The sequence below is a fragment of the Enterococcus bulliens genome, assembly GCF_053761865.1.
Genome location: NZ_JBSMXK010000006.1, coordinates 57,672 through 114,388, shown reverse-complemented (window position 1 = coordinate 114,388; position 56,717 = coordinate 57,672). Strand labels below are relative to the sequence as shown.

Genomic DNA, 56,717 nt, shown 5'->3' with positions numbered 1-56,717 from the left:
AAACGAGTAAGTTACGGATTTAAATCCTTTGACAATATGAGAACGAGAATTTTTATGATGAATCAGTTAATCGTCATAAAATAACAAAAAAATCAGAGGAAGCAGATTTCTCTACTTCCTCTGATTTATAAAATTTCTCTTCATCAGTCCTTATTGACAAAGAGCCAATTATTGTTTAGAAATATTGGATGCCCATCGCACGTTTGACTTCATCTAACGTATTTGCAGCCACTTTTTGTGCTTCTTGACTCCCATTTTTTAGGATATCCATCACATATTCAGGATCTTTTGCAAGTTCTTCACGGCGCGTACGAATTGGAGCCAACACGTCTTCTAACACATCGATCAAGTAGCGTTTGATCTTCACATCACCTAAACCACCTTGGCGATACTGTGCTTTTAATTCCTCGATATGTGCATGATCCGTTCCAAAAACATCCAGGTAAGTGAAAACCATATTGCCTTCGACTTGGCCAGGATCTTCGACGTGGATATGATTTGGATCAGTATACATACTCATCACTTTCTTTTTCAAGATATCGCTTGGATCAGCTAAATAGATACCGTTATTCAGCGATTTACTCATTTTACCATTGCCATCGATACCAGGAAGGCGTCCCATTCCTTTAGGTGGTAGTACAGCTTTTGGTTCAACTAGTACGGGTTTGTAGATCGAGTTAAAACTATGCACGATTTCTTGGGTTTGTTCGATCATTGGTTTTTGATCTTCACCTACAGGAACTAAGTTCGCTTTGAAGGCTGTAATGTCTGCAGCTTGAGAGATTGGGTAGATAAAGAAGCCAGTTGGGACACCTTCACCGAATTGTTTTTGTTCGATTTCCGTTTTTACAGTCGGGTTACGACGTAAGCGATTGACGCTCACTAGATTCGCATAATAAATCGTCAGTTCTGCTAATTCGGGTATTTGAGATTGTAAAAATAACGTTGATTTCGTTGGATCAAGTCCGACTGAAAGGTAGTCTAAAGCGACTTGCAAAACATTTGCAGAGACTTTTTCAGGAGTTTTGGCGTTATCTGTTAATGCTTGGATATCCGCTACCATAATAAATAATTGGTTCATTGGATCAGCTTGCATCTCGACTCTTTTTTTCAACGAGCCGACGTAGTGCCCTAAATGCAATTGACCGGTAGGACGATCTCCAGTTAGGATTGTGTTCATGTCGTTCACCTTTTCTATAATGATTTCTTTCATCTTACCTTTTTTTTTCAGGGAATACAACAACTCTGAGAGACAAAGTCACAATTGACCAAAATGATAGAATAATCCACAATCTCATGTTATATTATATGACAAATAACTAGAAAAAGATTTACAAAACCTAAAAACTACGGTTATAATATTAAAATAATATTAAAAAAAGATTGCATTTCAGGGGGATTTCAGATGATTGAATTTAAAAACGTCGAAAAATATTACGGAAAATTTCATGCGTTAAAAAATATTAATTTACATTTTGAAAAAGGCGAAGTTGTGGTGGTCATTGGGCCATCAGGATCTGGTAAAAGTACGATGTTACGTACGATCAATGGATTAGAGAGTATCAGCTCAGGTGAATTGTTGATTGATGGAGTGAATATTCGCAGTAAGGAAAGTAAATTAAGCGAAATCCGTAAGAACGTAGGGATGGTGTTCCAACACTTCAATTTATACCCAAATAAAACGGTACTAGAAAACATCACATTGGCACCGATGAAAGTTTTAAAGCAAACAGAAGAACAAGCCAATGATACGGCTGAGAAATTATTGAAACGCGTTGGCATGTGGGATAAAAAAGATTCTTATCCATCCATGTTATCTGGAGGACAACAACAACGGATCGCCATTGCTAGAGGACTGGCAATGAAGCCAGAAGTGCTCTTGTTTGATGAACCCACTTCAGCACTTGATCCTGAAATGATCGGGGACGTTTTAGATGTGATGAAAAAATTAGCGAATGAAGGCATGTCGATGATCGTTGTGACCCACGAAATGGGATTTGCCCGTGAAGTAGCAGACCGTGTCGTGTTCATGGCCGATGGCGAAGTATTAGAAGATAGTCGTGATGTCATCGAATTTTTCGAACATCCTAAAGAAGAACGAGCACGACAATTTATCAGTAAAGTAATCAATCACTAGGAGGAACGTAGATGAAGCTGACAAAAAAGATGTTGATTCCGTTGTTGCTCTTATTCCTAGTAGGACTAGGTGGTTGTAAAGCAGCAAGTGTATCATCTAAAAATGTATTGAAACAAGTAAAAACTAATGACCGGATCGTTTGGGGCGTCAAAAACGATACGCGGTTATTCGGATTGATGGATGTGGCTTCAAGAGAGGTCAAAGGATTTGATATCGATATCGCAAAAGCATTGACAGAAAAAATTTTAGGTCGTGACGGTCGGGCAGATTTTGTCGAGGTTACTTCTAAGACACGTATCCCTTTATTAAAAAATGGGAACATCGATGCGATTATTGCCACAATGACCATTACCGAAGAACGAAAAAAACAAGTCGATTTCTCAAATGTGTATTTTGATGCCGGACAAGCTCTTTTAGTGAAAAAAGGAAGTCCGATCAAGAGTGTTAAAGATTTAAATGCAAATACGACTGTCTTGGTCGTAAAAGGATCAACTTCTGCGGTAAATATTCGTAAAGAAGCGCCTGATGCAAAGATTTTAGAAATGGAAAACTACGCGGAAGCATTTACGGCCCTACAAGCCGGTCAAGGACAAGCGGTTTCAACAGATAATGCGATCTTATTAGGGATGGCAAGTGAAAATCCTGATTATGAATTAGCTGGAGGTACGTTTACCAATGAACCATACGGGATTGCCATCAATAAAGGACAAACCGAATTTGTCGATGCGATCAATCAAGCGTTAAAAGAAATCCATGAAGATGGTACGTATGACAAAATTTATGACAAATGGTTTCCAGACGACCAAAGCGGGAAAGCAAAATAAGGAGGAAAACGCATGATCCAACTGTTTCAACAAAATAGCCAATTATTTTTTGATGGCTTTAAATATACGATTTTAGCGAGTTTGATCGCCTTGATCGCCAGTTTGATTATCGGAACATTGATGGCGATTTTTCAACTATCCGAAAATAAATGGATCAAAGGAATTGCACGGGCATACGTCGAGTTTTTTAGAAACATTCCATTATTGATCATCGTGATGTTTTTTTACGTTGTGATCCCACTGTATTTTTTACCGATTACCGGATTTCAAGCTGGAACGATCGGTTTGACCATTTATACTTCAGCATTTATCGCAGAAACTGTGCGAGCTGGGATTCAGACGGTTCCTAAAGGTCAAATGGAAGCGGGACTTTCTTCAGGATTGACATATAGCCAAACGATGCGCTATATCATTTTACCGCAAGCTTTTAAAATCGTTATCCCACCACTGGGCGGTCAATTTATCAATTTAATCAAAAACTCTTCGATCTTAGCCATGGTTGCCGGTCTAGATATTATGTATCAAGGAGATCTGATTGCAAGTACTACATTTAATACCTTTGATACATATATTATCGTTGGGATCTTTTACTTGATTTTAACGTTACCATTATCGTACTGGATGAGTTATTTAGAGAAAAAATGGGCAGTTCGTTCATAGAAAGGGGCAAAGGATATGAGTTTTTTTGATGCATTTTCATGGGTAAATATTCGTTTTTTACTTGATGGATTATGGGTAACGATTGAAGTTTCGGTATTGTCGATTGTATTTAGTTTTATTTTTGGGGCACTTTTAGGGACATTGCGCTTTTCTAGCGTTCCGTTTTTATCACGGATTGTTGGTGTCATTGTGGATGTGATTCGCAATTTACCTTTATTATTGATTATTTTCTTTACGTATTTTGCCTTACCACAAATCGGGATTCGCTTTGATATCTTTTGGTCAGCTGTCATTGCGTTGACGATCTTTGAGTCGGCAATGCTGTCAGAGATTTTTAGAGCAGGATTGAACGCTGTACCAAAAGGGCAAATGGAAGCCGGATTGTCAACGGGATTAAACTATATTGAAGTGATGCGTTCGATCGTCATTCCGCAAGCATTTCGCTCGATGATTCCAGCGATTGTCAGTCAATTGATCTCGCTAGTTAAAGACACGTCACTAGCAATCATCATCGCCTTACCCGAATTTACGCACAATGCTAAAATCATTTATGGACAAAATTCAAATTATGTGATTCCGATGTACGTGGCCTTAACTTTAGGTTACTTTATGATTTGTTATTTATTGTCGTTACTGTCACGCTATTTAGAAACCAAAAAATATTCTTATCAATAATAATTTCAAAAGAGATAGTGCCCAAGGGTAGCTATCTTTTTTTGTTTAGGATAAAATAACGATAGATTATACAATCAATTGAGGGATGAAGATGACAAATGAACAACCTATTGGGTTCATCGATTCTGGTGTTGGCGGATTAACGGTCGTCAAAGAAGCGATGAAGCAATTACCAAATGAACATATTCTCTATTTAGGTGATACAGCACGGTGTCCGTATGGGCCGAGACCTGCAGAACAAGTCATCGAATATACGTTTGAGATGGCTGATTTTTTGATGGAACAAAATATCAAAATGCTCGTTATTGCATGTAATACGGCAACAGCTGTCGCGTTAGATGCCATTCGAAATGCGTTACCGATTCCGGTTGTCGGTGTGATTTTGCCGGGTGCTAGAGCAGCGGTCAAAGCAACGAAAAACCAACAAATCGGCATTATCGGAACGATCGGGACTGTAAAAAGTCAGTCTTATTTGCATGCGTTAAAAGCCAAACAACAAGAAATTCAGGTCACAAGTCTGGCTTGCCCTAAATTTGTCCCGATCGTTGAGAGCAATCAACTGCAAACAGCAGTGGCCAAAAAAATCGTAGCACAAACACTACAACCGTTGCTAAATAAACGATTGGATACTTTAGTATTAGGCTGTACGCATTACCCGTTACTGCGACCTTTGATCCAAAACGTCATGGGAGACAGTGTGACGTTGATTGATTCTGGGGCAGAAACGGTGAGCGAAGTCAGCGTATTATTAGACTATTTTCAACTTGCTAATCCCAATCCATTAAAGAAACGTGCTATTTTTTATACAACAGGATCGACTGCGTTGTTTGATGCGATCGCCACCCAGTGGTTACCGATCAATCGCGCTCAGTCGCAAAAAATCCATTTAGGAGGGACTACTCATGAGATATAATGGACGTTATGCTCTTGATCATCGAGGGGTGTCATGGACAACTCAAGCTAAAAAATATCCATTTGCTACGATTAGTTATCAACAAGGTGAAACGAAACTAGAGATCTCTTTAGTTGAATGTGAAACATTAGCAGTACCGGTCATCTATTTTCCAGAAGATGCTACAAATGATCAAATCAAGCGTGCAAAACTGATGGATACCTTACCCAATACACTTCATTGCTTGCTAAAAAAAGTCATTGTTGGCAAACAATCATTCGGATTTAAGGTAATCGTAACGATTCAACAAGCAGACGGTAGCGTCACTGCAGCTGTTATCAATGCGCTTTACCTCGTGTTAATACAAGCTATAGCGAAACAACAGATGACAAAGAAACGCGCTTTTGCATTGATTGATGATTTTGCAGCGGTGACATTAGCAAAACAAGAAGAAATGTTGGTTGATCCAGACGCAATCGAAGAGTCTAAAGCAGAATTTTTACTGGTTATGGTAATGTGTAAAGACGGTCGTTTTATTGATTGGTACAATGACTCACCTGAAGTTTTTGATATCGAACGGATCAATGAAAGTTTTATTTTAGGTCAGCGCGCAGCAGAATCGTTGCTTGCTGAACTGATAACAACAACACAAGTAGCGATGCCTCTTGAAGAAAAAACGATCATGATTGCTACAAACAACCAAGGAAAAGCGAAAGAGTTTGCCTCTTTATTTGCAAAAGCCGGGTATCAGATCAAAACATTAGCTGACCACAAAGAGTTACCTGAAGTAGAAGAAACAGGGCAGACATTTGCGGAAAATGCCTGTTTGAAAGCAGAAACGATTGCACAACAATTGAATATTCCCGTACTAGCGGATGATTCAGGGTTAAAAGTCGATGCATTAAACGGATTGCCAGGGGTCTATTCTGCACGTTTTGCAGGGTTGCAAAAAAGTGATGCAGCAAATAATGCAAAATTATTGCATGAATTAACAGACGTAGCTGATGAACAACGTACTGCACAATTTCATTGCACATTAGCTTTTGCAGCACCAGAACGTGAAACCCTTGTCGTGTCGGCTGAATGGCCAGGTCGTATTGGGCGTATTCCAAGAGGAGAGAACGGTTTTGGTTATGATCCGTTATTTGTCGTACCAAAACTCAATAAAACGGCGGCCGAATTGACAGGAGCTGAGAAAAATGCGATCAGTCATCGTGGGCAAGCAATGACAAAATTAGCTGCACTTTGGCAAGGATGGTTGGAAGGAGAAACGAAATAAAATATTTAGTAGTCAGTGACAATCATGGCGATCGAGAGATTTTAGAAACGATCGCGACAACGTTTGCCGATCAAGTGGACGTGTTATTGCATTGTGGAGATTCAGAATTACCTGGTAATGATCCCTTATGGGAAACATTCCAAGTAGTGGGTGGAAACTGTGATTTTGATCCGCTTTTTGAAGACTATCGAATCATTACAACAACACAAGATACGATTTTAATCACGCATGGTCATCGCTATCAAGTCAATCATTCGATGACTTCACTAGGCTTGCTTGCACAACAAGTCAATGCAACGATCGTTGTATTTGGGCACACGCACCGTCTAGGCTGTGAACAATTAGGCGAGCGCTTATTTTTAAATCCAGGGAGTATCAGCCAACCGCGAGGATTGCCGTATAAAAGTTTCGCGATTATCGACAGTACACCCACACATGATCGTGTTACGTATTATGATCGTACGATGCAACCGATCGAAGGCTTACACTTTGAATTTGTAAAACATAAGAATCCTTAACAAGACTATCGTTTTATAAATAACTGTACTACACTAAAGAAAACAACGAAATATGGGAGGTTATCACTTGATAGGCGCGAAAACAGAGCAGTTACTTTTGGAGAATCAAGACAATTTAGTGATTCCTGCCGAAAATGTCGCCACTGTGCTCTATACACATGGTTTAGAACATGCATTATTAGTACTATCAAAAGTAGGATACAATCAGATTCCGGTTTTAGATCATGAAGACCGTTTTATTGGAGTTATTGGCTTATCTGATGTTGTCAATAAAATGATGGGGCTGACTGGACTAGATGTCAGTGCCTTAGAAAATTTAACTGTCGCGGATGTGATGGAAGTCAATATTCCGTGCATCACACGTAATGATGTTGAAGACATCTTGCATCAATTAGTAAATCGTCCTTTTTTACCTCAAGTCGATGAAACAGGTGTGTTTACAGGGATCGTTACGCGCAAGGAAATTTTAAAATCTGTTAATCATCTCGCGCATCAGTTGGAAAGACGTTATGATTTGATTGAAAAAGTGACGGTACATTAAAAAGATACACAAAAAAGGGGGATGACAAACAGCTGTCACACCCCTAAATACTGAATAAGTAGCGTAAAAAAAGTTTCTAAAAAAACAAGCCACACTCTTACGGAAATAGGTAAGAGTGTGGCTTGTTTTAGCACTAGTCACTTCTGTTGCGACTTTTTTTAAACTGTTGGTAAAATAGGTGTTGTTGGAATCGTAAAGCCAGCTTTGATTAACGCACTGACTGAAGCGTTAAGCAATTCTTCTTCGATCTGGTATTGGAAACCGTTTTTGACATAGAGTGTACTACGTAGCGCAAACATTCCGTTTCCGAGATCAACCATCCCAAAAATAGCAGGTGGTGTGGTAATGCTGTCTTCATATTTTACTTCAATCTCATGATTGACTTTACGAATGACTTTACGAATTTGCTCTAAATCTTCAGAAGGATCGATACGTACATCTACCAATACACGCATGTTGGCACGAGAAGCGTTGCTAACCGTTGTAATATTGCGATTAGGAATAAAATGAACTGTACCATCAAATGCTTTTAGCTTCATCGTTCTAAGACCAACACCAGTTACAGTACCGTCGATATTCAAATTGGTCAATTTGATATAATCACCAACAGCGACTTGTTGTTCCATAATAATAAAAAATCCAGTAATGATATCATTCATAAATCCTTGGGCACCTAGACCAATGGCCAACCCAATGATTCCAGCTCCAGCAAGCAGTGAACCTACAGGAACACCCAATGCGGATAGCAGCGAATAAATAAATAAAAAACCTACAGTGTATTGAATAATGTTTCCAATCAGATTGAACATTGTATTCATCCGACTGGCATTGACATTATTTTTTTTATCATAAGATTTATGAGCTCGATTTAAAATTGCAAGGGATAATTTCCAAATAATTAAAAATAAAATAATAAGAAAAATGACCATAATCGTTTTTTGGATCACCAATGCGATCAGTGCTTCCCAATCGATTGAAGCCCACCATTTTTGTAGGGCATTTAATTGTTTTGTAGTTGGTTCGATAATTGAATTCGTACTATCTGAACTAACAGTAGACGTAACGTTCAGTAAAAATGACATCAAGACAGTCCTTTCTTTTTAATCTGTTTACTATTGTAACATAAGGTCAAAAGAAAGGTCGATTAATTAAGATAAATGAACACCTTTATCCACAAAAATCGTTTCACCGATAATTCCGCTTGATAATGGACTGATTAAGAAGGCACATGTATTTCCAACTTCTTCGATCGTTACACCAACACTATCTGGTGTACGGCTTTCTGATAATTGAATCAATTTTTGGTAATCTTTTACACCAGTTACGGCTAATGTCTTGATTGCGCCAGCAGAGATTGCGTTAACACGGATTTTTTCTGGAGAAAGATCAGCCGCCATATAACGAACAGCCGCTTCTAAAGAGGCTTTAGCGATTCCCATCATGTTGTAGTTTGGTACCGCACGTTCTGAACCTAAATAAGTTAACGTTACGATTCCGCTGTTTTCTGCTAAAATTGGTTTTGCATAATGGCTGACAGCGATAAATGAATAGCTACTTACGTCTTGAGCTAATGCAAATCCATCACGAGATAAATCCAAAACGCTACCTTGTAGATCTTCTTTATTTGCATACGCAATGGCATGAACTAAACCATGGATTTCTGGTGTGTATTCTTTAATTGTTTCAAATGCTTGTTTAATGCTTTCGTCATTGGCTACGTCACATTCAACTAAAAACTCTGACCCATCTAATAATTTTTCCAATGATTTTTTCATGCGGTCGTTTTGGTACGTGTAGATCACTTCTGCACCTTGGTCACGTAGTGCTTGTGCACAACCCCATGCAATACTGCGTTTGTTTGCGACGCCCATTACGACGACTTTTTTACCTTCTAGAAAACCCATAATGTCACTCCTTAAGTGTAAATGTATAGTAATATCATAAAACATCCATGATTTCTTATTATTATCGAAAAAACTTTGATTGTCAAACTAATTTTCAATTCTCTTAATAGTTATTGAATATTTTGTTAAAATATGATACTTTGATAACCAAAGTATTTATTTATGGATTCGAAAAGAGGATGACTCATGAAAAAATTGTTGACTGAAACTGAAGTAATGGATTTGATCCCAAATCGTTACCCGATTATTTATATTGATTATGTAGATGAAATTGAATCTGGGAAAAAAATTATCGCAACAAAAAATGTAACAATCAATGAAGACTTTTTCCAAGGACATTTCCCAGGAAACCCGGTAATGCCAGGCGCATTGATTTTAGAAACACTAGCGCAAGCAGGTTCGATCTTGATTTTGAAATCAGAAGAATTTTTAGGTCGTACAGCTTATATTGGCGGTATCAATAAAGCGAAATTCCGTCGTAAAGTCGTACCAGGAGATACGATGAAACTATCATTTGAAATCATGAAGATCAAAGGTTCAGTAGGGATTGCGGATGCAGTGGCTACTGTTGATGGTAAAGTATGTGCTCAATGTGAATTTACCTTTATCGTAGGGGAACAAAAATAAGTATACGAATTTCGTATGCTTATTGTGGCACTTATACCGCCGTTTAAGGTTGTGACAACAAGTTGTCACAACTTTTTTTTATTTGGCTTCTTGTAAAACATCGATCGACGTGATTTTTACAGGATTGACTGGTTTTGATTGTTCGCCAGTATCACTAGTTGTGACTTCTTGTTTAGCGATTTTATCGACGACATTCATGCCCTCGATCACTTGACCAAAGACCGCATATTTGCCATCTAATTGAGGATCGCCACCATTTTTGTAAGCATCGATGATTTTTTGTGGATAATATTGAATCGCAAGACCATCTGATTTGTCTTCGTGGTTTTGGACGATAAAGAACTGACTACCTAAGCTATTCGGCGCGCTGCTACTAGCCATAGATAATGCACCGTTTAAATGATACAATTGATTGGAGATTTCCGCTGCAAATCCTTTACCCCAAATACTTTCTCCACCGGTACCATCACCTTTAGGATCGCCACTTTGAATCATAAAGTCTTCGATGATACGATGAAACGTCACGCCGTTGTAATAGCCTTCTTTAGCATGAGTTACAAAGTTCTCAACGGCTTTTGGTGCAATCTTTGGAAACAATTTGATTTTGATGGCTCCTTCTGTCGTATTGACTTGGACCAAATCTTCGTCGTCTTTGACGTTTGGATCAAGTTGAGGCAAGTCAAGGGAATTTAAATCCACAGACTCACTTGTTTTTTCACTACTACTTGTTGCACTAGAACTAGTTGTTGTTTTACTTGCACACGCGCTAAGGCCGATGACGGCTATAACAAGAGACAAGAGAACACTAAGGCGTTTTGTTTTCACATTTTTGACTCCTTTATATTAAGATACTGTTATCATATCAAACCATTTTGCGTTCGTAAGTAAAAAAATGAAGTTTTAAGAAAAAATATTGAGAAATAGAGTGGTTTTCACTATACTACCTATAGAAAGAGGTGGAGCATGAAGATTTTTATCCGTGTTTTTTTTATATTGTTATTTATCATCGTGGTGGGATTGATTTTTGCAGGAAATTATTTTTATAATTATGCAGTTGTTCCATCAGAGAAAAGTTTTTTAGAATCGGATACACCTGGAACAAAAGTAAAAAAATCAGCTGATCAAGAGTGGTTTGAACAAGCAACTGGCCGAACCGATTGGCAGTTAACCGCTGAAGATGGGGTGAAATTGCGGGCTATTTATATTCCAAGCCAAACCCCTTCAACGAAAACGGCTTTAGTGGTCCATGGGTATATGGGAAAAGCCGATACGATGGCTGTCTATGCAAAAATGTATCATGACTTAGGGTATAACGTCTTAGTTCCTGATGCAAGAGGACACGGCCAAAGTGAAGGAGATTATATTGGATTTGGTTGGCATGAACGTCGTGATATGGTTGGTTGGATCGATGATATCATTCAAAAAAATGGAACGGATGAGACCATTACATTGTTTGGGATTAGTATGGGAGCAGCCACAGTTATGATGACTGCCGGAGAGAAATTGCCTAAAAATGTCGTGTCGATCGTAGAAGATTGTGGCTATTCCTCTGTGAATGAAGAATTGACGTATCAATTAAAGGCGTTGTTTGGTTTGCCGGCATTTCCGTTGATCCCTGTGACGAGTTTAGTGACGAAAGTGCGCGCGAATTATTTCTTTGGTGAAGCAGATGTCATCAAACAACTTGAAAAAAATCATTTACCTATGTTGTTTATCCATGGGGATGCGGATACGTTCGTTCCATTTTATATGTTAGATAAGGTCTACAATGCAACGAAAGGTCCGAAAGAAAAATGGGTCGTAAAAGGTGCAGAGCATGCAAAAAGTTATTCGGTAGATCCGAAAGATTATCAAGAAAAGGTGGCCGCTTTTTTAGCTAAATACAATTGAGAGACAAGACAATGAGAGAATCAAAAGAGTCAAAGGAAAGTAATAGACAAACGACTATTCAGTAGGTACAATGAAATAGACTTTTTGAAACACTAGGTTAGTATATAGAATGGAGGACAATTTTATGTCCATGTTTTTAGATCAAGTAACAATTGACGTCAAAGCTGGTAAAGGCGGCGACGGAATGGTAGCCTTTCGTCGTGAAAAATACGTTCCAGATGGCGGACCTGCCGGAGGAGATGGTGGCCGTGGAGGCGATGTCATCTTAGTCGTCGACGAAGGATTACGTACATTAATGGATTTTCGTTTTAACCGTCACTTTAAAGCCATTCCTGGAGAAAACGGAATGAGTAAAGGGATGCATGGTCGTGGATCAGAAGATCTATACGTGAAAGTCCCTCAAGGAACAACTGTGCGTGATGCTGAGACTGGTGCATTTATTGGCGATTTAGTCGAACAAGGGCAAACTTTAGTCATTGCGAAAGGTGGTCGTGGTGGTCGTGGGAATATCCGCTTTGCTTCACCAAGAAACCCAGCACCAGAAATCGCTGAAAATGGTGAACCTGGCCAAGAACGCAAGATCGAGCTTGAATTAAAAGTGCTAGCCGATGTTGGTCTAGTAGGGTTTCCTTCAGTAGGGAAATCAACATTGCTTTCAGTCATTTCTTCAGCTAAGCCCAAAATCGGTGCCTATCATTTTACGACACTAGTACCAAATTTAGGTATGGTAACAACAAGTGAAGGCCAAAGTTTTGTGGTTGCTGACCTTCCGGGGTTAATTGAAGGAGCTTCACAAGGTGTTGGTTTAGGAACACAATTTTTGCGTCATATTGAACGAACGCGCGTCATCTTACATGTGATCGACATGAGTGGGATGGAAGGTCGCGACCCTTATGAAGATTACTTAGCGATTAATGCAGAGTTAGCTACGCATAACTTACGCTTATTGGAGCGTCCACAATTAATTGTAGCCAATAAGATGGATATGCCAGATGCTGAGGAAAATCTGAAACTTTTCAAAGAAAAATTAGCAGCCGAGCAAGAAGATGAATTCGCAGATCCAATCCCAGTATTCCCAATTTCTGGCGTGACAAGACAAGGGATCGACGCGTTATTGAACGCTACAGCGAACTTGTTGGATGTAACAGACGAATTCTTATTATATGAAGAAGAAGTTGAAGAAGATGTAGTCGAATATGGCTTGCGTCAAGAAGGACCTGAGTTTATCATCGATCGAGAGCCTGATGCTTCTTGGACATTAAGTGGTGAAAAACTAGAAAAACTATTTGAGATGACAAACTTTGATCATGATGAAACGGTTATGCGTTTTGCGCGTCAATTACGTGCGATGGGTGTCGACGAAGCCTTACGTGCTCGTGGTGCTAAAGATGGCGATATCGTCAGAATCGGTAACTTTGAGTTTGAATTTGTAGAATAAGTTAAAATAAGAAGAAGTTCGTCTACACGATCTTCTTCTTATTTCTTTGTGTTTTCTTTATTTATTGGTAAAATAAAAGGAAATACGATAAAGGACGTGGACTAAATGGAAAAACGCGTAATTGTGGTAACATTTGATGAAAATGCTTTGGCTTATCAAGGGTTTTCAGAGGTGAAAAAATTATATGCAACCAAACGATTGAAAGTGGAACAAATGGCAGTTGTGAAACATTCTGAGGCTGGTGACCATAAATTTTCAATCGAAGACTTTTTTGATCCAACAGGCTCAAGTGCAACGACTACAGGCGGGATTATCGGCATGATCGTAGGAGTACTAGTCAGTCCACTCGCGATTTTACTTGGTTGGTTTGGTGGAAGTTTGATCGGTGCAAGTAAAGATGCAAAAGAGTTATCCACAGCTAAAAACATTTTTGAACATTTGATCAATCAAATCAATGAAGGACAAACAGGGTTGATTATCATTGCTGAAGAAGAAGACAATCGCCCGTTAAATGAAATCGTCATGCAAGAATTAGGTGGTTCGAGCCATCGGTTTACATTTGACGAAGTTGAAGCTGAGATTCAACATGCCAAAGAAGTCGAGGCTGAAACGAGTGAGTCAACGAAACAAAATTGGCTTGCCCGACATACAAAATAACAAAAAGAAACGAGCTAAACTATGGAATTAGAATTTTTAGGTACCGGTGCAGGGGTTCCCGCAAAGCACCGTAATGTGAGTGCGATCGCATTAAAATTATTAGATGAGCGAAATAAGGTATGGCTATTTGATTGTGGTGAAGGGACGCAAATGCAGATCTTGCGGACTACGATTCGTCCACGAAAAATAGAACATATTTTTATTACACACTTACATGGTGATCACATTTTTGGTCTACCGGGATTATTAAGTAGCCGTTCTTTTCAAGGTGGCGATGAAAAACTTACGATCTATGGACCAAAAGGGATCGAGGAATATGTACGAACGGCGTTGAAGATCTCACAATCACGTTTGTCTTATCCATTACATTTTGTGGAGATCCTAGACGAAGGAGTGATTTTTGAAGATCATCAATTTCAAGTCATTACCAAACGCTTAGATCATGGGATCGAATGTTTTGGTTATCGTGTGATTGAAAAAGATTATCCTGGAGAGTTGCAAGTCGCACAACTTCAGGCATTAGGGATTACGCCTGGTCCTTTATTTGGAAAATTAAAGCGCGGTGAAACCGTCACTTTAGAAAACGGAGAAACCTTAGACGGACGTGAGTTTGTTGGAGCAGCCAAAAAAGGACGAATCGTGACGATTTTAGGTGATACGCGTTATTGTGAGGCTGCTATTGAGTTAGCGCAACAAGCTGACGTATTGGTTCACGAAAGTACCTTTAATAAGCATGAAGCGAAAATGGCGCGTGCGTATTTTCATTCAACGACACAACAAGCCGCAACAGTGGCAACTAAAGCTCAGGTACGCAAACTTTGTTTAACGCATATCAGTGCGCGTTATCTAGCTAAAGAAGCCAAGGAATTGGAACAAGAAGCAAAAGAGCTGTTTGCAACAAGTGAAGTTGTTAAAGATTTTGATCGTATTGAGATCCCATTTCAAGAATAAGAGGTGTGTGTGATGAAGTTAAAAGGAAAAGTAGTATTTGTGACTGGAGCTTCAGGTGGGTTAGGCAAAAAAATCTGCTACGAAGCTGCAAAACAAGGTGCGATCGTTGTCGCTTGTGCACGACGTATCGATGAATTAACAAAAGTCAAACAAACGTGTATGTCGCTTAGTAAACATCAAGCGTTTTGTTACCAATTAGACGTCGCCAATCCCGAGCAAGTCGATCAAGTATTGCATGCGGTTGCCTTAGAAGTTGGACCAATCGATGTATTGGTGAATAATGCAGGATTTGGGGTATTTGATGAATTTGTGTCATTTGATTTTGACACGACACGCCGCATGTTTGAAGTCAATGTGTTGGGGTTGATGTATATTACCCAAAAAATTGCTGCGGAAATGGTTCGAGTGCAAAAAGGAAGTATCATTAATATCGCCTCGATCGCAGGAAAAATTGCAACACCGAAAACAGCCGTATATTCGGCAACAAAATTTGCTGTCCTAGGTTTTTCTAATGCATTACGCTTAGAATTAAAGCCATTTGGCATTCACGTCACAACGGTAAATCCTGGACCGATGGAAACAAACTTTTTTAATACAGCAGACCCTTCAGGAAATTATGTCAAAGGGGTCAAACCATTCTTATCTAGTCCGGAAGTATTGGCGAAAAAAATAGTTCGAACGATGACAAGGCCAAAACGAGAAATCAATCAACCAAAAGTGATGAATACAGCTGCTAAAGCCTATACCTTATTTCCAAGGGTAGGAGATTTTTTAGCTGGTGGTATCATGAATAAAAAGTAAATTTGGATGAAGTAGAGGGGTTAGGATATGAAAAATCAGTGGCGAATCGTATTGGGGCTAGTGTTAGCATTTATTATTGTATTGTTTGCCGTCTTGAACAATCAAGATGTTGCGATTAGCTTTGGATTTACAAAATTAAATGCACCGCTGATCTTAGTGATTATGGGATCGGCTTTTATTGGAGCTGTTGTGATTGCCTTAGTAGCAACTAGTGGCTATTTAAAACAAAAGAAAACGATCAAAGAATTACGAAATCAGGCATTGACCGATGATGCCATCATCGAACGGCGTGTAGCAGAAAAACGTGCTGAACTAGAGCGTGAATATGCCAATAAAGCAGTTGAGATGCAACAAGCATTTGATCAAAATCAAGTCGCTATAGAAGAATCGGCTATACAAGATACGGTAGAATAAATCAAAAAGCAGAAGAGGCACCTTGGTGTCATTCTTCTCTTTTTTTTGCTTTTTTGCTATAATATGCAAGTTGGGAGTGATTGTGTGCCGAAAAAAAAATACGAATGGATCGAACCAAAAACAGTTCAAATACCAGTAGAATTGACACAAGCGTTACAAGCAGAACAGTTACCAGAAGTGTTAGCACCGATTTTGTATACACGAGGAATCCAAACCAAACAAGCCTTACAAGAATTTTTATATCCAGCAATTACGAGCTTACATGATCCGTTTTTACTTCATGATATGGAACGCGTTGTGGATCGGATTCAACAAGCGTTAGTCGAAGAAGAAGCGATCTTGATTTACGGAGATTATGATGCTGATGGAATTACGAGTACTACAGTATTAAAAGAAGCCTTAGAACTACTTGGAGCGAACGTGTCGACTTACTTGCCTAATCGTTTTACGGATGGTTATGGGCCTAATCGTCGCGTCTACGAAGAACAAATCAAATCTGGGATTCAATTGATTATCACTGTGGATAATGGAGTATCTGGACATGAGGCGATTGCTTATGCTAAAAGCCAAGATGTAGATGTTATCGTAACCGATCATCATGAGTTACCAGAACAATTACCAGAAGCGTATGCGATCATCCATCCTAAACATCCACAAGGAGCGTATCCATTTAAAGAATTAGCTGGAGTAGGAGTAGCGTTTAAATTAGTCTGTGCATTATTAGAAGAGGTGGTCTATGAAGCGCTCGATTTGGTAGCGATTGGAACAGTAGCAGATATGGTGTCGTTGACTGGTGAGAATCGAGTACTCGTCTCTCAAGGAATCAATGCATTGAAACACACGCAACGACTTGGTTTACTAGAATTATTGAAAGTCAGTCAAGTGGACGCTGCAGCGATTTCAGGCGAAACGATTGGGTTCTCACTTGCGCCGCGTTTAAATGCCTTGGGCCGTTTAGCAGATGCAAATGAGGCAGTGACGTTATTGTCGACGTTTGATTTAGAAGAAGCGACGCGCTTATCTCAAGAATTGGATGATTGGAATACGAAGCGAAAAGGACTCGTGGAAGAAGTCATGATCGAAGCGATGCAACAGCTAGATCACACACGTCAAGTCAATGTCTTAATTGGTGATCAGTGGCATGAGGGTGTATTGGGAATCGTAGCCGGTCGAATTATGCAAGAAACTGCCAAACCAACTATTGTACTTACTCGCTTAGCGTCCGGAGCAGTTAAGGGCTCAGGTCGTAGCATTCCACAAATCGATCTATTTCGCTTATTATCGCAATGGAAAGAAAACTACATTTCATTTGGTGGACACCATTCAGCGATTGGGATCACATTAGATGAAGCGTATATCGACACACTTGTTCAACAAATGGATACCTACCTTGCTGAGCAAATGCAAGATATCAAAGGAGTTCCGCTAACGATTGCTGCATCATTGACTCTATCACAAGTAGATCTTACTTTAGTTGACGCAATCGATCGTTTGGCACCATTTGGAATGGACAATGCATTGCCATTGTTTAAATTTGAACAGGTGAAATTAGAGCATTTGGCTGCAATCGGAGCAAAAAAAAATCATCTGAAGGGCGTTATGCTCCAAGAGGGACACGAATTAGATATGATTGCGTTTCAAATGGGAGATGCACTAGATTCACTCCAAGCAGATAATCTATCTTTTGTTGGGAAACTGACGATCAATGAATGGAATGGTCGTAAAAAAGTTCAACTCCAAGTAGAAGACTATGCAACAACAGGCGTGCAATTTTATGATTATCGTACGAAAAAGCGTTTGTTGCCAAAAATGGAAGAGGCAACTTATCTTTCGTTTACGACGAGTACATCTGCGTTTAAAAAGACATTATCTCATGTTGTAGAATTGACCAGTGAACAAATGGTCAAAGAGTGGGTGGAAACAACACCGGTAGTAAACAATATGGTGTTTATCGATTGTCCACTATCTTTAGAGTGGTTGCATCTTATCTATCAAGAAAACTTAGCACAACACTACTATTTGGTGTTTGAAACTGAAGATGATGCTTATTTAGATGGAGTGGGAACAAGAGAGCAGTACGCGCGTTTGTTTGCATTGATCAAACAAGGCCAAGCGATCGACGTACGTTATCGATTGCAAGACATTGCGAAATACTTAAATTTACCACCGAAACTATTAATTTTTATGATTCAAGTGTTTTTTGAGCTGAAATTTGTTACAATAGACGATGGTGTTTTAAGTTATGTTTCGGATGCGCCACATCGTGCACTCAATGAAAGCGTCTTGTATCAAGAGCGCCAATTGAAAATGGACAGTCAATCCTTTTTACAATTAACAAACTTAGAAAATTTAAAACAATGGTTTTTTTCATAGGAGGAAAAAATGGATTTAAAAAATTATATTGCAAGTATCGAAAACTATCCCTCAGAAGGAATTGTCTTTCGTGATATCTCGCCTTTAATGGCTGATGGTGATGCGTATCGTGCGGCCACGCATGAAATCGTAAAATATGCAGCAGAAAAACAAATCGATATGGTCGTAGGACCTGAAGCACGTGGCTTTATCGTAGGCTGTCCTGTAGCATATGAACTTGGTGTAGGGTTTGCACCTGTTCGTAAACCAGGGAAATTACCACGTAAAACAATTTCTGTTTCTTATGATCTAGAATACGGTAGTGATACGTTAACACTCCATGCAGATGCAATCAAACCAGGTCAACGTGTGTTGATTTGTGATGATCTACTTGCAACTGGTGGGACGATCAAAGCAACAATCGAATTGATTGAACAATTAGGTGGAATCGTCGTTGGATGTGCCTTTTTAATCGAATTAAAAGATCTACATGGTCGCGACAAAATCGAAGGCTATGATATGATCACTTTAATGGAATATTAAACAAATAAAGGGTGTGACAGAAGTCTGTCATGCCCTTTTGAACATCGAATAAATATCGTTAGAAAAAAATAAGCCGAATCATTGCCTGTAATAGTGGAAACTATCTTGGGCAATGATTCGGCTTATTTTTTAAGTTACAGCTAGGATCTTTATTTATTACGATTCAATTTAGTATAGGGTGGAAAATGAGTATTTTTCTTATGATAGTTTAAACGGTAACGCTTATCATCCCACGCAACTAACCACATAATACCTAACGGACAGAAAATTAAAAACGAAATCAACGAACCTGCGTGACCAAGTAACATACCGACTAACAACACAATTAAAATAAATCCATAACGACGAATGGCTTCCATTTTTCTTCACTCCTATTAATTATACGAACAAACGTTTGCTTTATTAGTATACAAACATTTGTTCGAATTGTAAAGCGAAATACGATAGAAAAGTAAAAAAACTATTATTGCAAAAACGATATTTTCTACTAAAAAACAAAGAAAAAAACACCTCTTTTATGAGGTGTTTCACCTATCTTAGTTTTCAAAATGACGGTATAACCCGACCACTCTTCCTAAAATACGGACACTGTCTAATAAAATAGGCGCAAGAAAATCATTTTCTGGTTGCAAGCGAATCTGTTTTTCTTCTTTATAAAAAGTTTTACATGTTGCTTCGTTTTCATCCGTCATCGCGATCACGATATCCCCGTTTTGTGCAATATCTTGTTTTCTGACGATTACTTGATCGCCATCAAGTATTCCAGCATTGATCATACTTTCGCCACGAATCGTGAGCATGAACAATTGACCTTGTTCGTGTGAAAAGTCTGGTGGGATGGGGAAGAAGTCAGAAGCTTCTTCTACTGCTAAAATGGGTTCTCCAGCAGTCACAACACCAAGTAACGGGATTTGAGAAGGCGCAATATCTAATGCTTCCAATCCTTTAGCCGTTAATTCAATAGCACGAGGTTTAGTAGGGTCGCGTTGAATATACCCTTTTTTTTCTAAACGTGCTAAGTGTCCGTGGACAGTGGAAGTAGAAGACAGTTGAACAGCTGCTCCAATTTCGCGGACGGTTGGCGGATAGCCTTTTTCACTTACTTTTGTATGTATAAATTTTAATACTTCTAATTGACGACTTTCTGTACGTCTAGCCAACGTTTACACCTTCTTTCGAATTCTACTATAATTTTAGCATATGTTTTACTTGAATTCAAACAAACGTTCGTATATTACCGATCTGATAGTTGTATTTTTAAAGCGAATCTATTACTATGAAGAAAATAGCTTAGGAGGTCATCAAGATGTTATCAGATAAAAAAATGGCACGAATCAACGAATTGGCACGTAAGAAAAAAGAAAGTGGTTTAAGTGAAGGCGAATTAGCCGAACAAAAATTACTACGAGAAGAATATTTAGAAGCCTTTCGTGGGGGGATGCGCCATCACATCGAGGGAATGAAAGTGGTGGATCCAGAAGGCAACGATGTAACACCTGAAAAATTAAAAGAAATCCAACGTCAAAAAGGGCTTCATGATCGCAATTAATTGATTTTAAGATAAGGAATGTAATCTTTGTTTAACAATGATTGCGTTCCTTGTTTTTTTCTTTTATAATAGAGAGGAGATTAATAGTAAAAAAAACTAAAAAAACGGAGGCGTTACATGTTGTTTGATAAAATTGATCAACTAGGTGTCGATACTTTACGTACATTAAGTATCGATGCAGTACAAAAAGCCAATTCAGGACATCCAGGGTTACCAATGGGAGCTGCGCCAATGGCGTACGCTTTGTGGACAAAACATTTGAAAATCAATCCAGCGACTTCTCGCAATTGGGTCGACCGTGACCGTTTTGTGTTATCAGCTGGACATGGCTCGGCTTTGTTATATAGCTTACTCCACACTGCAGGTTACAACGTGACGACTGAAGATTTACAAAATTTCCGCCAATGGGAAAGCAAAACACCAGGACATCCTGAAGTCAACCATACAGATGGTGTCGAAGCGACGACTGGACCTTTAGGTCAAGGTATCGCAATGGCAGTCGGTATGGCGATGGCAGAAGCGCATTTAGCTGCAACGTACAACAAACCAAACTACAACGTAATCGATCACTATACGTATGCATTATGTGGAGATGGTGATTTGATGGAAGGCGTCTCTCAAGAAGCGGCTTCTATGGCCGGTCATTTGAAACTAGATAAATTGATCGTATTGTACGATTCAAATGATATTTCATTAGATGGACCGACGAATAAATCGTTTACTGAAAATGTAGGTCAACGCTTTGAAGCGTACGGTTGGCAACATATCTTAGTTAAAGAAGGCAATGATTTAGAAGCAATCAGTCGTGCGATCGAAGAAGCCAAAGCTGAAACGGACAGACCAACGTTGATCGAAATCAAAACTATCATCGGCTTTGGTGCGCCAAAACAAGGAACATCAGGCGTTCACGGTGCACCTTTAGGTCTTGAAGGCGTTCAAGCAGCGAAAAAAGCATACGGCTGGGATTATCCAGAGTTTACTGTACCTGAAGAAGCGAAAGCACGCTTTAAAGAAGCGATCAATGATCGTGGTGCGAAAGCCGAAGCGGCATGGAATGTCTTATTTGCTGACTATGAAACAGCACATCCAGAATTAGCGGCACAATTTAAAGCGGCCTTTGCGGGTGAGTTACCTGAAAATTGGGATCAAGAGATGCCCGTTTATGAAGAAGGAACAAGCCAAGCAAGTCGTGTGTCAAGTAAAGAAATGATCCAAGCGATCTCAAAAGCTGTCCCAAGTTTCTGGGGTGGATCAGCCGATCTATCAAGTTCAAACAATACAATGGTTGCGGCAGAATCTGATTTTGAGCCAGGAAACTATGCGGGCCGTAACATTTGGTATGGTGTACGTGAATTTGCGATGGCGGCAGCAATGAACGGGATCCAATTACATGGTGGAACAAAAGTATACGGTGGAACATTCTTTGTATTCGTCGATTACTTACGCCCAGCAGTACGCTTATCCGCAATCCAAGGCGTACCTTTAACGTATGTATTAACGCATGATTCAGTAGCAGTAGGAGAAGATGGTCCTACACATGAACCAGTTGAACAATTATCTAGCTTACGTTCAATGCCAAACTTACATGTCATTCGTCCAGCAGACGGAAACGAAACGCGTGCCGCATGGAAGATTGCAATGGAATCTAAAACAACACCAACTGTTTTAGTCTTAAGTCGTCAAAACTTACCTGTGTTACCGAATACCAACACAGATGCAGATGAAAACGTGAAAAAAGGGGCATATGTCGTATCTCCTCAAACAGGTGAAACACCAGAAGGAATCTTGATCGCGACAGGTTCTGAAGTGTATTTAGCCTATGAAGCACAACAAGCGCTAAAAGAAAAAGGAATTGATGTTTCTGTAGTGTCGATGCCAAGTATGGATCTTTTTGAACAACAATCAGTAGAATACAAACAAAGTGTCTTGCCAAAACAAGTGAAAAAACGTGTGGCAATCGAAGCAGGATCACCATTTGGTTGGGACCGTTATACAAAATGTCATGGAAAAGTGATCGCGATCGATCATTTTGGTGCTTCAGCTCCAGGAACAAAAATCCTTGAAGAATTTGGTTTTACCGTTTCAAACGTTGTTGAAACATTTGAAACATTATAGTCATCAAATTTTAATTTAGTGTATTTAAAAAAAACTCTGTTGGTCTGACGCGGCCAAACAGAGTTTTTTTTAAATCTTTTATCGGTCAAGGCGTGTTCCTTCTATGAACAATTTGATTTTTATGTGAAGATAATCGTATAATATGGTAAGGTTACTGGGAAATTTTAGGAGGAATTTATGACGCAGAAAACAAGAAGTCAACGACATGAAAAACAGTCGACACCACTTCGTCCATTACACGTGGCAATTCCATTAGCAGGAGCTGCTATGATCGTGGCCCCTACATTGATTAATGTATCGCAACAAGTCAACGCGGATGAAGTCGGTTATAGCCAAGCACAACAATTAATCAATCAAATTGGCCCATCTGCTTCGCAAATTGCAGATCAATATGATCTATATGCTTCAGTCATGATCGCGCAAGCATTGCTAGAAAGTGGAAATGGAAGTTCTACGCTTTCAAGTGCACCGTATTATAATCTATTTGGGGTAAAAGAGTATCACGGTGGTCCATCAGTTTGGCTATCTACACAAGAATATTTAAATGGACAATGGGTAACCATGAGTGAGCCATTTAGACAATACAATTCTTATTATGAATCTTTAGTAGATCATGCGAACGTGTTGATTTCTCAAGGTGCTATGTCTGGGCAACCACGTTATGCTGGTGCATTTAAAAGTAACGCACCAAGCTATTATGAAGCTACTGCTGCACTGACTGGGCGTTATGCAACTGATCCTACGTACGGTCAAAAATTGAATTGGCTGATCCAAAACTATCAACTCACACAGTTTGATACAGGAAGTACGTATATAGCAAGTACACCGACAACTCAAACCGAAACTAATCAAGCAGAAACTACCCAAACAACCAATTCAGCAAGCTTAGGGACGTACACAGTAGTAGAAGGGGATAGCTTGTGGTCTATCGCGCAAAAATATAATGTTTCATTAGTTGATTTGATTGCTAAAAATAATATTTCTGGAAATTTAATCGTTGTTGGCCAACAATTAACGTTATAATTAAATAAATCGAAAAAAGAGATAGCCATTTTTGGATATCTCTTTTTTCGTAAGGCAATAAGTTGAATAGGAGGGACTTTACATGAAACCATATTTATTTGTTATTGGAGATGTGCATGGGCAGTTACGTTTGTTGGAAAAATTGTTAAAAGATTATGATCCAAAATATCATCAATTAGTCTTTATTGGAGATTTAATCGATCGTGGACCAGAAAGTGTTGCTTGTATGCGTTTAGCAAAAGAACTAGTAGAAAGTACGCAAGCAATCTATTTGAAAGGCAATCATGAAGATTATTTATTACGTTTTTTAAACGATCCTGAAACCATCTTTGACCGTTATTTAGTAAATGGAGGTCAAGCAACGATCGAAGGATTGTTACACAAAGGTGCCACTTTAGAATATTCACCGACCGAAATGGCGCTAATGATTCGCTCTAAAGAAAAAGAGTTGATTCGTTTTTTAAAAAACTTGCCTTATTATTACGAATGGCACAAATACTTATGTGTTCATGCAGGTGTGAATTTGGCGCTAACACATTGGCAAGAAACATCGCGTCATGATTATTTGTGGATTCGTGAAGCCTTTCATCATTCTCCAAATCAAACGGGGAAAACGATCATTTTTGGTCATACTATCACACAAGTTTTAGCTGATGACAATCAATCGCTTGAGTTGTGGCAATCAGATCAAAAAATCGGCATCGATAGCGGCGCGACTTATGGCGGAGCATTGCATGGGGTGATCTTTGATGCTACAAAATTAATACAAGATATTTCATATAAAAATTATACAGACATCTGGACAGGTGAGCGCTGAGAAAGTAGGGACATTATGGCAACGCTAAGTACGACAATCCACCATCAATTACCACAGTATCGCAAAGAACAAATCGAGACTGTCTTGCGTTTATTAGACGAAGGCAATACGATTCCTTTTATTGCGCGTTATCGTAAGGAACAAACCAATGCATTAGATGAAGTAGCATTAAAAGAGATTTCAGATACCGCGATTTACGTCAATGCATTAGCAAAACGCAAGCTAGAGATCCTTCACCAATTAACAGAACTTGAGAAAGCAACACCAGCACTAACTAAAGCAATCGAAGAAGCAACACAATTAAATGTACTAGAAGAGTTATACCAGCCTTATAAACAAAAACGACGGACAAAAGCTACGATCGCAAAAGAAAATGGGTTGCAACCATTGGCTGATTGGATTCAAAGTTTTCCCAAAACAGGAGATCTTCAACAAAAAGCCCAAACATTTTGTACAAAAACGGTACCAACAGCTACTGATGCCCTAGAAGGTGCTCAATCTATTATCGCGGAATCGATTAACGAAAAAATTCATCTAAAAAAATGGATCAAAGATTATCTTAAACAGTTTGGAAATATACACACAACATTAAAAAAACAAGCAGAAGATCCTGAAAAAGTGTATCAAATGTACTATGATTTTTCCGAGAAAATAACCGATATCGTACCACATCGAATACTAGCAATCAATCGTGGTGAAAAAGTAGGGATCTTAAAAGTAACCATTAAGGTCGACGAAGCTAAAATCAAAGCATTTTTATATCGCAATTGCTGTCCAACGACAACGATTGCGCAAGAAGTCCTTTATAAAAGTATAGATCAAACATATAAAAGTATGATTTTCCCATCAATCGAACGTGAGATTCGTCATGAACTAACAGAAAAAGCAGAACTTCAAGCAATCCAAGTATTTGGAAATAATTTACGCAACTTATTATTGCAATCTCCATTAAAAAATCAAACTATTCTTGGCCTAGATCCAGCATATCGCACAGGCTGCAAACTTGCGATCATCGATGCCACCGGAGCTGTGAAACATATTGATATCATATACCCTCACCCGCCTGCTAGTGTGAACAAACGACAAGAAAGTGAAGCACGATTCCTTGATTTGATCGAGCGTTATCACGTGACGATGATTGCAATTGGCAATGGAACAGCAAGTCGTGAGTCCGAACAATTTGTGGCCAATCAACTTCAAAAGCTAACCCGTCCAGTTTACTTCACCATCGTGAGTGAAGCTGGTGCTTCGATTTATTCTGCCAGTGATGTCGCGCGAAAAGAATTTCCTGATTTAACCGTTGAAAAACGAAGTGCGATCAGTATCGCAAGACGGTTGCAAGATCCGTTGGCAGAATTAGTGAAAATCGATCCGCAATCTGTTGGTGTTGGTCAATATCAACATGATGTTTCTCAAACAAAATTGAAATCAGAATTAGCATTTATTGTTGAAACAGTTGTCAATCAAGTCGGAGTCGATGTCAATACTGCAAGTGCTGAATTATTAGTCCATATTGCAGGTCTAACAAAAACAACAGCTGAAAATATCGTAGCGTATCGTTTGGAAAATGGTCCATTTCAAACACGGATGCAATTAAAAAAAGTACCAAGATTAGGCCCAAAAGCCTTTGAACAAGCGATTGGATTTTTACGTATTTTTGATGGAAGTGAACCTCTTGATCAAACAGCGATCCATCCCGAAAGTTATGGCTTAGCGGAGAAACTATTGGGAGTATTACAATTGAAAAAAACGGACTTAGCAGTTGGAAAAATTCATACTACCGTGTCTGAACAAGATGTGTATGCAACCTACAAAAAAGAAGATCCAACAATCTCGGCTGTATTCATCCATGATGTATATACGCAATTATTACATCCAAGAACAGATATTCGTGAAGAAATGCCAAAACCCATTTTGCGTCAAGACGTATTATCGATCAAAGATGTCACTGTTGGAATGCAGTTGATTGGAACGATTCGCAATGTGGTTGACTTTGGTACCTTCGTAGACATTGGATTAAAACAAGATGGATTGGTCCATGTTTCGAAAATGAGTACAAATTTTGTAAAAAATGCCAGTGAATTAGTATCTGTGGGCGATATTGTGACGGTTTGGGTTGATGAACTCGATTTGGATCGACAACGCGTTAGCTTAACAATGATCGATCAAAAAAAGCGATAAACTCCTAAGAAAAGGAAAAATCAATTGCTATTTTAGGTAGTTTGTAAGATAATAGGCAACGGTTCGAAAAGTTACGGAATCAACTGAATGATAGGTAGAAAAGAGGAATTGAACCATGAAAGAGCAAGAGAAATTGTATCATTTTGTAGGCATCAAGGGTTCTGGAATGAGCTCTTTAGCTTTAGTCCTACATGAAAAAGGCTATAATGTACAAGGTTCTGACGTAGCCACTTATTTTTTTACACAACGTGATCTAGAAAAAGCAAATATTCCATTAATGGTGTTTAATAAAGACAATATCAGTGAACAAATGACAGTGATTGCAGGAAATGCATTCCCAGATACACACGAAGAATTGGTTCGTGCACATGAATTAGGTGTTGAAATCATTCGTTATCATGATTTCATTGGTCAGTTTATCCAAAACTTTACGAGTATTGCAGTCACTGGAGCTCATGGAAAAACTAGTACAACAGGAATGTTGGCCCATATTTTTACTGGCATCAAGCCAACGAGCTATCTTATTGGGGACGGTTCAGGTCATGGACAACCGGATGCAGAATTTTTTGCGTTTGAAGCATGTGAATACCGTCGTCACTTTTTAGCATACTCACCTGACTATGCGATCATGACGAATATCGACTTTGACCATCCTGATTACTATACCAGTATCGATGATGTATTTTCAGCATTCCAAACTATGGCTCAGCAAGTCAAAAAAGCGATTTTAGCTTATGGTGACGATGCATACTTACGTAAATTAGATGCTGATGTGCCTATTTACTTCTACGGGTTAAATGATAATGATGATTTTCAAGCAAAAGACATCAAACGAACGACAACAGGGTCAGCTTTTGATGTGTACTTTAAAGGCGAAAACATCGGGCACTTCGTTGTACCAGCATTTGGTGAACATAATATCAATAATGCATTAGGTGTAATCGGAACAGCTTATCTTGAAGGGTTAGATATGGAAAAGGTTGCTGCTGAGCTGTTAAGTTTTGCTGGTGTGAAACGTCGCTTTACCGAAAAGAAAGTAGCAGACATGACGATTGTCGACGACTATGCACATCATCCAGCAGAAATTATTGCAACGATCGACGGTGCTCGCCAAAAATATCCAGATAAAGAGATTATTGCCGTCTTCCAACCACACACGTTTACACGTACGATTGCTTTGATGGATGAATTTGCTGAAGCTTTAGATCTTGCTGATCATGTCTATCTATGTGATATCTTTGGATCAGCTCGCGAGACCAAAGGTGAAGTGAAAATTGAAGATCTAGGGAATAAAATTAGTAAAGGTGGTCAAGTAATCACCGAAGACAATGTATCCCCATTATTAAATTATGAACATGCTGTGGTTATTTTTATGGGAGCAGGCGATGTTCAAAAATTTGAACATGCCTATGAAGAACTATTAAGTAAAACAACACGAAACGTCTTGTAACCAAACAAAGATTTTGTCTCGATCAGACAAAATCTTTGTTTTTTCTTGTTTATAAGCAATCGAGCTTGCACTTTTTGTGGGTTTTGATAAAATTAAGAAAAATAGAAGTTGGAGGAGTATATTTTGAATATAGGTAAACCGAGAAAAATTGGAAAGACAATTGATGAGATAGAAGAAGGTGATTCGTTATCTTTAACGGAATCCATTGAAGACAATCAATTATTGTTGTATTTAGGATTAACCAATGATGCCAATCCTTTATACATCCAACATGACTATGCGCAAAAAACAGCATATGAACGTCCAATCGTGCCCTCGATCATGTTAATGGGGATTATTACGAGTGCTGTGTCAAAACATTTACCTGGAGCAGGGTCGCATGTTGTCAACTTTTCGGTCAATTTTATTGAACCTGTGTACCATTACGAAACCTTAACTTTTGATTTTGAAGTCATCAAAGTAGATAAAATGAAAGATGTGGTGACGATTTCTGTCGAAGCGATTAATACTGAAAAAGATCGAGTATTGGATGCTGTCGTGATCGTTCAACCACCGATTCAACTACAAGAAAGCGAGGATTTACATGAATAATACGTATACAGAAACAACAACTGGTCTAAATCGATTTTATGGAAAAGTCTATGGATTTTTTGCAATGGGTCTAAGTATCAGTGCAATTGCAGCTTATCTGTCGATTAATGTTTTTCAAGAACAAATGCTTCAATTCGTTCGTAATTTCCCTCTAGGTATTACAGGGATCTGGTTGATCGAATTAGTTTTAGTAGTGGTAATGAGTGCTAAAGCTGCTAAAAATCCTTCCTTGACGTTAGCAGGATTTATCGTGTATTCCCTTTTAAATGGAATTACTTTATCTGTCACGTTGATGATGTTTACCACTTCTAATGTAACCATCGCCTTTGTTACAGCGGCAGCTACTTTTTTTGCGATGTCAGCATATGGGATCATGACAAAACGGGATTTGAGTAAGGTTGGCCAAATCGGGATCGGTTTATTGATCGGTGTCATTATTGCGACACTTATCAATCTATTTGTTGGAAGTAGTGCGATCACATATTTCTTATCTTATGTGACGGTAGTGATCTTTATGGGATTAACAGCGTATGACAATCAACAAATCCGTAAATTGTACTATGCAGCAAATGGACAAAATCTAACAGGATTAGCGGCCTTTATGGCATTACAACTTTACTTGGATTTTATCAATTTATTTTTATCTTTATTGCAAATTTTCTCAAGAGATTAAAAAAGAAGCGTACGCGCTTCTTTTTTTTGTATCGAATTCATCGCAATTGTGCCGTTTTTTTGCTAAAATAATGCAGATAGAAGACTTGAAGGAGAGAGCACATGACGAAAAATAAATTATTACTAGTGGATGGCAATAGCGTAGCATTTCGCGCATTTTTTGCTTTACATCAATCACTAGAACGTTTTAAAAACAGTAGTGGACTACACACCAATGCGCTCTATGCTTTTCATAATATGTTTATGAATGTAATGGATAAAGAACAACCTACACACGTTTTAGTCGCATTCGATGCAGGGAAAACAACGTTTCGTAATGAATGGTATGATGACTATAAAGGGGGAAGAGCAAAAACCCCGAGTGAATTTAAAGAGCAAATGCCGTATTTGCGTGAATTGATAACTGCTTTAGGAGTCAAACATTATGAGTTACCAAACTACGAAGCCGACGATATCATCGGTACATTAGCCAAAACAGTCGATCCACAACAATTTGATGTTGTGATTTTAACTGGGGATCGTGATTTAACACAACTGGCTAGTGAGCATATCACAGTCGATATCACAGTTAAAGGTGTTAGTGAGATCGAACAATACACGCCTGCGTTTATCGCTGAAAAATACAATGGATTGACGCCAAATCAAATCATCGATATGAAAGGATTAGCTGGAGATGCGTCTGATAACATCCCTGGTGTCACAAAAGTAGGCGAAAAAACGGCCATCAAACTCTTGAATCAGTTTGGTAGTGTTGAAGGAATCTATGACCATATCGATGAATTGAAGAAAAGTAAGATGAAAGAAAATTTGATTGCAGATAAAGAACAAGCACTCTTGTCGAAACGATTGGCTACGATTGAAACCCAAGCACCCGTTGCGCTTAAGATCGAAGACTTGATTTATACGGGGAAAAATTTCGATGCATTGATCGCATTTTATCAAGAGATGAACTTTCAATCCTTTTTAGAAAAATTAGCCGTACCAGATGATATCAAAAAAATGGAGGAGATCCAGTTTCAGTATGTCACAGAAGTCACAAGTGAGATGTTTGGAGATGAAGGATCTTTATATATTGAAATGCTAGAAGAGAATTATCATACTAGTGATATTGTCGGACTTTCATGGAGCAATGGCAATAAAACCTATGTCACCGATCAAATCGAGAATCTAGAAAATCCACATTTTACCAACTGGTTACAAGATGAGTCTTGTAGAAAATATGTATTTGATGCGAAAAAGACGACAGTAGCACTCAATCGCTATGGGCAAACTGTAAAAGGAATCGAATTTGACCTTTTACTTGCCGCCTATCTACTTGATACAAACGATTCATCAAATGATATAGCGACGATTGCGGCACATTATGGTTATCATCAAGTGGAAACGGATGAGCGTGTCTATGGAAAAGGTGCGAAAAAAGGGCTACCTGCAGATGAAGAAGCATTCTATATTCACTTGGCGCGTAAAGTGCAGACGATTAATTATTTAAAAGAAAGTTTACTGACAGAACTTCATGAAAAAAATCAATTGGAGCTATTTAAAACGATCGAATTACCATTAGCTTTTATACTGGCGGAGATGGAAATGACCGGAATTCACGTGGATGCTTCTCGTTTAGTGGCGATGCGTACCGAATTTGCGGAACGATTGCATGCGATTGAAGAACATATCTTTGAACAAGCAGGTGAACGATTTAACTTAAATTCGCCAAAACAATTAGGTGTCATTTTGTTTGAAAAAATGGGGTTACCTGTAATCAAAAAAACGAAAACGGGCTATTCCACAGCTGTAGATGTCTTAGAACAGTTACGCGAACAAGCGCCAATCGTTGAAGATATCCTAGTGTACCGTCAAATTGCGAAGATTCAGTCGACGTATGTCGAAGGATTGCTGCGTATGATTCAAGCTGATGGAAAAGTGCATACGCGCTATATTCAAACACTGACACAAACTGGTCGCTTAAGTTCAGTCGATCCGAATCTACAAAACATTCCGATTCGTTTAGAAGAAGGACGGAAAATCCGTCAAGCGTTTGTTCCTAGAAAAGCGGATTGGGTCATTTATTCCTCAGATTATTCACAAATCGAGTTAAGAGTATTAGCTGATATGTCACATGATGAGCATTTGCAACAAGCGTTTATTGATAAACAAGATATCCATACGAGTACGGCGATGCGCGTATTTGGCGTGAGCGAGGCAGAAGTGACAAGTAATATGCGTCGGGATGCAAAAGCGGTGAATTTTGGAATCGTCTATGGTATCTCAGATTACGGTCTGTCTCAAAATTTAGGGATCACAAGAAAAGCTGCACAGCAATATATCGATACGTACTTTGAACGTTATCCAGGCGTGAAAACCTATATGGAAGAGATCGTAAAACAAGCCAAGCAACAAGGATTTGTCGAAACGTTGTACCATCGCCGCCGATATTTACCGGATCTAAATTCAAAAAATTATAATATTCGTTCATTCGCGGAACGTACGGCGATCAATACACCGATTCAAGGAAGCGCAGCAGATATTCTAAAAATCGCCATGATCGATCTTTCAAAACGCTTAAAAGAAGAACAATTACAAGCAACGATGTTACTACAAGTGCATGATGAACTTGTATTTGAAGTACCAAAAGAAGAAGTTGAACGTCTTGATGTATTGGTCAAAGACGTAATGAATCATGCTGTTTCTCTAGCTGTCCCATTAGTCAGTGACAGTAGTTGGGGAACGACATGGTATGATGCAAAGTGAGGAGATATTATGCCTGAATTACCAGAAGTCGAAACGGTTCGCAAAGGACTGGTTCAACTCGTTACAAATAAAACGATCGAAGCCGTGAATGTCTATTGGCCTAAGATCATCGAGCAGCCTGAAGTTCAACAGTTTCAAAGCGATTTAGTCGGCCAAACGATCCAAACCGTTCATCGCCGAGGAAAATACCTCATCTTTGTATTGGATACAGTTGAAATGGTCTCTCATTTACGAATGGAAGGAAAATATGATTACTTTCCTAACATCACACCTAAAAGCAAGCACACACATGTGACGTTTACCTTCACTGATAAAAGTCAGCTCCATTATCAAGATGTGCGTAAATTTGGACGAATGGCGTTGATTAAAAAAGGAACAGCAGGGATGTATAAAGGCATTAAGAAATTAGGTCCAGAACCGATTTTACCTGATTTTTCTTTAGATGCGTTTCAGATTCGTTTGAAACGAGTGAATAAAGCGATCAAACCTGCACTACTTGATCAAACGATTGTTACAGGACTAGGAAATATTTATGTGGATGAAGCGTTGTGGCGAGCAAAGATTCATCCAGAAACACCAGGATCTTTATTAAATACAACAGAAAGCACCGCTTTAAATGAAGCGATTATCGCTGTGTTACAAGAAGCTGTTGAAGCGGGTGGAACGACTATTAGAACGTATCAAAATGCTCTTGGTGAAGCAGGTTCGTTTCAAACATCGCTTTATGTATATGGCCAACAAGGAACACCTTGTGTGCGTTGTGGCACAGCGATCATCAAAACAAAAGTAGCACAACGCGGCACACACCTTTGTCCGCATTGTCAGATAAAAAAGGGCGTACGCGTATGACGATCGTACTAGGAATCACTGGAGGGATTGCTTGTGGTAAGACAACGGTCGTCACGTATTTAAACCAACAAGGGATACCGGTAATTGATGGCGATGTGATCGCGCGAAAAGTAGTCGAAAAAGGACAAGTAGGCTTAACGAAGCTCGTATCTGCTTTTGGTCCAACCATCTTAACAAAAGAGGGACAGCTAGACCGTGCTCATCTTGGTTCTTTGGTGTTTGCAGACCAGACTAAGCGTGAACAAATGAATCAGATTTTAGGTCCAATTATTCGCAAGGCGATCTTATCCGCCATTGATCAGTACAAAAAACAACGTGTTCCTTTAGTATTGGTGGATATTCCGTTACTTTATGAACACCATTATGAACAGTATATGACCAAAGTCTTAGTCGTAAGTGTGTCTCTTGATACTCAGTTAACACGGTTGATGAAACGCAATGGCTATAGCCAAGCTGAAGCATTAGCACGGATTGAAAGTCAATGGCCACTGAGTAAAAAGATTGAAAAAGCTGATATTCTTGTTGATAACGAAGGCTCTATTTATGATACACATCGACAATTGGATCAGATTTTAGCAAACTTGCAACAATTTGATGATAAAATGCTATGAAAACTCTAGTAAATCTAGAGTTTTTTATTTTGAATAGTGGGAGAGCGAAATGGTTTCATGTTATAATAAAGCCACTATTTAAGATTCGTAAGCAAATTAAAGTGAGGTGAACGGTATGCATTGTCCAAAATGCCACCATCAAAATTCTAAAGTTGTCGATAGCCGACAAGCAGATGACGGTCGGGCGATCCGTCGACGTCGCGAATGTGAACATTGCGGATTTCGTTTTACGACATTCGAGCGAATTGAAGAAACACCGTTACTTGTCATCAAAAAAAATGGTGACCGAGAAGAATTCAATCGAGAAAAAATTTTACGAGGGTTGATTCGTTCTGCTGAAAAGCGTCCTGTTGCGATGGAACAAATGGAGGCGATCGTGAGTCACGTCGAGTCTCGTGTTCGCGAGCTTGGAGAAAAAGAAGTATCAACCACGCAAATCGGTGAATTTGTAATGGAAGATTTAGTGAAACTTGATGAAATTTCTTATATTCGTTTTGCAAGTGTATATCGTCAGTTTAAAGACATGTCGGTGTTTTTAAAAGAACTACAAGATATTGTCGATAAAGCCAATCATCAGTCGTAAGGAATAGGAGTAAGATTATGGCAACTATTGCCCCAAATACATTGTATCAAGTCCGCTATGCAAGAGTCTTGACCTCTGCTGAGCGTGAGGCATTGTCGACACTTTATCAACCAATCATTGGTGCAGAGGCGGCTGCACTTTACTTTATTTTGCTCGGCGATGGTCAAGCAAGTAAAGAACATACTCATCTTGAGTTATTGCAATTACTTCCAATAGGGCTGACAAAATTAATTGAAGCACGCAAAAAATTAGAAGGCCTAGGATTATTAGCTGTTTTTCAAAAAGAAACAGAAGCATTCGGTGTAATCTATGGCTATGAATTGCATTTGCCACTAACACCAGAGCGCTTTTTTTCAGATACCACCTATAGTTTTTTATTAGAAAGTGTGATCGGTGAACGTCGTTTTCAAGAATTGTTGACGCGATATACTCCCAAAAAAATCCATTGGGAAGGCTTTACAGAAGTTACCCAAAAATTTGCAGATGTATACCGATTCGATTTGACTCGTTTTGGTCAAAAGATGGAGACGTTTGAAGCCATTTCGACTCAATTTTCTCCAAATACTAAAAATGTGATCGTAGAACAAACCTTAGATATTGGGTTTATGACGTTTCACGCACATAAAAAACAGATTGCAAAAGAAAATTTTACGGATGAATTCAAACAGCAGTTAGCACTTTTGCATCAATTATACGGGTATGATGAGCTAGAATTGGTTGAGTTAATGACACAAGTGGTCTCCTTAAGTGATGGCATGGTTGATATCAAAGCGTTAAAAAAATTGATTCAAACACGCAATGCCCAGTCCCAAAAAGTAAGAAAATCAACTGACACAACATCTTTAGATGAACAAAAACGCTTGAATACATTACGGCAATCGGGTTTTTCTGAAACGGATATCTTAGTGATTCAAGAAAGTGAAAAATATCTGCCATATGATTATTTTACGGCGATCAAACGGGAAAAGAAAAGTTACATTTCAAAATTAGAAGAATGGCTAGTCCGTGAATTGGTCGAACGTAGTCGGTTGAATAGTAGCGTGATTAATATTTTATTGCATTATGTGTTAGTCGTAAAAAATAATAGTACGTTGCCACAAAAGACGGTCGAAAAATTAGCGGCGGAATGGTCAGAAAAAGAGGTCACACGTCCTGAAGAGGCTGTCCAATTGGTCCGAGCATTGGACAAAGAACACAAACAAGCGCAAGAAGCTCGAGCAAAACAGCCATCACGCTATGGCAAGCCGGTGAAACAAGAAGTGTTGCCAAAGTGGTTAGCAGAACAAGAAAAAGAAAAACAAAAACAAAACGAACAAAATCCAAAAGAAGGTTTGGAACAACCGGCAAAAACATCGCAAGAGCAAGCACAACAAGAAGCACTTGAAGCACGGTTGCAAGCATATCTTAAACGTAAAGAAGGTGAACAATAATGGAAGATTTAGGCAAAAGTATGCAACAAAAAATGGATCAAAAAAATTATCGTGCTCGTTATCAAGAGATGATGGAAGACGTATTAAAAAACGAAGAAGTACAAGCGTTCTTAGCAAAACATAAAACTGAATTAACGCAACAAGACATTCAAAAAAGTTTTGCTAAGCTATATGAATTCGTCCAAGAAAAACAAAAATTTTTAAATAATGATCCATCCATGATCGCACCCGGTTATGAGCCAACGCTCACCATGAACTTTCACTTTATCGACGTCACGTACGTTCCGACAAGTGCCTTACTGGAAAAAGAACACCAACAAGAAGTCAAAGCTAGAATGCGTACGTTACATATGCCAAAAGATATTCAAGAGGCATCGATCGAGCACTATGAGCGCTCATCAGGGCGTAGTCAGGCTTGGCTTGCAGCTGTTGACTTTATCGAGTCTTATCAAGCAGATCCCAAAGCTTTTCATAAAGGATTGTATTTAGTTGGTCCGTTTGGCGTTGGAAAAACGTATCTATTAGGTGCGATCGCTCGTGAACTAGCAGAAGCAGGAAAACAAACGACCTTAGTCCATTTTCCAACCTTTGCATCAGATATGAAACAAGCGATCGCAAAGGATCAAGTCGGAGAAAAATTGGATGCGATCAAACGTACGCCTATTTTGATGATCGACGATATCGGAGCAGACTCGATGAGTAGTTGGATTCGCGATGAAGTGTTTGGAATTATTTTACAACATCGCATGCAAGAACAGTTGCCAACATTCTTTTCTTCCAATTTCTCAGTTGAAGAATTAGAGGCCCATCTGACCGTTTCCCAACGTGGAGATGTCGAACCATTAAAGTCAAAACGCATCATGGAACGGATTCGGTATTTAGTAAAAGAAATCGAGGTCACTGGACCCAATCGTCGTCTAGGCGAACAGTAGGAAAATAGGAGTGAACGAGTAGTGAATGAACAACTGTTATCAAAACGATTGGAACAAGTTGGACAATTTGTGCCAAAAGATGCACGCTTAGCCGATATTGGTTCTGATCATGCATATCTACCAGTAGCCTTAACGCTAAAAGGTGTACTTTCATATGCCATCGCAGGTGAAGTCGTTAAAGGGCCGTATCAATCGGCAAAACGTCAAGTAGAAAAGCAACATTTGCAACATGTCATCGATGTACGTTTAGCAGATGGATTAGAAGCCATCACGTTGGCAGACAAAATCGATACGATCACCATTGCTGGAATGGGGGGATCGTTGATTCGCTCGATTTTAGAAAATGGGGATCAAAAAAAACGTTTAGCACATCGCGAACGGTTGATTTTACAACCCAATATCGGTGAAAAAACATTACGCGAATGGTTGGTCGCGCATCGTTATAAGATTGTTGACGAAACCATTTTAACGGAAAACCAAAAAATCTATGAAATTATTGTAGCTGAACCAAGTGATACAGCAGTCGTCTATACGCCGCAAGATCTATTATTTGGGCCTATCTTACGACAACAGCACACACCGACACTTGTTGAAAAGTGGTCACGAGAAGCGAAACAAAGAGAATATGTATTGACTCAGTTGCAACAAGCAGCAACGTTAAACCAAGAAAAATATGATCAAACCAAGCAAGAATTGGATTGGATCATGGAGGAGTTGGCAACATGGTCTTAGGCAGCACGTTTATGAGCCGTTTTGAAGAATATTGCCCACAATGGCTTGCAGAAGAAAAAGATCCTGTAGGCCTACAAATCGGCACTTTAAATAAAGAAGTCAAAAGAGTCATGATGACACTTGATGTGCGCCCTGAAGTGGTAGCAGAAGCGATCGCAAAAAAAATCGATTTAGTGATTGCAAAACATCCACCGATTTTTAGACCAGTTCATACGCTTACGACAGAAGATCCACAAACGAAGATGTATATCGATTTGATCCAACATGATATCGCCGTTTATACAGCACACACCAATATGGATATTATCCACGATGGACTAAACGATTGGTTTTGTGAAGATTTATCCATTCAAGAAACGACGTATCTCAAAGCGACCCATACACTCCCTATGGCTGTATTCACGATCATAGACGCCCCTGAACGATTCGCTACGCAATTGGCGATGCGGTTTAAAGACTTAGCCGGCGGAATTGAGATCCTTGATACAAAACCACTGAAGTTTGCTGTGTTAGAAAAACAAGTAGCAGTCATTCAACAATGGTGTGATCGCCAAGGAGTACTCGCAACTAGTGAAAAAAGCCTGCAAATGCAAACATTTGGGATTGGCCGTGTGGGGACTCTCACGACACCTAAATCATTAGATGCGTTTGCAGCAGAGGTAAAACAAGCGTTCCATTTAGATGGCTTACGTGTTGTTCCGGCAAATAATCAAATGATTCGTACTGTTGCGATTTGCGGAGGTAGTGGAGGTAGTTTGTATCCAAATGCTTTAGAAAAACAAGCAGATGTCTATATTACAGGCGATCTGTATTACCATACAGCGCATGATTTACAAGCACTCGGATTAGCAGCAATTGACCCAGGACATCACATTGAAGAGCGATGTATTTTGACATTTGTTCAGAAAATGATAGAGTGGAGTCAAGTAGACGGTTTTGCCGTAGATGTAGTAGCCTCTACAGTGAATACCAATCCATTTTATTTTAAATAAATCAGTTAAAAGGTAGGCGTTTAGTATTATGTATGAAAATTTAGTTCCACGATTTATTCGTTATGTGAAAACAGAAACACGTTCAGATGCAACTAGTGACACGACACCCTCTACACCCACACAAATTGCGTTTGCAAAAGAATTAAAAAAAGAGTTAGAAACGATCGGTATGTCTGATGTCGTCTATAACGAAAGCAATGGATTCGTGATGGCGACGTTACCTAAAAACACTACGAAAGAAGTCCGTTCGATTGGCTTTATTGCACACATGGATACAGCTGACTTCAATGCCGTCGATGTAAATCCGCAGTTTGTCGAGAACTATGATGGTCAAACAACAATTCCGTTAGATGCAGAAGGAAAATATACACTTAACGTGAAGGACTTTCCAAATCTAGCACACTATAAAGGTCAAACACTGATTACGACAGATGGCTCGACTTTATTAGGATCAGATGATAAATCAGGCATCGCTGAAATCATGACTGCGATGGAATACTTACTTTCACATCCAGAAATTGAGCACGGTGAAGTAAAAGTAGCATTTGGTCCAGACGAAGAAATTGGTGTTGGAGCAGATAAATTTGACGTAGATGCATTTGCTGTCGATTTTGCCTACACGATGGACGGTGGACCAGTAGGTGAGTTGCAATACGAGACATTCAATGCCGCTCAAGCGGACATTACGATCTTAGGTAAAAATGTCCATCCTGGAACTGCAAAAGATACAATGATCAATGCGCTTCAATTAGGGATCGATTATCATAATGAATTACCTAAAGATGAAGTGCCAGAAAAAACAGATGGTGAACAAGGATTTTATCATTTAATGGCTTTTGATGGTACGACTGAAGAAGCAAGTTTGAGCTATATCATTCGTGACCATGATCGGACACGTTTTGAAGAGCGTAAAGCGATGATGATGACCATTAAAGATAAGTTAAATCAACACTTTGATCAAGAACGTGTACTGGTCAATGTATTTGATCAATATTACAATATGAAAGAAATTATCGAAAAAGACATGTCGATTGTGACGTTAGCAAAAGAAGCGATGATCGAATTAGGGATTGAACCCATTATCGAACCTGTACGCGGGGGAACTGATGGATCGAAAATTTCTTATTTAGGGATTCCAACACCAAATATCTTTGCTGGTGGTGAAAATATGCATGGACGGTTTGAATTTGTTGCTGTTGAGAGCATGGAAAAAGCCACGGATGTTATCATCAAAATTGTTGAAAATAATGCAAAATAACGTAGAATGAAGGAAAAAGAAGAAACTAGTCAGATGGTTTCTTCTTTTTTTCTAAATGAACCGTAAAAGGAAGGCTTTATTATGGAAACTGTCTTAATTATTTATAACGATTCTTCAGGAAATAACGAAGGACAAAACATTGCTACATCATTAACCAACTATTTACAAAAAGAACAACCTGAGTGGAACGTATGGACTCATGTATCTAACGCGGACACGAATCCAGAAGAGTTACGTGCATTTGCAACCAAACATGATGTCACACGGCTTGTATTTATCGGAGGCGATGGGACACTCCATCATTTGGTCAATACGTTTCGTTCACAAATGGAACAGTATACGGTCGGGATCATTCCAGGTGGGACGGTCAACAATTTTGCTCGCTCATTAAATCTACCGCTAAAACCACAAGGAGTCTTTCCTATTATCGCTCACGGCAGGCCTAAAGGTGTCGATTATGGTGTGATCAATGACAAAGAGGTCATCATCTCTACACTTACGATCGGTTTACTAGCAGATACAGCAGCTCGTGTTAGTCAAAAAGAAAAACAGACGTATGGTCCGCTTGCATTTATGAAACGGTTTTTCAGACTATTACGCAAAAAGAAGCGTTATCCACTAACCATCGAAACACCAACAAAACGTTGGGCAGGAAAATCTTCGTTAGTCACGATCACCATGACCAATTCTGCTGGTGGCTATGTCCATTTTGATGAATCAGCAGCTTCTGATGACGGCCAGATGCACATTACGGTTTTAAAACGAATCAATTTATGGCAAACGATACGTATTTTACCTAAAGTGATTTCTGGTAAATTAGCAGAAATTCAAGAAATCGATTATTTTTCGACCGATCAGGTGACGATTACATCGCAAAAAAACCATGTTCGAACTCGAACAGATGGTGATCCAACTGATGATCTACCGGTGACCATTAAAGTAGTGAAACAAGGGATGCGTGTTTTAGTGGCATCAGATCAAACCGTATGATCAGCTTATATGTTCTGGTGATGAATGGTTGGCTCTTTTTCTTAAAAACAAGAGTTTAAAGAAATGAGACAAAAAGAATAAACCAAAGCACTGTATAGTATAGCTAAACACCTCAGCACTCTGAATAAGGGATACTGAGGTGTTTTTTGATGAATGGACTTTTAAAATTGAAAGTAATCCGTAAGTTAAAGCGATGGTCTTTTTTTTAAGAAAAGGTAAAGTTTAAAGTAGAAGATCAGACGAATTATTTGACCTTTACTGACCATCGAGGTATAGTAAGCTTGTAAGGAAAAAATGTATGACACACGATGGGAGGAATACATCGATGGAAATTGAAAAAATGACAACGACTTTACAAAGTGCTTTAGCTGAAGCACAACAGATCGCGATAACCCGTCATCACCAAGAAATCGATATCGCACATCTTTGGAAGATTTTTTTACAGCCGAATCACTTTGCACGCAATCTATATAAGGATGCCGGTTTAGACGTAGACTTATTTGAACGTGAGATTGACCGTGAGTTAGATAAACTACCTGTAATTGAAGGATCACAAGTGACGTATGGTCAAAATATGAGTCAAAATTTATTTCACTTGTTTACACAAGCTGACCGAATTCGTAGTGAATTTGAAGATGAGTATCTTGCGACTGAGGTTGTCGTATTGGCTTTAATGGATATGAAAAATTATGGACTAACTAAATATCTACTACAACAAGGATTAACCTTAAAGAATTTAAAAGAATTAATTTTACAAATGCGAGGTGGAGAAAAAGTGACATCACAAAACCAAGAAGAAACCTATAAAGCATTAGAAAAATACGGTGTAGATTTAATCGAACAAGTCAAAAATGGAAAAATGGATCCAATTATCGGACGTGACGAAGAAATTCGAGACGTGATTCGGATATTGTCACGTAAGACAAAGAATAATCCAGTATTGATTGGAGAACCTGGAGTTGGGAAAACAGCGATTGTTGAAGGCTTGGCCCAACGAATTGTTCGTAAAGATGTACCTGAAAACTTAAAAAATAAAACAATCTTCTCTTTAGATATGGGTGCTTTGATTGCTGGAGCAAAATTTAGAGGAGAATTTGAAGAACGACTAAAAGCGGTATTGCAAGAAGTGAAAAAATCAGATGGACAAATCATCCTCTTTATTGATGAGATCCATACGATCGTAGGCGCCGGTAAAACAGAAGGCAGTATGGATGCTGGAAATTTATTAAAACCGATGCTTGCTCGGGGAGAATTGCATACGATCGGGGCAACTACACTTGATGAATACCGTCAATATATGGAAAAAGACAAAGCATTGGAGCGTCGTTTCCAAAAAGTCTTAGTAAAAGAACCAACTGTCGAAGACACGATTTCTATTTTGCGTGGTTTGAAAGAACGCTTTGAGATTCATCACGGTGTGAATATCCACGATAATGCCTTAGTTGCAGCAGCTACATTATCGGATCGATATATCACAGACCGCTTCTTACCAGATAAAGCCATTGATCTGGTCGATGAAGCTTGTGCGACGATTCGAGTGGAAATGAATTCGATGCCGACTGAATTAGATCAAGTAACACGTCGTTTGATGCAATTAGAGATCGAAGAAGCAGCTTTAAAGAAAGAAAAAGATGATGCTTCTAAAAAACGCTTGAATTCATTACAAGAAGAATTGGCAAACTTACGTGAAGAAGCCAATACGATGAAGATGCAGTGGGAGACCGAAAAAGAAGAAGTCAATGCCATTTCAACCAAACGGGCTGAAATCGACCGCGCTCGCCATGAATTAGAAGATGCTGAAAACAACTATGATTTAGAACGTGCTGCTGTTTTGCGTCATGGAACGATTCCACAGTTAGAACAAGAGTTAAAAGATTTAGAAGTCAAAAACCAACAAGAGATTTCACGAATGGTACAAGAATCAGTAACGGACAATGAGATCGCTACCGTTGTTGGTCGCATGACTGGAATTCCAGTCACAAAATTAGTTGAGGGCGAACGCGAAAAATTAATGAAATTAAATGAGACATTGCATTTACGCGTGATTGGACAAGATGAAGCGGTTGATGCAGTAAGCGATGCTGTCTTACGGTCTCGAGCAGGCTTGCAAGATCCAAATCGTCCACTCGGCTCATTCTTGTTCCTAGGGCCAACTGGTGTCGGAAAAACAGAACTGGCAAAAGCGTTAGCTGAAAATCTTTTTGATTCACAAGAGCATATGGTTCGCATCGACATGAGTGAATATATGGAAAAACATGCGGTCTCTCGTCTAGTAGGTGCACCTCCAGGCTATGTCGGATATGAAGAAGGGGGACAATTGACCGAAGCGGTACGTCGCAATCCCTATACGATCGTGTTATTAGATGAAATCGAAAAAGCACACCCAGATGTCTTCAATATCTTATTACAAGTATTAGATGATGGTCGTTTGACGGATTCTAAAGGACGTGTAGTAGACTTTAAAAATACCGTCATGATCATGACAAGTAATATTGGTTCACAATTATTACTTGAAGGTGTGACAAGCGAAGGGAAAATTCCAGAAGAAATCAAAGAGCAAGTCTTAACGATTCTTCGAGGTAGTTTTAAACCAGAGTTTTTAAATCGAATTGACGATACGATTTTATTTACACCACTAAGTTTAGATAATGTCGTGGGGATTGTCGATAAACTCGTTTCTCAAGTAACAAAACGTCTTGAGCATCAAGAAATCTATCTAACATTAAGTGATGAAGCGAAACGCTGGATTGCCAATGAAGCGTATGAACCTGCTTATGGTGCACGTCCGTTGAAACGATTTATCACTAAAGAAGTCGAAACACCACTAGCAAAAGAGATTATTTCTGGTCGAATAACACCAAAAACGAACGTTACGATCGAATTGTTAGAAGGAAATTTAGTATTTGAAAATACACCGATTGAAGATTAGATGAAGAGTGAGCATACGATAAAATAGTTGCTCTTCTTTTAAAAAGGATGCTATACTGAATATGCGAAATGAGATAAGTGTTCGATGAGTAATAAAAGCCACCCCTATTGCGAGTAGGGGTGGCTTTTTTTTGCGCTAGCTGCGATTCTAGCGTATGGGTTAGCAAAGCAACTTGCTTAGTCATCGTCTTTCTCGTCTAACCAATGAGAAACTAGTTGAATTACTAGCCCAACGAAAAGTGGCGCGATAACCAATGAGATAAGGTCTTTCATGAGTAATACCCCCAATTGGGGCAAGTTGCCAATTATGAGTATAACATAGAAATGAAGCTAGTGATCAACCAAGCTTGAACCCTTTCAAGGAATCAATGATCTCATCGTCAGTGATACCGATGTAGCGTTTTGTTATTTCTTGAGAACTATGGTTAAAGATCATCATGAGTGTTGCGATATCATGAGTCTTTTTATAAAAATGGTAGCCAAATGTCTTACGCAACGTATGGGTTCCAATATCATCACGACCCAATTTTTCAGCAATCTCACTATACAATTGATAGACTCTTTTTTCGCTAATGTGACGACCTTGTTGTCGACTAGGGAACAGCCAATCCTCTGCTTTCATCTCTTGTGTATACGCCTCGAATTCTTCGCGTAGACTATCGATAAAGATCGCTTTTTTCTTGCCCGTCTTTTTTTCAATGATCATAGGCTTTTTGACATGACGGATATCACCGACTTTTAAAGATACGATATCTGAAATACGTAAACCATTATTGATACCAAATAAAAATAAAAATTGATCTCGTTTATGGTTTGGTGTTCGACGTAACCAAAATTGAAAATCTTGGATTTCTTCGGTGGACCGTAATGGCTCGACTTTATAATTCATAAAATTATCTCCTTAGATAAAAATATTCTGACATATCAATTTTCATTATATAGCAAAAAAATTACTATCTCAAGTTTTACTAGTGTGAAAACCTAGGAAAAACAAGTGTTTAAGATAGCTATTTTATCTAAAATAGCGATGTCAGAATACTCTAACGATTTAACGACAGAGATCTTGTTTTACAATTGATGTAGAGAATCGTATGAAAACGAAAAAAGAGTTGTGACAGAAGTCTGTCACAACTCTTTTAAAAATAATCACCGAAATAAGCTTCCATATCCGGAATGATTCGTTCTAAGGTCAATAAGGTTTCTTGTGTGGTATGCAAACGCTCGATTCTAGCTAAGTAAGCTGCACGACGATAGTTCATCATCAAACAGGTTAAGGTTTGAATATCTACAGTCACGGCATCGCCAATGGGTTCATGCCCAATGATCACACGATGATCGATTTCATTATAGGTCAAACTAAAAATACCTGTATTCCACTTTGCAACAGGATCGGTTACGACAAAATGAAACGGGCGGTCAAATGACTTGAATGGATAACGAGCCAAAAATTGGGTAACATCTACAATTCGCGCCATATAATAGGGTTCGATCGTTTCTTTTATCTGGCCGTCTTCTAATAAGAAGGCTAACGGTTCATTTTTATAGATATTGCCTTTCACCCAGTAGATCATTGAAAAATGAGCACTAATAAAATTCCATAATCCGTTACGGGCTTCTTGGGTCAAATAAAACATTTCACGAATGTGGAAAACTTCTTCTGCTACCCAATAAAACAACACACCTTGTGGTTTTTGCTGCGCATCATAATAGATGGCAGCAGTTCGTTCTTCTTCATTTTCATAGCGCCAATATTCTTCCCAGTTAAACGGTGTACGCTGTAAGGCACCATGATTGACTGTTGCAAATTGATCGTAGACTGCAAAAACATCTGGATGATCGACTTCTTGACGTTCTACATAACCTGAGACAGGAACTGTTTCTGGCAATTGCGTGTCTCGAATCGAAAATGTCAATTTATCCGACATGATCTCCCAACCTTTGCGACGATAGTAAGGGATATTATAGGGATAGAGATAAGAGATCCATTGACCATCTTGACGCATTTGATTTAACGCACGTTCCACTAACGCTTGCATGAGACCGTGTCCTGCGTATTCAGGATACGTCCCAACACCAGTTACGCCACCCATTTGGTACATCGTTCCGTGGATGTTGACGGTACAAGGATAGATGGCGATTTGTGAGATTAATTTTTCTTTGTGGAACCAACCGAAAACTTTGGATACTTCTAAAATCGGTTTTTTAGATTTGATCATCTCCCGTTTACTGTCAAATCCACTTTCTTCAATATCTGCTTCTGTAATCTGAAACACATAACTTAGTAATTCATTAAATTGATCCACATCAGTTTCTTCGACATTGCGTATTTCAAACGCTTGACTTGAGTCGATATCCATATTTTCTCCTCCAATTGTTCGATTTCCTACATGAAGTATACCAAAGAATAAAAAGTTTGTTTAGTCCGAGTAGATAAAACACTTTTATTCTTTAGCATGCGTTGGTATAATAAGAAAAGTTGATTAAAGAAATGAAGGAGTAACTATGCATACACTAGAAGAAATGAAACAGCGCCAAGAGATGATACGAAACTTTTCGATCATTGCGCATATCGATCACGGCAAGTCGACCTTAGCCGATCGGATTTTAGAAAAAACGAATACTGTTTCTTCACGCGAAATGCAAGCGCAATTATTAGATTCAATGGATCTAGAGCGTGAGCGTGGAATTACGATCAAATTAAATGCAGTTGAATTAAACTATACCGCTAAAAATGGAAAAACGTATATTTTTCACTTGATCGACACTCCTGGACATGTCGATTTCACCTACGAAGTCTCTCGTAGTTTAGCTGCTTGTGAAGGTGCCGTTTTAGTAGTCGATGCGGCTCAAGGAATTGAAGCGCAAACGTTGGCGAATGTCTACTTAGCCTTAGACAATGACTTAGAGATTTTGCCAGTTATCAATAAAATCGATCTTCCTGCAGCAGATCCAGAGCGTGTTCGTACTGAAATCGAAGATGTGATTGGAATCGATGCAAGCGAAGCGGTATTGGCTAGTGCAAAAGCGGGAATCGGAATCGAAGAGATTTTAGAACAAGTCGTTGATCTTGTGCCTGCACCGCAAGGAGATGTTGAAGCACCATTAAAAGCATTGATCTTTGATTCAATTTATGACGCTTATCGTGGGGTCGTATTGAATATCCGGGTAATGGATGGTGTGGTAAAACCAGGTGATAAGATCCAAATGATGAGTAATGGGAAAACATTTGAAGTCACAGAAGTTGGTATTTTTTCACCAAAAACTATCAAGCGTGATTATCTAATGGTCGGAGATGTAGGCTATATCACAGCTGCAATCAAAACGGTTCAAGATACACGTGTGGGAGATACTGTGACACTGGCGAATAATCCAGCAACTGAAGCTTTAGAAGGGTATCGTCAGATGAACCCGATGGTCTATTGTGGATTGTATCCAATCGATACGTCTCGTTACAATGACTTGCGTGAAGCATTAGAAAAACTACAATTAAATGATGCCGCATTGCAATTCGAACCTGAAACGTCTCAAGCCTTGGGATTTGGGTTTCGTTGTGGGTTCTTAGGACTCTTGCATATGGATGTTATCCAAGAGCGTTTAGAGCGTGAATTTAATCTGGAGTTGATCACGACAGCACCATCTGTAATTTATCATGTCAATAAAACAGATGGCACACAAATGACCGTGGACAATCCGGCAGATTTTCCAGAACCAGTTACAATCGATAATGTAGAAGAACCGTATGTCAAAGCAACGATCATGGTACCAAACGATTATGTTGGCGCTGTAATGGAATTGTCTCAACGTAAACGTGGAGATTTTGTGACGATGGATTATTTAGATGATTATCGTGTGAATGTCGTTTACGAGATTCCATTATCAGAAATCGTCTTTGATTTCTTTGATAAACTAAAATCAAGTACCAAAGGGTATGCGTCACTCGATTACGAAATGTCTGGCTATCGCCCAAGCCGTTTAGTGAAAATGGATATTTTATTAAATGCTGAAAAAGTTGATGCTTTAGGCTTTATCGTCCATCGTGATTTTGCATTTGAACGCGGAAAAGCGATCGTTGAGAAATTGAAAAAATTAATCCCTCGTCAACAATTTGAAGTGCCGATTCAAGCAGCAATCGGACAAAAAATCGTTGCCCGTTCAGACATTAAAGCCTTACGCAAAAATGTATTGGCGAAATGTTATGGTGGAGACGTTTCACGTAAACGTAAATTACTGGAAAAACAAAAAGAAGGTAAGAAACGAATGAAACAAATCGGATCAGTTGAAGTACCTCAAGAAGCTTTCATGGCTGTATTGAAAATGGACGACGATGAACCGAAAAAATAAATATAAAAAGAAGACGTATCTCATACGTCTTCTTTTTATATTTATACAACTTTTTTGATTAGATTTTAAAAATAACAAATGAACAAAAGGTTGAGAGGTATGAAAAATCAGAGTATAGTAGATTTATACACAAAAAAGCACCTAAGCAGGGCGGTGCTTAGGTACTACGACAAATCGGCAATAAACCTGAATCTCATTGTAATAAAAGGGAGATGTGCAATGTTTTTGATGAGTGTACCGATTTGTCCGTTGGCTTACTTACCAACAATTCGATTGTACACCACTTCACGAATAATAGAAACAAAAACACTAGTCATAAATAAAAAGAAATAAAATAACTGAACAAATCATCAATAAGTGTGTGAAAAAAATCAAAAAAAAGGCAGTAACGCTTCATTTTTGAATATGGTATACTAAGTAAAAATACAACGAGGTGAGTCCGATGACCACAAATAAATATGTCTATCCCCATCCGATTAATCTATATATTATTAGTTATTTGGATATGCCTGTAGATCAATTCTGTGCTTTATATGGATTTATCCAATCCACTGTTGCAACTTGGGTCTCACGTGATCGTAAAGTGGAAACGTTACCTGCTTCTTTTATTTACGCTTTGTCATTAGCCTCTAGTCGCGATATGAGTTTTGTATATGAAAAATTATTGGACTATCAATCAACGTATTTAAAAGAGTTAGAACAAGGGCAAAAAATCAAAAAAGAAATCGAGTAAAATTGTAAAGGAGGAAACGCGCTGTGCGTGATTTTCAACAAGAATTAAATGATTTGGCTTCAGGAAATAAACCAACACTTGAAGTTACACGAGAAGAATTTTTAGTATTTAGAGAGATATGGACCACACGAAAAGACCGTGAGTCTTTTGTAGGTGAAGCACACCAAAACGGCAGTGTCACGTATCGATATCTACCAAAAGTGTAAGTCAATAGTCAATCTTTTGCTCAAATCTTGAAATCAGGATACAATAGAGAAAAGAAAGGACTGATTGAGATGGGAAAATTATTTAGAAATACGAAAACCGGTAAAGTTTTATCTGAAGATGAGTACAAGGATCAGCTTTTAACGAATGCACAAGCCAATGCATATGACATGGGAATGACTGGTATGGACATTTTAGATGATGCTGTTCCAGGAAGTACGATGGATGAATATGAAGAATATTTTGAAGAAGAGTAAAGCTTAGGAGAACATTCCTAAGCTTTTTTTGTATAAATAGACGATCGCCTACCAAGCAAGCTTGATAGGCGATCTAACGATACGATATTTTATTTAAAGTTGCAGCCAAACTATTACTCAAATTCGACTTATTTCTCATTTAAACGACCCATACCCTTAACCTCTTATGGGTCCTTGTAGCTCTAAAACTACGCCAGTTGGAATAAATTTCAGCGAAATATAGAAAAATTGTTGCTAATCTATCTTTTCGTATATACTTATACTAACACAACATATAAAAAATAGATAGGAGAGCATATGGAACTTAAGATTCGCTTAGCAACTGCATCTGATTTGGATGCAATCGATCAACTCATTCAAGATGCGATCATCTCAATGGCAACTAAAGGGCTACCTCAATGGCAAAATGGTTATGGTCCAACTCGTGAACAATTTATAAAAGAAATCGCGCAAAAACAAGTGTATGTCGGGGACTACCAACAAACACTTGCAGCTGTTGCTTCTGTTATCCCAGGGATCGACCCAGTTTATACGAAAGTTCAAGGTGCCTTTCATCAAGATTCACTAACAGAATACCAATCGATTCATCGCTTTGCCATCAATCAGCGACTAGAAGTAAAAGGGTTAGGAAAAAAATGGCTGTCTCTTCTTCTCCAGCTGACTCTTGACCAAAATGGACGGGATATTCGTATCGATACCCATCCATTGAATATTGGGATGCAAAAGGTGATTTTAGCCAATGCCTTTGTCTATTGTGGTACGATCCAATTTCCGATCCCAGATGGCCAACGCTACGTTTATCAATATTTTAAGGAATCACTAGAAAAAACTTGTCACTAAAAAGATTGCTTGATAAGATAAGGTAGAGAAGGATGGTGCATCATGAACAAACGAATGAAAAAGAAAAAAGCATACAAAGCCTATATTAAAGATATTTTTGAAGGATATGAAAAAATGCTTGAAAATCCGGAGCTCGACTCTTTGACGTTTACTTACTTACACGAACAAACTTCATTGACACGAGATGAGCACAAACAAATTCGTTTCTTAACGATCGACAAAGCATAAAAAAGGGATAGAATATCCCTTTTTTATTATTCTAAAGAGGAGGGGACTATATGACATTAGATCAGAACAAGTCTCAATCAGATTTTCACGAAATCAAAGATACTGCGTCATTTCAAGTAGGGTCGATGTTAAAAGAGCTTCAGGAATTTGAACAGGCAATCAAAACAGAAAATATTCCAGTGATCTATCGTATCTATAAAGGGCGCTTACATAATGAGATCAACGCTACTGCCAACCAGCATCATGAAATCGATGAATTGCTGATGCAAAAAATGCATGATCAATTTACAGCGATGTTTCCGTTTATGACATTGATCTCACGACCTTCTGCAACGATTCAACAGTATCAAATGGACCAGTATTATCATGAACGTGCCACGATCGTTTTAGATGCAAGTGAGCCAAGTGTTTTCATTTTACCAAGTGTAGAAGACGAATGGTTGGCCTATCAAAAAGACCAGCAAGCAGCTTTGCGAACAATTGAGAAAAAGATGGATGAGCTTGATGCACGTGCGATTACCTTAAATGCAGAAGCAGAAGAATTGTCTCAGGAGAAAGCGAAGATACTTGAAGCGATCCAAGCGAAAAAAGAGGAATCAAAAGGGTTCTTTGGTCGCGAAAAACATTCAGAAGAGCTAGAGCGTATGGAGCAATACAGCAAAAGCGTTGATACAAAATTAACTGAAGTCAAACAGTTACTTGCTGATCAAACGACGTTAGCCACTGAAAAAGAAGCCTTGATGCAGACTTATGAACATTTGCGATTAAAACAAGCCATTATTACAAAAGAGTTTCGCTTGATTACGACATACTTCGGTTCATTTGAAGAGATGACGCAACAGCTAGAAGCCTTTTTACGAACCTATGTAAACGAGGAGGAGGGGCACTATGAAATCTGAACCACAAACGAAAACGAGTGATGAGATTGAAGTCATCAAAAAATCAGTTGTCACACTTGAAGAGGTTTCAGCACCTTCGACTTCTACGATTCCATTAGATCAAACAGAATTTGTCGAATATGAGAATGAGAAAAAGGCGCTCCACGAAACAATCTTAGCAAAAATCGAGCAAACAGAAGCCGTCTTAGCTGATTTGAAATTACAAAAATTATTAGCAGAAGCCGACTTCCCTTCACTAGTGAATGCTTTTTGTAAGTTTTCTCCAGATCAAGTGGAAATTTCTGCTACTGCTAAAGCACAATTAGAAGATTATGTGTTGTTTTACTTATTATATCCATTGAAGCAAGGAAATCTACAGAAAACAAGTAACGAACGAGTTTGGCAAGCAAAGCACTTTTTGATTCGATACCAGCTGAAACAAACACATTTGACTTTAGAAATCAAGATCCCAGTGACAGATGCGCGTTTTGATAGTGACTATTTGCCTTTATTTGATCTTGATTTAGAAAATATGCACGTTGACGTATATGAAAAAGAAGTTATGACATTGATTCATTTATGGCACAGTAAGAAGATCTTTTCTCGTAGTCAGCTATCTTTGATCAATTACGATCTGAATCGTTTAATCGCAAACTTTAAAGACTTGAAATTTGAGGTCAAAGAAAACTTTTTAGACAATACGTTGGTCTTGGAGCGACAAGTCACAAGTCCTGTAACGCTTAGTCCCATGATCTTAGATCAAATTTTTATCGTCTTAATGGATAACCCACAATACGATCTTCATAAATTGGGTACCCAACATTACCAAATCATTTTAGACCATGGCCAAACGATCGAAATACAACAATCTGAAGATCAGTTGACACTAGCCTTGGATTCAAATAATCGTAAACGATCGATTTTAGATTTTTTTACTCACTATCCATTTTTAGTTCCTTTACTCATCTTATAATAACCAACAAAACAGCTGCAGGCGATGCAGTTGTTTTTATTTAGGAGGATATATGCCAATAGACCAACGTACCAAAGAAGAATGGGATGATTTTACAGAAGAATATTATGAAATCCAACAAGAATCTTTTGCGACCATTACGACAGACATTGCGGACTATTTAACTCAAGTAGGGGTATTGCCGACTCAAGATTTTGTCGATCTAGCAGGAGGGTATGGGAAATACATCCCGGCGATCTTACCTGCTGTAGAACAGTATCACTTAGTCGACTTTTCTAAGAAGATGTTGCAAAAAGCTGCTGAACTTTATTCTAAAGACAACATCCAATTCATCCATACGACCCAATTAGATTTTTTTACGTATTCTGCTTTTAACCAATACGATTGTCTCTTTTCTGCCTTAAATCCTGCGATGAATTCGATAGAAGACTTGATTCAAGCACTGCGTGTAGCGGAACGCTATGTTTGTTTAGTCGATTTGGTCGAAGATACAGAAGAGCTGTTTACGACGATAGAAACGAAGCTCTATGGAAAACCTGCTCCTTCATTTTTAACCACAGTTGTTCAATTTGCAAACGAAAACGGATTGCCTTGGCATCAAAAAGAGTTTACGTATAAACAAACAGAACTACTGGAAAAAAGCTTTGTTCTAGATTATTTTGCACAAGAACTAGAAGCGTTTCCTGAACTTATGACAATGATCGAACATTATTTTTCCGATCAAATAAAAAAAGAATCGACACACACAGTCACATTTTCGCTAGTTGTATTGATTAAATAGAAGAAAGAGAGGTAAGGTGAAATGGATCCCCTTGATTTTTTAGATAAACAAGCACAACAGCAAGTCCAGATCTTACGTTTTTTGATTCGAAAACAACGTCTAGTCTCCATTGATACCTTACTAGACGCATTTTCGCTTTCGACACCGACGATTCAAAAAGCTGTAACGACATTAAAAGAAAAGTTATCCTTATTTGATGAACGAGCAACCCTTTTGGTCTTAGAAAAAACGCAATTACAACTATCCCTACCGGATACGTTTGATCTGCGTGCCTTTTTATACGAGAGTTATTATGCTGAAAGTATCGATATTCATTTAATCGACCAGTTGTATCTTACTAGAGAACTGTCGATTACTAAATTGACATTTGATCTGCAAGTAAGTGAAGCCTCGATCTTTAGACGATTAAAAAAATTGAATCAGTTGCTTGCAGATTTTGATGTGCATTATAAAAATAAAGAGCTTGTGGGCCGTGCTGAGGATTTACAATTATTTTATTATTCATTTTATATGCAGATCTATCCAATCAAGTATTTAGCAAAGCGGTTTTACCGTGAAAGTTTTTTGCAATTACTGACTATCTTTGAATCGGTACTGATCATTCAATTCACACCCATCCAAAAGACAAAACTAATGATATGGTTAAGCGTGATGGAGCGGCTATTGGATATTCGTATCACACACCGGTATACGAAACTACCAGATATCTTTTTCGATTCTCGATTCAATCAGCTGGAACAAGTTTTTTTGCGTTTTTCAAGTCGTTATGCGATGCAATGGCCTAAAGAAGCGATCAGTTGGTTTTATTTATTCTTACAAGCCGAAGGAATCCTTCCACTTCATGAGAATCTATACCATCAGTGGGAAAAGATGGTCACGAATCTATTAACGATTTTAAAGGTTACAACGAAAGAAGAGGGGATGATCCAGCATTTAATGCGGATTCATTTATATATTGCGTACCAAAAAATGATTTGGCAACCTCAGTTTTTAGGAACACCAAGATTATCCGATACACAGCCGAATCAATTCCATGAATTGATGGAAGAAGTAGAGGCATGGATTCCTTCGCGATTAAATACGTTAAAATGGGAGTACCTCGACCATGAATATGCGCGAATCCATGCATTTAATCAACAACCACAACAGCAAGAAGTTCATTTGACGTATGCATTAATGATGAACGATTATTTTTTACAAGCAGAAACCAAACAGCTTTTGACCCAACTAAGCCAACAACTCAAAATCAAATTAAGGGATACAGATTGTAAACACGCAGATCTTTTGATTACAACGGAAACGTTTGAGTTGAATGAAACACAAGCAACAGTGTATTTGTCTGTTTCCAAATGGACAACTTATGATAAAGATCAGCTAATCCAGCTGCTGACTACATTAAAACGACAAAAAGGAGTGGACGTATGAGAGTAGTGATTATAGGTGCTTCTCATGCCGGGATCAGTGCGGCAACGCAACTTAAACAGTTGAATCCAAAAATTGATGTGGTTCTAATCGAAAGAACGCATAGTCTAGCCTATCTAGCGAGTGCACTACATTTAATATTAGCTGATCAATTGGAGACATTAAAGCAAGGACAACGAATGACACTTGATGAACTGATTCGTTTGAATATCCATGTCATGCTCGATACGAATGTAACTAAAATTGATCCCAAACAAAAGACCGTTACGCTAAACACTATAGATGAAACTGCGGAGACCTTAAGTTATGATTGCTTGATTTTAGCGATGGGGTCGACCCAACCGCAAATTCCAATTGAATTTCAGACAGGGGAGATCACGACATATAAAAGTTTTAAAGCTGCAACACGGGCACTCGAAAAATTTGAACAAGTCGATCAAGTTGCTATTATTGGCGCAGGATTGATTGGATTAGAACTTGCAGATGCATTAAAAAATCAAAAAGAAGTTGTATTGATCGATAGAATGAATGATGTTTTATTTCGCTACTTTGATTCAGAGTTAACGCATATTATCAAAGAACATCTTCGTCAAAATGTTACGATTTACTTAGGTGAGACGATTCAAAAGATCGTTAAACATGACAAGACACAAGAGATTCATTTACGTGAAAAACAACTGATGACTCAAGCAATCGTATATGCAGTAAATCCAAGACCGACGATCGACCTAGTCGCAGACTTTTTAGAAATCACACTGGATGGAACGATCAAAACCGATGCGTTTTTGCGAACTTCAGACGAACATATTTATGCGATTGGGGACTTGATCTCATTACCTTTTAAAAATACTCAAGAAACCAGTTATATTCCTTTGTTAAGTAATGCCATCACGACAGGATTGGTTGCAGCCCAAAATATCGTACTTGGCAATCAATTGATATGTCCTAGTGTGCAACGTACAGTTGTATCTAGTTTCTTTGGACTACACGTAGCGTCTACTGGAATTACACAAGAAGAAGCGCCTTATTACGGTATTTCAAGTGATTCTTATACGAAAACGTTCCATTTGCACGCGCATAAGCAACCAAAAAAAGCATTTGTGACCTTAAAACTAGTCTACAAAACAGATACTAAGCAATTAATTGGTGGTCAATTGTTGACCGATTCGAGTCACTATGTCGATTGGATTGATTTGATTTCACTAGCAATCAATCAAGAAACATCGATTGATACATTAGCTGTTATGGATTTTTATTTTCAGCCATTGTTTAACGAGCCGATTCATCCAGTTAGTCAAGTTGCGCTGGCTATTTTAGCAAAAAATCCAAACACGTAAAATATTTTTACGTGTTTGGGTAATTTAGAGACCTTAAACCTACAAATATCGAGTAAAAGGAGGGCTTAATAAATGGAATTTATTATTTTTATTTTAGTTTACATAATATACATTATAAAAAGTTATAAGCAAAATAAAATATCATCCTCTTCTTTAAAATTTTCCACTATTTTAATTTAATTTGGGCTTTTTTTACGATTTACGTAAAAAAATTTTAGCAACAAAAAAATCTGTCGCATATGCGACAGATTTCGTTTAAATAATCAATCCTACGATAATTGAACTCAAAAAACTAACTAATGTTGCTGAACCTAGAATTTTTAATCCATGTTTAGCGATCAAATTAGATTTTTCTTCATTTAAACCTTTAACTGCACCAGATAATACACCAATTGATGAAAAGTTTGCAAATGAAACTAAAAATACTGAAATGATTGCTAACGAACGTTCAGAAAAATGCCATTCCTGAGTGGTTAACTGTGTCATAGCAACAAATTCATTTGTTGCTAATTTTGTCGCCATCAAACTTCCAGCGTCAACGGATTGATCCCAAGGAATACCTGTTAGGAATGCTAATGGTGCAAATACATAGCCTAATAATTGTTGGAAACTAATTCCGATAAAATGCATAAATAGCGAATTAATAAAGGCAATTAATGCCACAAATCCAATCAACATAGCCGCCACTGTGACCGCTACTTTGAAGCCATCTAGCATGTATTCGCCCAACATTTGAAAAAAAGTATGTTCAGAATCTTCTTTTGTTTCTAATTCATCTTTTTCACTTGGATCTAACACATAGGGATTGACGATCGAGCTGATAATAAAACCGCCGAATAAATTTAAGACAACAGCTGTAATAACATATTCAGGCTGAATCAATCGCATATAAGATCCCATAATAGACAACGAGATTGTTGACATCGTTGAAATTCCAAATGTCATCATGCGACGTTCACTTAAAAAAGTAAGCTCTTTTTTTAACGTGATAAAAACTTCAGATTGTCCTAATACAGCGGATGCGATTCCATTGTATGATTCTAATTTTCCCATCCCATTGATTTTTTGCAAACCAAGTCCAACATATTTCATGAAAAATGGTAAAATTTTGATATAGCGTAAAATCCCAATCAATGCTGAAATAAACACGATCGGCATGAGCACTGTTAAGA

General features: G+C 38.5%; 57 protein-coding genes (1 of these 57 only partly in view). 47 read left to right on the top strand and 10 right to left on the bottom strand.

Annotated elements, in window-relative coordinates:
• Positions 1–175 precede the first annotated feature (175 nt).
• On the bottom strand, positions 176–1,180 hold the full coding sequence (gene trpS / locus ACWOEC_RS04965; protein ID WP_455306438.1) for a tryptophan--tRNA ligase: 1,005 nt from the start codon (positions 1,178–1,180) through the stop codon (positions 176–178).
• Between the two features lie 225 nt (positions 1,181–1,405).
• Here trpS and ACWOEC_RS04960 point away from each other — a divergent pair, with 225 nt between their 5' ends.
• The 8 genes from ACWOEC_RS04960 to cbpB all read left to right on the top strand — a co-directional run bounded on the left by ACWOEC_RS04960 (position 1,406) and on the right by cbpB (position 7,526).
• Positions 1,406–2,137: an amino acid ABC transporter ATP-binding protein gene (locus ACWOEC_RS04960; protein WP_297077717.1), complete on the top strand. Its 732-nt coding sequence runs from the start codon at positions 1,406–1,408 to the stop codon at positions 2,135–2,137.
• Positions 2,138–2,148: 11 nt separating this feature from the next.
• Positions 2,149–2,961 (top strand): transporter substrate-binding domain-containing protein, encoded by an 813-nt coding sequence (locus tag ACWOEC_RS04955; RefSeq protein ID WP_455306436.1) that lies wholly within the window; start codon positions 2,149–2,151, stop codon positions 2,959–2,961.
• Between the two features lie 12 nt (positions 2,962–2,973).
• Positions 2,974–3,621, top strand: coding sequence for an amino acid ABC transporter permease (locus ACWOEC_RS04950; protein WP_297077713.1), 648 nt, complete (start codon positions 2,974–2,976; stop codon positions 3,619–3,621).
• Positions 3,622–3,636: 15 nt separating this feature from the next.
• Positions 3,637–4,296 carry an amino acid ABC transporter permease gene (locus ACWOEC_RS04945; RefSeq protein WP_455306433.1) on the top strand — a complete coding sequence of 220 codons (660 nt, stop codon included), beginning with the start codon at positions 3,637–3,639 and terminating at the stop codon, positions 4,294–4,296.
• 85 nt (positions 4,297–4,381) lie between these two features.
• Complete coding sequence (racE, locus tag ACWOEC_RS04940) at positions 4,382–5,209, top strand: glutamate racemase (protein ID WP_455306431.1); 828 nt, start codon at positions 4,382–4,384, stop codon at positions 5,207–5,209.
• Entirely contained in the window at positions 5,199–6,467 is a 1,269-nt protein-coding gene (locus ACWOEC_RS04935; protein WP_455306429.1) for an XTP/dITP diphosphatase, read from the top strand. The genes racE and ACWOEC_RS04935 overlap by 11 nt, the downstream gene beginning before the upstream one ends.
• Positions 6,464–6,985, top strand: a complete 522-nt coding sequence (locus ACWOEC_RS04930) for a metallophosphoesterase (protein ID WP_455306444.1) — start codon at positions 6,464–6,466, stop codon at positions 6,983–6,985. Before ACWOEC_RS04935 ends, ACWOEC_RS04930 begins: the two co-directional genes overlap by 4 nt.
• 67 nt (positions 6,986–7,052) lie before the next feature.
• Positions 7,053–7,526 carry a cyclic-di-AMP-binding protein CbpB gene (gene cbpB, locus ACWOEC_RS04925; RefSeq protein ID WP_455306427.1) on the top strand — a complete coding sequence of 158 codons (474 nt, stop codon included), beginning with the start codon at positions 7,053–7,055 and terminating at the stop codon, positions 7,524–7,526.
• A gap of 158 nt (positions 7,527–7,684) precedes the next feature.
• On the opposite strand, the gene ACWOEC_RS04920 is transcribed toward cbpB, so the two are convergent.
• Both ACWOEC_RS04920 and fabI read right to left on the bottom strand, forming a co-directional pair.
• Complete coding sequence (locus tag ACWOEC_RS04920) at positions 7,685–8,608, bottom strand: mechanosensitive ion channel family protein (RefSeq protein ID WP_455306425.1); 924 nt, start codon at positions 8,606–8,608, stop codon at positions 7,685–7,687.
• A gap of 66 nt (positions 8,609–8,674) precedes the next feature.
• A complete protein-coding gene (gene fabI / locus ACWOEC_RS04915) occupies positions 8,675–9,430 on the bottom strand; it encodes an enoyl-ACP reductase FabI (RefSeq protein ID WP_297077699.1) in 756 nt (251 codons plus the stop codon).
• Between the two features lie 186 nt (positions 9,431–9,616).
• On the opposite strand from fabI, the gene fabZ reads away from it, so the two are divergent.
• Positions 9,617–10,057, top strand: a complete 441-nt coding sequence (gene fabZ, locus ACWOEC_RS04910) for a 3-hydroxyacyl-ACP dehydratase FabZ (protein WP_297077697.1) — start codon at positions 9,617–9,619, stop codon at positions 10,055–10,057.
• A 78-nt stretch (positions 10,058–10,135) separates the two neighbouring features.
• Here fabZ and ACWOEC_RS04905 read toward each other — a convergent pair whose 3' ends face one another.
• The gene (locus tag ACWOEC_RS04905; RefSeq protein ID WP_455306442.1) at positions 10,136–10,834 is read right to left on the bottom strand and encodes a peptidylprolyl isomerase; all 699 of its coding nucleotides are present in this window, start codon (positions 10,832–10,834) and stop codon (positions 10,136–10,138) included.
• Positions 10,835–11,020: 186 nt separating this feature from the next.
• On the opposite strand from ACWOEC_RS04905, the gene ACWOEC_RS04900 reads away from it, so the two are divergent.
• The 8 genes from ACWOEC_RS04900 (at position 11,021) to ACWOEC_RS04865 (ending at position 19,103) form a co-directional block, all read left to right on the top strand.
• On the top strand, positions 11,021–11,947 hold the full coding sequence (locus tag ACWOEC_RS04900; protein ID WP_455306423.1) for an alpha/beta hydrolase: 927 nt from the start codon (positions 11,021–11,023) through the stop codon (positions 11,945–11,947).
• A 124-nt stretch (positions 11,948–12,071) separates the two neighbouring features.
• Positions 12,072–13,385 carry a GTPase ObgE gene (gene obgE / locus ACWOEC_RS04895; RefSeq protein WP_297077691.1) on the top strand — a complete coding sequence of 438 codons (1,314 nt, stop codon included), beginning with the start codon at positions 12,072–12,074 and terminating at the stop codon, positions 13,383–13,385.
• A 105-nt stretch (positions 13,386–13,490) separates the two neighbouring features.
• Entirely contained in the window at positions 13,491–14,042 is a 552-nt protein-coding gene (locus ACWOEC_RS04890; protein ID WP_455306420.1) for a DUF1269 domain-containing protein, read from the top strand.
• 21 nt (positions 14,043–14,063) lie between these two features.
• Entirely contained in the window at positions 14,064–14,993 is a 930-nt protein-coding gene (gene rnz / locus ACWOEC_RS04885) for a ribonuclease Z (RefSeq protein WP_297077687.1), read from the top strand.
• A 12-nt stretch (positions 14,994–15,005) separates the two neighbouring features.
• A complete protein-coding gene (locus tag ACWOEC_RS04880; RefSeq protein ID WP_455306418.1) occupies positions 15,006–15,794 on the top strand; it encodes an SDR family NAD(P)-dependent oxidoreductase in 789 nt (262 codons plus the stop codon).
• A gap of 27 nt (positions 15,795–15,821) precedes the next feature.
• Positions 15,822–16,208 (top strand): LapA family protein, encoded by a 387-nt coding sequence (locus ACWOEC_RS04875; protein WP_455306416.1) that lies wholly within the window; start codon positions 15,822–15,824, stop codon positions 16,206–16,208.
• An 84-nt stretch (positions 16,209–16,292) separates the two neighbouring features.
• The gene (gene recJ / locus ACWOEC_RS04870; protein WP_455306414.1) at positions 16,293–18,581 is read left to right on the top strand and encodes a single-stranded-DNA-specific exonuclease RecJ; all 2,289 of its coding nucleotides are present in this window, start codon (positions 16,293–16,295) and stop codon (positions 18,579–18,581) included.
• A gap of 9 nt (positions 18,582–18,590) precedes the next feature.
• Positions 18,591–19,103: an adenine phosphoribosyltransferase gene (locus tag ACWOEC_RS04865; RefSeq protein ID WP_297077679.1), complete on the top strand. Its 513-nt coding sequence runs from the start codon at positions 18,591–18,593 to the stop codon at positions 19,101–19,103.
• Between the two features lie 149 nt (positions 19,104–19,252).
• Here ACWOEC_RS04865 and ACWOEC_RS04860 read toward each other — a convergent pair whose 3' ends face one another.
• The gene (locus ACWOEC_RS04860; protein ID WP_297077677.1) at positions 19,253–19,462 is read right to left on the bottom strand and encodes a hypothetical protein; all 210 of its coding nucleotides are present in this window, start codon (positions 19,460–19,462) and stop codon (positions 19,253–19,255) included.
• A 177-nt stretch (positions 19,463–19,639) separates the two neighbouring features.
• The gene (lexA, locus tag ACWOEC_RS04855; protein WP_297077675.1) at positions 19,640–20,263 is read right to left on the bottom strand and encodes a transcriptional repressor LexA; all 624 of its coding nucleotides are present in this window, start codon (positions 20,261–20,263) and stop codon (positions 19,640–19,642) included.
• Positions 20,264–20,409: 146 nt separating this feature from the next.
• Between lexA and ACWOEC_RS04850 the strand changes: the two genes are divergently transcribed.
• From ACWOEC_RS04850 to clpB, 19 genes are all read left to right on the top strand, one after another.
• A complete protein-coding gene (locus ACWOEC_RS04850) occupies positions 20,410–20,652 on the top strand; it encodes a DUF896 family protein (protein ID WP_297077673.1) in 243 nt (80 codons plus the stop codon).
• Positions 20,653–20,772: 120 nt separating this feature from the next.
• Positions 20,773–22,767, top strand: a complete 1,995-nt coding sequence (gene tkt, locus ACWOEC_RS04845; protein WP_455306440.1) for a transketolase — start codon at positions 20,773–20,775, stop codon at positions 22,765–22,767.
• A 177-nt stretch (positions 22,768–22,944) separates the two neighbouring features.
• Positions 22,945–23,790: a glucosaminidase domain-containing protein gene (locus tag ACWOEC_RS04840; protein ID WP_455306411.1), complete on the top strand. Its 846-nt coding sequence runs from the start codon at positions 22,945–22,947 to the stop codon at positions 23,788–23,790.
• Between the two features lie 82 nt (positions 23,791–23,872).
• Positions 23,873–24,607 carry a metallophosphoesterase family protein gene (locus ACWOEC_RS04835; RefSeq protein ID WP_455306409.1) on the top strand — a complete coding sequence of 245 codons (735 nt, stop codon included), beginning with the start codon at positions 23,873–23,875 and terminating at the stop codon, positions 24,605–24,607.
• A 15-nt stretch (positions 24,608–24,622) separates the two neighbouring features.
• Positions 24,623–26,788 (top strand): Tex family protein, encoded by a 2,166-nt coding sequence (locus tag ACWOEC_RS04830; protein ID WP_455306407.1) that lies wholly within the window; start codon positions 24,623–24,625, stop codon positions 26,786–26,788.
• Between the two features lie 115 nt (positions 26,789–26,903).
• Positions 26,904–28,238: a UDP-N-acetylmuramate--L-alanine ligase gene (murC, locus tag ACWOEC_RS04825; RefSeq protein ID WP_455306405.1), complete on the top strand. Its 1,335-nt coding sequence runs from the start codon at positions 26,904–26,906 to the stop codon at positions 28,236–28,238.
• A 123-nt stretch (positions 28,239–28,361) separates the two neighbouring features.
• Positions 28,362–28,829: a MaoC family dehydratase gene (locus tag ACWOEC_RS04820; protein WP_297078872.1), complete on the top strand. Its 468-nt coding sequence runs from the start codon at positions 28,362–28,364 to the stop codon at positions 28,827–28,829.
• Entirely contained in the window at positions 28,822–29,502 is a 681-nt protein-coding gene (locus tag ACWOEC_RS04815) for a Bax inhibitor-1/YccA family protein (RefSeq protein ID WP_297078873.1), read from the top strand. The genes ACWOEC_RS04820 and ACWOEC_RS04815 overlap by 8 nt, the downstream gene beginning before the upstream one ends.
• 101 nt (positions 29,503–29,603) lie before the next feature.
• Positions 29,604–32,246 (top strand): DNA polymerase I, encoded by a 2,643-nt coding sequence (gene polA, locus ACWOEC_RS04810; protein WP_455306402.1) that lies wholly within the window; start codon positions 29,604–29,606, stop codon positions 32,244–32,246.
• 9 nt (positions 32,247–32,255) lie between these two features.
• Positions 32,256–33,095, top strand: coding sequence for a DNA-formamidopyrimidine glycosylase (mutM, locus tag ACWOEC_RS04805; protein WP_455306400.1), 840 nt, complete (start codon positions 32,256–32,258; stop codon positions 33,093–33,095).
• Positions 33,092–33,706 (top strand): dephospho-CoA kinase, encoded by a 615-nt coding sequence (gene coaE, locus ACWOEC_RS04800; RefSeq protein WP_455306398.1) that lies wholly within the window; start codon positions 33,092–33,094, stop codon positions 33,704–33,706. Before mutM ends, coaE begins: the two co-directional genes overlap by 4 nt.
• 115 nt (positions 33,707–33,821) lie before the next feature.
• Positions 33,822–34,289 (top strand): transcriptional regulator NrdR, encoded by a 468-nt coding sequence (nrdR, locus tag ACWOEC_RS04795; RefSeq protein WP_297078881.1) that lies wholly within the window; start codon positions 33,822–33,824, stop codon positions 34,287–34,289.
• Between the two features lie 17 nt (positions 34,290–34,306).
• Positions 34,307–35,719 carry a replication initiation and membrane attachment family protein gene (locus ACWOEC_RS04790; protein WP_455306395.1) on the top strand — a complete coding sequence of 471 codons (1,413 nt, stop codon included), beginning with the start codon at positions 34,307–34,309 and terminating at the stop codon, positions 35,717–35,719.
• Positions 35,719–36,651 (top strand): primosomal protein DnaI, encoded by a 933-nt coding sequence (dnaI, locus tag ACWOEC_RS04785; RefSeq protein ID WP_297078885.1) that lies wholly within the window; start codon positions 35,719–35,721, stop codon positions 36,649–36,651. The genes ACWOEC_RS04790 and dnaI overlap by 1 nt, the downstream gene beginning before the upstream one ends.
• A gap of 21 nt (positions 36,652–36,672) precedes the next feature.
• Entirely contained in the window at positions 36,673–37,383 is a 711-nt protein-coding gene (locus ACWOEC_RS04780) for a tRNA (adenine(22)-N(1))-methyltransferase (protein ID WP_455306393.1), read from the top strand.
• A complete protein-coding gene (locus tag ACWOEC_RS04775; RefSeq protein WP_455306391.1) occupies positions 37,374–38,375 on the top strand; it encodes a Nif3-like dinuclear metal center hexameric protein in 1,002 nt (333 codons plus the stop codon). The genes ACWOEC_RS04780 and ACWOEC_RS04775 overlap by 10 nt, the downstream gene beginning before the upstream one ends.
• A 28-nt stretch (positions 38,376–38,403) precedes the next feature.
• The gene (pepT, locus tag ACWOEC_RS04770; RefSeq protein WP_455306389.1) at positions 38,404–39,633 is read left to right on the top strand and encodes a peptidase T; all 1,230 of its coding nucleotides are present in this window, start codon (positions 38,404–38,406) and stop codon (positions 39,631–39,633) included.
• An 81-nt stretch (positions 39,634–39,714) separates the two neighbouring features.
• Complete coding sequence (locus ACWOEC_RS04765; RefSeq protein ID WP_455306387.1) at positions 39,715–40,623, top strand: diacylglycerol/lipid kinase family protein; 909 nt, start codon at positions 39,715–39,717, stop codon at positions 40,621–40,623.
• A gap of 325 nt (positions 40,624–40,948) precedes the next feature.
• A complete protein-coding gene (gene clpB / locus ACWOEC_RS04760) occupies positions 40,949–43,552 on the top strand; it encodes an ATP-dependent chaperone ClpB (RefSeq protein WP_455306385.1) in 2,604 nt (867 codons plus the stop codon).
• Positions 43,553–43,728: 176 nt separating this feature from the next.
• On the opposite strand, the gene ACWOEC_RS04755 is transcribed toward clpB, so the two are convergent.
• The 3 genes from ACWOEC_RS04755 to ACWOEC_RS04745 form a co-directional block, all read right to left on the bottom strand.
• Positions 43,729–43,824 carry a type I toxin-antitoxin system Fst family toxin gene (locus ACWOEC_RS04755; RefSeq protein WP_297077926.1) on the bottom strand — a complete coding sequence of 32 codons (96 nt, stop codon included), beginning with the start codon at positions 43,822–43,824 and terminating at the stop codon, positions 43,729–43,731.
• A 64-nt stretch (positions 43,825–43,888) separates the two neighbouring features.
• On the bottom strand, positions 43,889–44,440 hold the full coding sequence (locus tag ACWOEC_RS04750; RefSeq protein WP_455306382.1) for a tyrosine-type recombinase/integrase: 552 nt from the start codon (positions 44,438–44,440) through the stop codon (positions 43,889–43,891).
• Positions 44,441–44,687: 247 nt separating this feature from the next.
• On the bottom strand, positions 44,688–45,908 hold the full coding sequence (locus ACWOEC_RS04745) for a GNAT family N-acetyltransferase (RefSeq protein WP_455306380.1): 1,221 nt from the start codon (positions 45,906–45,908) through the stop codon (positions 44,688–44,690).
• A 145-nt stretch (positions 45,909–46,053) separates the two neighbouring features.
• On the opposite strand from ACWOEC_RS04745, the gene lepA reads away from it, so the two are divergent.
• The 11 genes from lepA (at position 46,054) to ACWOEC_RS04690 (ending at position 55,545) form a co-directional block, all read left to right on the top strand.
• Entirely contained in the window at positions 46,054–47,892 is a 1,839-nt protein-coding gene (lepA, locus tag ACWOEC_RS04740) for a translation elongation factor 4 (RefSeq protein ID WP_455306378.1), read from the top strand.
• Positions 47,893–48,334: 442 nt separating this feature from the next.
• Positions 48,335–48,625, top strand: coding sequence for a type III secretion system protein PrgN (locus ACWOEC_RS04735; protein WP_455306376.1), 291 nt, complete (start codon positions 48,335–48,337; stop codon positions 48,623–48,625).
• Between the two features lie 23 nt (positions 48,626–48,648).
• Positions 48,649–48,831, top strand: coding sequence for a hypothetical protein (locus ACWOEC_RS04730; RefSeq protein WP_455306374.1), 183 nt, complete (start codon positions 48,649–48,651; stop codon positions 48,829–48,831).
• A 69-nt stretch (positions 48,832–48,900) separates the two neighbouring features.
• On the top strand, positions 48,901–49,086 hold the full coding sequence (locus ACWOEC_RS04725) for a hypothetical protein (RefSeq protein ID WP_297077915.1): 186 nt from the start codon (positions 48,901–48,903) through the stop codon (positions 49,084–49,086).
• A 297-nt stretch (positions 49,087–49,383) separates the two neighbouring features.
• Positions 49,384–49,926: a GNAT family N-acetyltransferase gene (locus tag ACWOEC_RS04720; protein WP_455306372.1), complete on the top strand. Its 543-nt coding sequence runs from the start codon at positions 49,384–49,386 to the stop codon at positions 49,924–49,926.
• Positions 49,927–49,968: 42 nt separating this feature from the next.
• Positions 49,969–50,154, top strand: a complete 186-nt coding sequence (locus tag ACWOEC_RS04715; protein ID WP_455306370.1) for a hypothetical protein — start codon at positions 49,969–49,971, stop codon at positions 50,152–50,154.
• A gap of 50 nt (positions 50,155–50,204) precedes the next feature.
• The gene (locus tag ACWOEC_RS04710; RefSeq protein ID WP_455306368.1) at positions 50,205–51,053 is read left to right on the top strand and encodes a hypothetical protein; all 849 of its coding nucleotides are present in this window, start codon (positions 50,205–50,207) and stop codon (positions 51,051–51,053) included.
• A complete protein-coding gene (locus tag ACWOEC_RS04705) occupies positions 51,043–52,005 on the top strand; it encodes a hypothetical protein (RefSeq protein WP_455306366.1) in 963 nt (320 codons plus the stop codon). The genes ACWOEC_RS04710 and ACWOEC_RS04705 overlap by 11 nt, the downstream gene beginning before the upstream one ends.
• 52 nt (positions 52,006–52,057) lie before the next feature.
• Entirely contained in the window at positions 52,058–52,786 is a 729-nt protein-coding gene (locus tag ACWOEC_RS04700; protein WP_455306364.1) for a class I SAM-dependent methyltransferase, read from the top strand.
• Positions 52,787–52,807: 21 nt separating this feature from the next.
• Complete coding sequence (locus ACWOEC_RS04695) at positions 52,808–54,211, top strand: helix-turn-helix domain-containing protein (protein WP_455306362.1); 1,404 nt, start codon at positions 52,808–52,810, stop codon at positions 54,209–54,211.
• Positions 54,208–55,545: an FAD-dependent oxidoreductase gene (locus tag ACWOEC_RS04690; RefSeq protein WP_455306360.1), complete on the top strand. Its 1,338-nt coding sequence runs from the start codon at positions 54,208–54,210 to the stop codon at positions 55,543–55,545. The genes ACWOEC_RS04695 and ACWOEC_RS04690 overlap by 4 nt, the downstream gene beginning before the upstream one ends.
• Positions 55,546–55,800: 255 nt before the next feature.
• Here ACWOEC_RS04690 and ACWOEC_RS04685 read toward each other — a convergent pair whose 3' ends face one another.
• Positions 55,801–56,717, bottom strand: the 3' portion of a protein-coding gene (locus ACWOEC_RS04685) for a NupC/NupG family nucleoside CNT transporter (protein WP_455306358.1). The gene runs 268 nt beyond the window's last position; the window shows 917 of its 1,185 coding nt (coding positions 269–1,185); its start codon lies beyond the right edge, outside the window; it ends in the stop codon at positions 55,801–55,803.

What these genes read in the sequence shown, in the direction of transcription:
- ACWOEC_RS04755 (WP_297077926.1), bottom strand. Translation starts at nt 43,824, where the DNA reads ATGAAAGACCTTATCTCATTGGTTATCGCGCCACTTTTCGTTGGGCTA.
- ACWOEC_RS04950 (WP_297077713.1), top strand. Translation starts at nt 2,974, where the DNA reads ATGATCCAACTGTTTCAACAAAATAGCCAATTATTTTTTGATGGCTTT.
- racE (WP_455306431.1), top strand. Translation starts at nt 4,382, where the DNA reads ATGAAGATGACAAATGAACAACCTATTGGGTTCATCGATTCTGGTGTT.
- ACWOEC_RS04745 (WP_455306380.1), bottom strand. Translation starts at nt 45,908, where the DNA reads ATGGATATCGACTCAAGTCAAGCGTTTGAAATACGCAATGTCGAAGAA.
- murC (WP_455306405.1), top strand. Translation starts at nt 26,904, where the DNA reads ATGAAAGAGCAAGAGAAATTGTATCATTTTGTAGGCATCAAGGGTTCT.
- ACWOEC_RS04955 (WP_455306436.1), top strand. Translation starts at nt 2,149, where the DNA reads ATGAAGCTGACAAAAAAGATGTTGATTCCGTTGTTGCTCTTATTCCTA.
- ACWOEC_RS04790 (WP_455306395.1), top strand. Translation starts at nt 34,307, where the DNA reads ATGGCAACTATTGCCCCAAATACATTGTATCAAGTCCGCTATGCAAGA.
- ACWOEC_RS04700 (WP_455306364.1), top strand. Translation starts at nt 52,058, where the DNA reads ATGCCAATAGACCAACGTACCAAAGAAGAATGGGATGATTTTACAGAA.
- ACWOEC_RS04750 (WP_455306382.1), bottom strand. Translation starts at nt 44,440, where the DNA reads ATGAATTATAAAGTCGAGCCATTACGGTCCACCGAAGAAATCCAAGAT.
- ACWOEC_RS04840 (WP_455306411.1), top strand. Translation starts at nt 22,945, where the DNA reads ATGACGCAGAAAACAAGAAGTCAACGACATGAAAAACAGTCGACACCA.
- ACWOEC_RS04880 (WP_455306418.1), top strand. Translation starts at nt 15,006, where the DNA reads ATGAAGTTAAAAGGAAAAGTAGTATTTGTGACTGGAGCTTCAGGTGGG.
- rnz (WP_297077687.1), top strand. Translation starts at nt 14,064, where the DNA reads ATGGAATTAGAATTTTTAGGTACCGGTGCAGGGGTTCCCGCAAAGCAC.
- ACWOEC_RS04830 (WP_455306407.1), top strand. Translation starts at nt 24,623, where the DNA reads ATGGCAACGCTAAGTACGACAATCCACCATCAATTACCACAGTATCGC.
- ACWOEC_RS04815 (WP_297078873.1), top strand. Translation starts at nt 28,822, where the DNA reads ATGAATAATACGTATACAGAAACAACAACTGGTCTAAATCGATTTTAT.
- ACWOEC_RS04705 (WP_455306366.1), top strand. Translation starts at nt 51,043, where the DNA reads ATGAAATCTGAACCACAAACGAAAACGAGTGATGAGATTGAAGTCATC.
- mutM (WP_455306400.1), top strand. Translation starts at nt 32,256, where the DNA reads ATGCCTGAATTACCAGAAGTCGAAACGGTTCGCAAAGGACTGGTTCAA.
- fabI (WP_297077699.1), bottom strand. Translation starts at nt 9,430, where the DNA reads ATGGGTTTTCTAGAAGGTAAAAAAGTCGTCGTAATGGGCGTCGCAAAC.
- polA (WP_455306402.1), top strand. Translation starts at nt 29,604, where the DNA reads ATGACGAAAAATAAATTATTACTAGTGGATGGCAATAGCGTAGCATTT.
- obgE (WP_297077691.1), top strand. Translation starts at nt 12,072, where the DNA reads ATGTCCATGTTTTTAGATCAAGTAACAATTGACGTCAAAGCTGGTAAA.
- pepT (WP_455306389.1), top strand. Translation starts at nt 38,404, where the DNA reads ATGTATGAAAATTTAGTTCCACGATTTATTCGTTATGTGAAAACAGAA.
- ACWOEC_RS04875 (WP_455306416.1), top strand. Translation starts at nt 15,822, where the DNA reads ATGAAAAATCAGTGGCGAATCGTATTGGGGCTAGTGTTAGCATTTATT.
- ACWOEC_RS04715 (WP_455306370.1), top strand. Translation starts at nt 49,969, where the DNA reads ATGAACAAACGAATGAAAAAGAAAAAAGCATACAAAGCCTATATTAAA.
- fabZ (WP_297077697.1), top strand. Translation starts at nt 9,617, where the DNA reads ATGAAAAAATTGTTGACTGAAACTGAAGTAATGGATTTGATCCCAAAT.
- ACWOEC_RS04850 (WP_297077673.1), top strand. Translation starts at nt 20,410, where the DNA reads ATGTTATCAGATAAAAAAATGGCACGAATCAACGAATTGGCACGTAAG.
- dnaI (WP_297078885.1), top strand. Translation starts at nt 35,719, where the DNA reads ATGGAAGATTTAGGCAAAAGTATGCAACAAAAAATGGATCAAAAAAAT.
- ACWOEC_RS04860 (WP_297077677.1), bottom strand. Translation starts at nt 19,462, where the DNA reads ATGGAAGCCATTCGTCGTTATGGATTTATTTTAATTGTGTTGTTAGTC.
- ACWOEC_RS04735 (WP_455306376.1), top strand. Translation starts at nt 48,335, where the DNA reads ATGACCACAAATAAATATGTCTATCCCCATCCGATTAATCTATATATT.
- ACWOEC_RS04900 (WP_455306423.1), top strand. Translation starts at nt 11,021, where the DNA reads ATGAAGATTTTTATCCGTGTTTTTTTTATATTGTTATTTATCATCGTG.
- ACWOEC_RS04690 (WP_455306360.1), top strand. Translation starts at nt 54,208, where the DNA reads ATGAGAGTAGTGATTATAGGTGCTTCTCATGCCGGGATCAGTGCGGCA.
- ACWOEC_RS04835 (WP_455306409.1), top strand. Translation starts at nt 23,873, where the DNA reads ATGAAACCATATTTATTTGTTATTGGAGATGTGCATGGGCAGTTACGT.
- clpB (WP_455306385.1), top strand. Translation starts at nt 40,949, where the DNA reads ATGGAAATTGAAAAAATGACAACGACTTTACAAAGTGCTTTAGCTGAA.
- nrdR (WP_297078881.1), top strand. Translation starts at nt 33,822, where the DNA reads ATGCATTGTCCAAAATGCCACCATCAAAATTCTAAAGTTGTCGATAGC.
- ACWOEC_RS04710 (WP_455306368.1), top strand. Translation starts at nt 50,205, where the DNA reads ATGACATTAGATCAGAACAAGTCTCAATCAGATTTTCACGAAATCAAA.
- ACWOEC_RS04935 (WP_455306429.1), top strand. Translation starts at nt 5,199, where the DNA reads ATGAGATATAATGGACGTTATGCTCTTGATCATCGAGGGGTGTCATGG.
- trpS (WP_455306438.1), bottom strand. Translation starts at nt 1,180, where the DNA reads ATGAACACAATCCTAACTGGAGATCGTCCTACCGGTCAATTGCATTTA.
- ACWOEC_RS04920 (WP_455306425.1), bottom strand. Translation starts at nt 8,608, where the DNA reads ATGTCATTTTTACTGAACGTTACGTCTACTGTTAGTTCAGATAGTACG.
- ACWOEC_RS04890 (WP_455306420.1), top strand. Translation starts at nt 13,491, where the DNA reads ATGGAAAAACGCGTAATTGTGGTAACATTTGATGAAAATGCTTTGGCT.
- ACWOEC_RS04945 (WP_455306433.1), top strand. Translation starts at nt 3,637, where the DNA reads ATGAGTTTTTTTGATGCATTTTCATGGGTAAATATTCGTTTTTTACTT.
- ACWOEC_RS04865 (WP_297077679.1), top strand. Translation starts at nt 18,591, where the DNA reads ATGGATTTAAAAAATTATATTGCAAGTATCGAAAACTATCCCTCAGAA.
- coaE (WP_455306398.1), top strand. Translation starts at nt 33,092, where the DNA reads ATGACGATCGTACTAGGAATCACTGGAGGGATTGCTTGTGGTAAGACA.
- ACWOEC_RS04960 (WP_297077717.1), top strand. Translation starts at nt 1,406, where the DNA reads ATGATTGAATTTAAAAACGTCGAAAAATATTACGGAAAATTTCATGCG.
- ACWOEC_RS04695 (WP_455306362.1), top strand. Translation starts at nt 52,808, where the DNA reads ATGGATCCCCTTGATTTTTTAGATAAACAAGCACAACAGCAAGTCCAG.
- ACWOEC_RS04765 (WP_455306387.1), top strand. Translation starts at nt 39,715, where the DNA reads ATGGAAACTGTCTTAATTATTTATAACGATTCTTCAGGAAATAACGAA.
- ACWOEC_RS04775 (WP_455306391.1), top strand. Translation starts at nt 37,374, where the DNA reads ATGGTCTTAGGCAGCACGTTTATGAGCCGTTTTGAAGAATATTGCCCA.
- ACWOEC_RS04725 (WP_297077915.1), top strand. Translation starts at nt 48,901, where the DNA reads ATGGGAAAATTATTTAGAAATACGAAAACCGGTAAAGTTTTATCTGAA.
- lepA (WP_455306378.1), top strand. Translation starts at nt 46,054, where the DNA reads ATGCATACACTAGAAGAAATGAAACAGCGCCAAGAGATGATACGAAAC.
- ACWOEC_RS04720 (WP_455306372.1), top strand. Translation starts at nt 49,384, where the DNA reads ATGGAACTTAAGATTCGCTTAGCAACTGCATCTGATTTGGATGCAATC.